48 protein-coding genes and 1 tRNA gene (1 of these 49 cut by a window edge) are annotated in these 53,818 nt (G+C 63.8%); 21 read left to right on the top strand and 28 right to left on the bottom strand.

Going from position 1 to position 53,818, the window contains the following annotated elements:
- Positions 1–497: 497 nt before the first annotated feature.
- Complete coding sequence (locus AC04SG_RS15565) at positions 498–2,468, top strand: M23 family metallopeptidase (protein ID WP_488551758.1); 1,971 nt, start codon at positions 498–500, stop codon at positions 2,466–2,468.
- Positions 2,469–2,537: 69 nt separating this feature from the next.
- On the opposite strand, the gene AC04SG_RS15560 is transcribed toward AC04SG_RS15565, so the two are convergent.
- On the bottom strand, positions 2,538–4,097 hold the full coding sequence (locus AC04SG_RS15560) for an MFS transporter (protein ID WP_488551757.1): 1,560 nt from the start codon (positions 4,095–4,097) through the stop codon (positions 2,538–2,540).
- A 167-nt stretch (positions 4,098–4,264) separates the two neighbouring features.
- On the opposite strand from AC04SG_RS15560, the gene AC04SG_RS15555 reads away from it, so the two are divergent.
- Positions 4,265–4,897 (top strand): TMEM175 family protein, encoded by a 633-nt coding sequence (locus AC04SG_RS15555; RefSeq protein WP_488551756.1) that lies wholly within the window; start codon positions 4,265–4,267, stop codon positions 4,895–4,897.
- On the opposite strand, the gene AC04SG_RS15550 is transcribed toward AC04SG_RS15555, so the two are convergent.
- The 8 genes from AC04SG_RS15550 to AC04SG_RS15515 all read right to left on the bottom strand — a co-directional run bounded on the left by AC04SG_RS15550 (position 4,871) and on the right by AC04SG_RS15515 (position 16,659).
- Positions 4,871–6,406 (bottom strand): L,D-transpeptidase family protein, encoded by a 1,536-nt coding sequence (locus AC04SG_RS15550; RefSeq protein WP_488551755.1) that lies wholly within the window; start codon positions 6,404–6,406, stop codon positions 4,871–4,873. The two genes, AC04SG_RS15555 and AC04SG_RS15550, sit on opposite strands and share 27 nt — an antisense overlap.
- 189 nt (positions 6,407–6,595) lie before the next feature.
- Positions 6,596–6,952 carry an MmcQ/YjbR family DNA-binding protein gene (locus tag AC04SG_RS15545; RefSeq protein ID WP_488551754.1) on the bottom strand — a complete coding sequence of 119 codons (357 nt, stop codon included), beginning with the start codon at positions 6,950–6,952 and terminating at the stop codon, positions 6,596–6,598.
- A 63-nt stretch (positions 6,953–7,015) separates the two neighbouring features.
- Positions 7,016–9,622 (bottom strand): ATP-dependent chaperone ClpB, encoded by a 2,607-nt coding sequence (gene clpB, locus AC04SG_RS15540; RefSeq protein WP_192258660.1) that lies wholly within the window; start codon positions 9,620–9,622, stop codon positions 7,016–7,018.
- A gap of 210 nt (positions 9,623–9,832) precedes the next feature.
- Positions 9,833–10,762, bottom strand: coding sequence for a DUF4167 domain-containing protein (locus AC04SG_RS15535; protein WP_488551753.1), 930 nt, complete (start codon positions 10,760–10,762; stop codon positions 9,833–9,835).
- A 330-nt stretch (positions 10,763–11,092) separates the two neighbouring features.
- Positions 11,093–11,971, bottom strand: coding sequence for a peptide chain release factor N(5)-glutamine methyltransferase (prmC, locus tag AC04SG_RS15530; protein WP_488551752.1), 879 nt, complete (start codon positions 11,969–11,971; stop codon positions 11,093–11,095).
- Complete coding sequence (prfA, locus tag AC04SG_RS15525; RefSeq protein ID WP_488551751.1) at positions 11,964–13,043, bottom strand: peptide chain release factor 1; 1,080 nt, start codon at positions 13,041–13,043, stop codon at positions 11,964–11,966. Before prfA ends, prmC begins: the two co-directional genes overlap by 8 nt.
- 8 nt (positions 13,044–13,051) lie before the next feature.
- Positions 13,052–15,322: a phosphoenolpyruvate--protein phosphotransferase gene (ptsP, locus tag AC04SG_RS15520; RefSeq protein ID WP_488551767.1), complete on the bottom strand. Its 2,271-nt coding sequence runs from the start codon at positions 15,320–15,322 to the stop codon at positions 13,052–13,054.
- An 83-nt stretch (positions 15,323–15,405) separates the two neighbouring features.
- Positions 15,406–16,659 carry an aspartate kinase gene (locus AC04SG_RS15515; protein WP_203279181.1) on the bottom strand — a complete coding sequence of 418 codons (1,254 nt, stop codon included), beginning with the start codon at positions 16,657–16,659 and terminating at the stop codon, positions 15,406–15,408.
- Positions 16,660–16,905: 246 nt separating this feature from the next.
- On the opposite strand from AC04SG_RS15515, the gene AC04SG_RS15510 reads away from it, so the two are divergent.
- Positions 16,906–18,744, top strand: a complete 1,839-nt coding sequence (locus AC04SG_RS15510; RefSeq protein ID WP_488551750.1) for a CHASE3 domain-containing protein — start codon at positions 16,906–16,908, stop codon at positions 18,742–18,744.
- 160 nt (positions 18,745–18,904) lie between these two features.
- Here the strand turns inward: AC04SG_RS15510 and AC04SG_RS15505 are convergent, their stop codons facing one another.
- Positions 18,905–19,333 (bottom strand): putative glycolipid-binding domain-containing protein, encoded by a 429-nt coding sequence (locus AC04SG_RS15505; RefSeq protein ID WP_488551749.1) that lies wholly within the window; start codon positions 19,331–19,333, stop codon positions 18,905–18,907.
- A gap of 259 nt (positions 19,334–19,592) precedes the next feature.
- Here AC04SG_RS15505 and ubiG point away from each other — a divergent pair, with 259 nt between their 5' ends.
- Positions 19,593–20,342 (top strand): bifunctional 2-polyprenyl-6-hydroxyphenol methylase/3-demethylubiquinol 3-O-methyltransferase UbiG, encoded by a 750-nt coding sequence (gene ubiG, locus AC04SG_RS15500; protein WP_488551748.1) that lies wholly within the window; start codon positions 19,593–19,595, stop codon positions 20,340–20,342.
- 4 nt (positions 20,343–20,346) lie between these two features.
- On the opposite strand, the gene AC04SG_RS15495 is transcribed toward ubiG, so the two are convergent.
- Complete coding sequence (locus AC04SG_RS15495; RefSeq protein ID WP_488551747.1) at positions 20,347–21,237, bottom strand: DMT family transporter; 891 nt, start codon at positions 21,235–21,237, stop codon at positions 20,347–20,349.
- A 117-nt stretch (positions 21,238–21,354) separates the two neighbouring features.
- Between AC04SG_RS15495 and AC04SG_RS15490 the strand changes: the two genes are divergently transcribed.
- Positions 21,355–21,840: a MarR family winged helix-turn-helix transcriptional regulator gene (locus AC04SG_RS15490; protein WP_488551746.1), complete on the top strand. Its 486-nt coding sequence runs from the start codon at positions 21,355–21,357 to the stop codon at positions 21,838–21,840.
- 134 nt (positions 21,841–21,974) lie between these two features.
- On the opposite strand, the gene AC04SG_RS15485 is transcribed toward AC04SG_RS15490, so the two are convergent.
- The 4 genes from AC04SG_RS15485 to AC04SG_RS15470 are packed head-to-tail and all read right to left on the bottom strand — an operon-like array spanning position 21,975 to position 24,358.
- Positions 21,975–22,400 carry a DUF1178 family protein gene (locus AC04SG_RS15485; RefSeq protein WP_488551745.1) on the bottom strand — a complete coding sequence of 142 codons (426 nt, stop codon included), beginning with the start codon at positions 22,398–22,400 and terminating at the stop codon, positions 21,975–21,977.
- Positions 22,397–23,263 (bottom strand): carbon-nitrogen hydrolase family protein, encoded by an 867-nt coding sequence (locus AC04SG_RS15480; protein ID WP_488551766.1) that lies wholly within the window; start codon positions 23,261–23,263, stop codon positions 22,397–22,399. The genes AC04SG_RS15485 and AC04SG_RS15480 overlap by 4 nt, the downstream gene beginning before the upstream one ends.
- 2 nt (positions 23,264–23,265) lie before the next feature.
- Positions 23,266–23,544 (bottom strand): glutaredoxin 3, encoded by a 279-nt coding sequence (gene grxC, locus AC04SG_RS15475; protein WP_112562285.1) that lies wholly within the window; start codon positions 23,542–23,544, stop codon positions 23,266–23,268.
- 28 nt (positions 23,545–23,572) lie between these two features.
- Positions 23,573–24,358 carry a ComF family protein gene (locus AC04SG_RS15470; protein ID WP_488551765.1) on the bottom strand — a complete coding sequence of 262 codons (786 nt, stop codon included), beginning with the start codon at positions 24,356–24,358 and terminating at the stop codon, positions 23,573–23,575.
- Positions 24,359–24,414: 56 nt separating this feature from the next.
- Between AC04SG_RS15470 and AC04SG_RS15465 the strand changes: the two genes are divergently transcribed.
- Positions 24,415–25,287: a class I SAM-dependent methyltransferase gene (locus tag AC04SG_RS15465; RefSeq protein WP_488551744.1), complete on the top strand. Its 873-nt coding sequence runs from the start codon at positions 24,415–24,417 to the stop codon at positions 25,285–25,287.
- 12 nt (positions 25,288–25,299) lie between these two features.
- Here AC04SG_RS15465 and AC04SG_RS15460 read toward each other — a convergent pair whose 3' ends face one another.
- From AC04SG_RS15460 to argJ, 5 genes are all read right to left on the bottom strand, one after another.
- Positions 25,300–25,482, bottom strand: a complete 183-nt coding sequence (locus tag AC04SG_RS15460) for a Flp family type IVb pilin (protein ID WP_112562283.1) — start codon at positions 25,480–25,482, stop codon at positions 25,300–25,302.
- Between the two features lie 127 nt (positions 25,483–25,609).
- Entirely contained in the window at positions 25,610–25,924 is a 315-nt protein-coding gene (locus tag AC04SG_RS15455) for a hypothetical protein (protein WP_488551743.1), read from the bottom strand.
- A 98-nt stretch (positions 25,925–26,022) separates the two neighbouring features.
- Positions 26,023–26,442, bottom strand: a complete 420-nt coding sequence (gene mutT, locus AC04SG_RS15450) for an 8-oxo-dGTP diphosphatase MutT (RefSeq protein WP_352557601.1) — start codon at positions 26,440–26,442, stop codon at positions 26,023–26,025.
- A complete protein-coding gene (locus AC04SG_RS15445; protein ID WP_488551764.1) occupies positions 26,439–27,188 on the bottom strand; it encodes a GNAT family N-acetyltransferase in 750 nt (249 codons plus the stop codon). The genes mutT and AC04SG_RS15445 overlap by 4 nt, the downstream gene beginning before the upstream one ends.
- A 29-nt stretch (positions 27,189–27,217) precedes the next feature.
- Complete coding sequence (gene argJ, locus AC04SG_RS15440; protein ID WP_112562280.1) at positions 27,218–28,459, bottom strand: bifunctional glutamate N-acetyltransferase/amino-acid acetyltransferase ArgJ; 1,242 nt, start codon at positions 28,457–28,459, stop codon at positions 27,218–27,220.
- Positions 28,460–28,627: 168 nt separating this feature from the next.
- Between argJ and AC04SG_RS15435 the strand changes: the two genes are divergently transcribed.
- From AC04SG_RS15435 to AC04SG_RS15425, 3 genes are all read left to right on the top strand, one after another.
- Positions 28,628–29,857: a caspase family protein gene (locus AC04SG_RS15435; protein ID WP_488551742.1), complete on the top strand. Its 1,230-nt coding sequence runs from the start codon at positions 28,628–28,630 to the stop codon at positions 29,855–29,857.
- Positions 29,858–30,015: 158 nt separating this feature from the next.
- Positions 30,016–30,606, top strand: coding sequence for a TetR/AcrR family transcriptional regulator (locus tag AC04SG_RS15430; protein WP_488551741.1), 591 nt, complete (start codon positions 30,016–30,018; stop codon positions 30,604–30,606).
- 18 nt (positions 30,607–30,624) lie between these two features.
- The gene (locus AC04SG_RS15425) at positions 30,625–31,569 is read left to right on the top strand and encodes a glycosyltransferase (protein WP_488551740.1); all 945 of its coding nucleotides are present in this window, start codon (positions 30,625–30,627) and stop codon (positions 31,567–31,569) included.
- A gap of 72 nt (positions 31,570–31,641) precedes the next feature.
- On the opposite strand, the gene AC04SG_RS15420 is transcribed toward AC04SG_RS15425, so the two are convergent.
- Entirely contained in the window at positions 31,642–32,559 is a 918-nt protein-coding gene (locus tag AC04SG_RS15420) for a peptidylprolyl isomerase (RefSeq protein ID WP_112562277.1), read from the bottom strand.
- A 243-nt stretch (positions 32,560–32,802) separates the two neighbouring features.
- Here AC04SG_RS15420 and secA point away from each other — a divergent pair, with 243 nt between their 5' ends.
- Complete coding sequence (gene secA, locus AC04SG_RS15415; protein ID WP_488551739.1) at positions 32,803–35,535, top strand: preprotein translocase subunit SecA; 2,733 nt, start codon at positions 32,803–32,805, stop codon at positions 35,533–35,535.
- Positions 35,536–35,651: 116 nt separating this feature from the next.
- Here the strand turns inward: secA and AC04SG_RS15410 are convergent, their stop codons facing one another.
- Entirely contained in the window at positions 35,652–38,324 is a 2,673-nt protein-coding gene (locus AC04SG_RS15410) for an ATP-binding protein (RefSeq protein ID WP_488551738.1), read from the bottom strand.
- A 150-nt stretch (positions 38,325–38,474) separates the two neighbouring features.
- On the opposite strand from AC04SG_RS15410, the gene AC04SG_RS15405 reads away from it, so the two are divergent.
- From AC04SG_RS15405 to AC04SG_RS15385, 5 genes are all read left to right on the top strand, one after another.
- Entirely contained in the window at positions 38,475–38,747 is a 273-nt protein-coding gene (locus AC04SG_RS15405; protein WP_488551737.1) for a DUF4242 domain-containing protein, read from the top strand.
- A 457-nt stretch (positions 38,748–39,204) separates the two neighbouring features.
- Positions 39,205–39,708, top strand: coding sequence for a hypothetical protein (locus AC04SG_RS15400; protein WP_488551736.1), 504 nt, complete (start codon positions 39,205–39,207; stop codon positions 39,706–39,708).
- 273 nt (positions 39,709–39,981) lie between these two features.
- Positions 39,982–41,385, top strand: a complete 1,404-nt coding sequence (locus AC04SG_RS15395; RefSeq protein WP_488551735.1) for a lipopolysaccharide biosynthesis protein — start codon at positions 39,982–39,984, stop codon at positions 41,383–41,385.
- Positions 41,385–42,665 (top strand): GNAT family N-acetyltransferase, encoded by a 1,281-nt coding sequence (locus AC04SG_RS15390; protein WP_488551734.1) that lies wholly within the window; start codon positions 41,385–41,387, stop codon positions 42,663–42,665. Before AC04SG_RS15395 ends, AC04SG_RS15390 begins: the two co-directional genes overlap by 1 nt.
- Positions 42,666–42,771: 106 nt before the next feature.
- Complete coding sequence (locus AC04SG_RS15385) at positions 42,772–43,923, top strand: YncE family protein (RefSeq protein WP_488551733.1); 1,152 nt, start codon at positions 42,772–42,774, stop codon at positions 43,921–43,923.
- Between the two features lie 115 nt (positions 43,924–44,038).
- On the opposite strand, the gene AC04SG_RS15380 is transcribed toward AC04SG_RS15385, so the two are convergent.
- Both AC04SG_RS15380 and AC04SG_RS15375 read right to left on the bottom strand, forming a co-directional pair.
- Positions 44,039–45,784, bottom strand: coding sequence for an adenylate/guanylate cyclase domain-containing protein (locus tag AC04SG_RS15380; RefSeq protein ID WP_488551732.1), 1,746 nt, complete (start codon positions 45,782–45,784; stop codon positions 44,039–44,041).
- 549 nt (positions 45,785–46,333) lie between these two features.
- Positions 46,334–46,418, bottom strand: a tRNA-Leu gene (locus AC04SG_RS15375).
- Between the two features lie 275 nt (positions 46,419–46,693).
- On the opposite strand from AC04SG_RS15375, the gene AC04SG_RS15370 reads away from it, so the two are divergent.
- Entirely contained in the window at positions 46,694–47,278 is a 585-nt protein-coding gene (locus AC04SG_RS15370; RefSeq protein WP_488551731.1) for a YqaA family protein, read from the top strand.
- 65 nt (positions 47,279–47,343) lie between these two features.
- Positions 47,344–47,862 carry a disulfide bond formation protein B gene (locus tag AC04SG_RS15365; protein WP_488551730.1) on the top strand — a complete coding sequence of 173 codons (519 nt, stop codon included), beginning with the start codon at positions 47,344–47,346 and terminating at the stop codon, positions 47,860–47,862.
- Positions 47,863–48,022: 160 nt separating this feature from the next.
- On the opposite strand, the gene AC04SG_RS15360 is transcribed toward AC04SG_RS15365, so the two are convergent.
- On the bottom strand, positions 48,023–48,580 hold the full coding sequence (locus tag AC04SG_RS15360) for an HNH endonuclease (RefSeq protein ID WP_008874122.1): 558 nt from the start codon (positions 48,578–48,580) through the stop codon (positions 48,023–48,025).
- Positions 48,581–48,708: 128 nt separating this feature from the next.
- Positions 48,709–49,350 (bottom strand): DNA-3-methyladenine glycosylase family protein, encoded by a 642-nt coding sequence (locus tag AC04SG_RS15355; RefSeq protein WP_488551729.1) that lies wholly within the window; start codon positions 49,348–49,350, stop codon positions 48,709–48,711.
- A gap of 75 nt (positions 49,351–49,425) precedes the next feature.
- Here AC04SG_RS15355 and gluQRS point away from each other — a divergent pair, with 75 nt between their 5' ends.
- Positions 49,426–50,301, top strand: coding sequence for a tRNA glutamyl-Q(34) synthetase GluQRS (gene gluQRS, locus AC04SG_RS15350; RefSeq protein ID WP_488551728.1), 876 nt, complete (start codon positions 49,426–49,428; stop codon positions 50,299–50,301).
- Here gluQRS and AC04SG_RS15345 read toward each other — a convergent pair whose 3' ends face one another.
- Entirely contained in the window at positions 50,302–50,589 is a 288-nt protein-coding gene (locus tag AC04SG_RS15345) for a hypothetical protein (protein ID WP_192258265.1), read from the bottom strand.
- Between the two features lie 215 nt (positions 50,590–50,804).
- Between AC04SG_RS15345 and AC04SG_RS15340 the strand changes: the two genes are divergently transcribed.
- Positions 50,805–51,701, top strand: coding sequence for a DMT family transporter (locus AC04SG_RS15340; protein WP_488551727.1), 897 nt, complete (start codon positions 50,805–50,807; stop codon positions 51,699–51,701).
- A 137-nt stretch (positions 51,702–51,838) separates the two neighbouring features.
- On the opposite strand, the gene AC04SG_RS15335 is transcribed toward AC04SG_RS15340, so the two are convergent.
- Positions 51,839–52,687: a YihY/virulence factor BrkB family protein gene (locus AC04SG_RS15335; protein WP_192258267.1), complete on the bottom strand. Its 849-nt coding sequence runs from the start codon at positions 52,685–52,687 to the stop codon at positions 51,839–51,841.
- A 60-nt stretch (positions 52,688–52,747) separates the two neighbouring features.
- Between AC04SG_RS15335 and AC04SG_RS15330 the strand changes: the two genes are divergently transcribed.
- Positions 52,748–53,614 (top strand): SDR family oxidoreductase, encoded by an 867-nt coding sequence (locus AC04SG_RS15330; protein ID WP_488551726.1) that lies wholly within the window; start codon positions 52,748–52,750, stop codon positions 53,612–53,614.
- 23 nt (positions 53,615–53,637) lie between these two features.
- Positions 53,638–53,818 carry the 5' portion of a twin transmembrane helix small protein gene (locus AC04SG_RS15325; RefSeq protein ID WP_488551725.1) on the top strand. Its footprint extends 11 nt past the window's final position, so only the first 181 of its 192 coding nucleotides appear in the window; it begins with the start codon at positions 53,638–53,640; the stop codon falls past the right edge of the window.

Here is a 53,818-nt window from a genome sequence, read left to right as displayed (position 1 = left end):
TCCGAGTGTCGCTTACGCGGCTCTCTTGAATTTCACAAGGGCTTATTCAGAAGCAAACTGCTTCGCCGCCAGCGGCGCACCGCCCTCGTTCGTGAGGCGTATATAGTCGCCACCCACTCAAACTGTCAACACCGATCACTCATGTTTTTGAACTTTTTGCGACAGAAGTTTTGGAGCCAGCGGACTGCCCCAGGGGAACATTGGCGTTGCCCAGAAGGAGCCCTATTGCCGCCGCATTGCCGTTCGACACCAAAGCCAACAAGAAGGTGCCGCGCGACGCGCAGCGCCTTTCTCCAAAAGACCAAAGCGAGGCCTGCGCATCACCGGTTGGGAGCCTCTTATAAGAGCATAGAGACGCCTCTTTATAAGGGGCTGTAAACACAGCGTGTGAGTGGGGATTTCGCCGCTTCGTTGACTTCACCCGCCGTGACAGGCAAATGTCATGGCCCAACAGAAGCGAAAAGCCGTTCCGCCCGGGGAAGAAGCAGCCTTTCTGGATGCCAGACACGGAAGATGTCATAGCCGAACTCGGCAATGAGCCGCCGCTGATCGCGGATGGCCGCAGCGGCCCGCCCGACCGGCGCGAGGTTTCGGCGCGCTGGCTGTCGGGCACCTTCCTTACTGGCGTGACCTCGAGCGTGCTGATGGGTGTGGCGCTGTTCGCTGCCCTTGACGGCCGCCAACAGCTGGCAACCCCGCCCGAAATCGCCGAGCTGGCCCAGCTCGAAAGCGGCGGCGATTCCGGCGAGGTCGCCAAGACCACCAGGCTGGTGGCGCCGCGCCAGATCGCCAAGGCCAAGGACCGCCGGCGCATGGAAGTATCGATGGTGACCAAGGTTGGCGACCGCGACGTTATCCACACCATGCCGTTCGTGCAGATCAAGATGGCGCTGGCCGCCGGCCACACAACCAACCGCGCCTATCCGCCTTTCGACCCGATGCAGGTGTTCGGCGACGATGGCGACTCAACGCCCGCGCAACCGGCCACGGCTTCCGCGGTTGGCGGCCAGATCTACGGCGCCAAGGTCGAAAGCGAGATGAGCCTGAAGACGGTCGATTTCCCGGTCGAGACGGCCTCCTTCGACGAAAAGAGCGACCTGTCCGCCGACGAGGTGGAAAAAGTGGTACGCGAGGCCGGCACGGATCTCGGCGACGGCGCTATCCAGGTTGCCTCGCTGCATTATGTCGACCCGCAGCGATTCGGCGACGCCTTCGCCGAATCGATGGCCGGTTCCTACGACGTCAAGATCGTGCCGGAAAACGTTTCGGTGGCCCCGCGCGTCGCCATCGACGACCAGACCCCGGCTTTCGCCGAGGAAATCATCCCCTTTACCAGGGACCGCGACATTGCTGAGGCCTTTGCCGATTCGGGCTATACCGGCGATGACGCCACCGGCATGGCCGAGGCGATCGGCAAGCTGCTCAACGCACCGGCGCTGAAGGCCGGAACCGTGCTGCGCGTCGGGCTCGAAGTGCATGGTGACGCCGCCAAGGTGGTCCGCACCAGCGTCTATGACAAGACCACGCACATCGTCACCATCGCGCTCGACGATCACGGCCAGTATGTGCCGGCGCAGGAACCCGAACCGAATCCCGAATTGCTGACGGCGTTTGACGATTCCTCCGCGCCGGTGGTGGTGCGCGGCAATCTGCCGAACGTCTATGACGGCATTTACCGCGCCGCCTATTCCTATGGCATGTCGAAGAAGCTGACCCAGCAACTGGTCAAGCTCCTGGCCTCCGGCGTCGACTTCCAATCCAGGCTCAATCCGTCGGACCGCATCGACGTGCTGTTCTCGCAGCCGGACGGCGACGACCAGGCATCCGACAAATCGGAACTTCTCTATGTCTCGTCGACCTTCGGCGGCCAGACGCGAAATTTCTACCGCTTCCAGATGCAGGACGGCTCGACCGACTATTTCGACGAGGATGGATCGAGCGCCGAGCAGTTCCTGCTGCGCAATCCCCTGCCCGCCGGGAAATTCCGCTCCGGCTTCGGCGCCCGCAGGCATCCGATCCTCGGCTATGTCCGCATGCATACCGGCGTCGACTGGGCAGCGCCGATCGGAACGCCGATCATCGCCGCCGGCAACGGCACCGTCGAAAAGGCCGGCTGGGCCGGCGGTTACGGCAAGCAGATCATCATCCGCCATGCCAATGGCTACGAGACCTCCTACAATCACCAGAGTGCCTTTGCCAAAGGCATCGAGCCGGGCGTTCATGTCCGCCAGGGCCAGATCATCGGCTTCCTCGGCCAGACCGGCCTCTCCACCGGTCCGCATCTTCACTACGAGCTGATCGTCAACGGCACCAAGGTCGACCCGATGCGCGTGCGCCTGCCGGTCGGCAAGGTGCTGAAGGGCGACGACCTTGTCGCCTTCAAGCGCGAGCGCGAGCGCATCGATGAACTGCTCAAGCAGGAAGACAGCAATCCACTGAAAGTCGCGAGCGCCAAGATCGAAGGCTAAGCCTTCAAAACCGCGCTGCCGAATCAAATTCATTCAAAATCAGAGCACTACGAATCAGTCCGCCCCGAATCAGGGTTGCTGATTCTCGGCGGTTTGCGACCAGGGCAGCTTCTGCCCGGAGATGGTTATCCAGGCGATGACAGCGGCAAGCAGGCAAAGCAGAGCCGTCACCGTCGACACGGCTGCGAAGGCCGCATCGCTGGCGGCGAGCCGTGTCGCTTCAAGTTCCGGCGCGAGCGCTGTCGAGACCGGTTCGCCGAACCCCGGAATGCCAGGTCTGACGCCGGCGTCCAGCATCGTCGAATAGACCCAGGCCGCCAGCGATCCCATCGCTGCCACCGCGATCAGCCCGCCAATACGCGAAACCGCGTTGTTGATGCCGGAGGCAGCACCGGTATTCTTGTCCTCGACCGCCGTCATGATCGCCGTCGAAAGCGGAGAAACCACCAGCGCCATGCCGAGCCCCATCACCGCCATCATCGGAAAGGTGCCGGTCCAGAAATTGTGGATGCCGGCGTGGGTGAGCATTGCAAGCCCGGCAAAGGCGATGGCCACGACCAGGCAGCCGCTGGCGATCGGAAACCGCGGACCGATCCGATCCGACCACTGGCCGACCGGACCCGACAGCAGCGCGATCGACGCCGACAGCGGCAGGAAGATAAAGCCGACCTCTTTTGTGCTCAGCCCCCATCCGGCGATCAACAGCATCGGCAGGTAGAACAAATTGGCCGAGAGCGCGAAATAGAGGAAGAACGTGGCGACGTTGGCGCCTGCAAAGGCGCCGATCCGAAACACCTTGAGATCGATCATCGGCTCGCGCTGCCGAAGCTCGAAGACAATGAAGATCCCGAGCAGCACAGCACCGGCGGCGATGCTCGGTCCCGACATCAGCCCGCCGCCTTCGGCGCTCATCGCAGTCAGCCCATAGGCCAGCGCCCCGAAGGCAAGGGTGGCAAGCGCTGCGCCACCAAGATCGAGGCTTCGCATCTCTGTTGGTGCATCAGCGGGAATTTTGGCCAGAAGAAGATAGATCGAGATCAGCCCGAACGGCAGGTTGACGGCGAAGATCGCCCGCCAGATGCCGCCGCCAAAGGCTGACAGGACGAAGCCGCCCAGCACCGGGCCGAGCGCCGTCGTCAGCGCCGAGGCGGCAGCCCAGATGCCGATCGCGCGACCGCGCTCCTTCTTCGGATAGGCCTTGGCGATGATGGCGAGGCTGCCCGGCACCATGATCGCCGCGCCGATGCCCTGAATGGCGCGAAAGGCGATGAGCACCAGCGCATTCGGCGCTACCGCGCAAGCGAGCGAGGCGACAATGAACAGGGCGATGCCGGCGACGAATGCCCGCCGCAAGCCGAATCGATCGCCCGCTGCGCCCCCGGCGAGGATCAGCGCCGACAACGTCAGCGCATAGGCATTGGAAATCCACTGCGCCTCGGCCAGGCCGGCGCCGAGGTCGACGCGGATCGCCGGCGTGGCGATGGCCAGGATCGACCCGTCGATGAAGCCGAGCGCGGATGCCAGGATCGCCGCGACCAGCACGAATTTGCGCTGCGCCGGCGGACAAAACGAACCATTGGCAAGAGAGCCGGTCAGGGGGATTGCTGCAGCTTCGCTCGGAGACTTCATGAGAGCCTGCTTAGACTTCCGATGCCCTGGCAACAACCAGCCAGGGCTTCGCAGTCCTTAAAACCAGATCGACCTGACCGCATGGGTAGGAACCACGCCTCAATGGATGCAACCGGCACATAGCGCGTGTTAAGTTTCTTGCAACGCGCAAAGCAAGGGGAAGCCGCATGAAACGACCGCTCGAACCATCGGTAGAGGCGCGCGGGCGCGTTGTCGGCATCACCGATGGCGTCTTTGCCATTGCGCTTACCCTGATCGTGCTTGAGATTCGCGTGCCGACGCACGAAATGGTCCACTCCGAGGGCGAGCTGCTTTCGGCAATCGCCGGACTTGCGCCACGCTTCCTGACCTATGCGCTGAGCTTCCTGACGCTGACCATCTTCTGGTTCGGCCAGCAGGCGCAGCACGGGCTGATCGCCAGGTCCGATCGGCGGCTGGCCACGCTGAACCTGTGTTTTCTCGCCTTCATCGCCTTGCTGCCGTTCTCGACCGACCTGCTGGCCGATTTCCTCGAGTTCCGAACCGCGGTGATCGTCTATTGGCTGAACCTGTTGATGCTGGGCGTGACGCTGTTCGCCAGCTGGTGGTATGCGGACGGGAACGGCATGATCGCCGAGGATGTGGACGCTGAAACGCGGCGCACGGTCTACAATCGTATCGTCAAGGCACAGGCGCTGTGGGCGGCCGGCGCGGCGCTGTGCCTGATCACGCCGCTGCTCAGCATCGGTTTCATCCTGCTGGTACAGCTCATCTATGCCGCCGCGCCGCGCGCCTCACTGCTGCGTAAACTCGTCGGTTGAGGTCCCGCCGACATCCGCGATTGTTGGTCCGCCGACGAATTCCACCGTGACGCCCGGCGAGACGAGCTTGGCCAGTTCGCGCGCATCCCAATTGGTCAGGCGCACGCAGCCATGGCTTTCGGTCTTGCCGATCTTGGAGGGATCGGGCGTGCCGTGAATGCCGTAGGTCGGCTTGTCCAGCGCGATCCACACCGAGCCGACCGGACCGTTGGGGCCGGGCGGAATGGTTAGGATCTTGTCGTTCTGGCCCTGCTTGAAATTGATGCTGGGGTTGTAGGTGTAGTTCGGATCGAGCGCGACCCGCGACACCGTATGGGTGCCGGTTGGCGACGGCGTGTCGGCTGAACCGATGGTGGCGGGATAGGCTGCGACCAGCTTGCCGGCGGCATCATAGGCAAACACCTGCTTCTTGTCCTTGTCGGCGACGATGCGGGCAACCGGCGTTGCCACCAGCCTGCCGAAATTGGCGACCTTGATGATGGTGCCGGGGCGATTGAAGTCGGCCTCGGGATTGAGCCTCTTCAGGTAGTTCTCGTCCATATGGAAGCGCTCGGCCAAGGCTTCGGTGACGGAGGTGTAGGCCATACGGTCGAGCTGCGCCTTCTGGCTGTAATCTTCCGGTATCGAGGCGACATAAGGACCGGCCGCGTCCTCCGGCGTGATCGTGTAGTTGGCGAAAGCATCGCCGCCGGTTTGCGCCAGCGCGGCCTGGATGCCGACCGCATCGGTCGAGCGCAGATTGCTGCCGGTGATCTGATTGTAGGCGGCCAGCGCCTTGTCGACATTGGAGCCGAAGCGCCCGTCGATGACGCCGGGCGAGGCGCCGGCACGGTCGAGCAGCACCTGCAGAGCAGCCACATCCTGGCGCGCACCGAGTGAAAGCGAGGGATCGACGACAGTCTTGCCGCCATCGCTCCTGGGCGGCAGAGCGGCCTCGTCGCCGGGGGCCGCCGGCTCGGCTGGATCGATCGAGGCTTCGTTCAGTGGCTGGCGCTTGACGGGGCGCGGCTCGGCAGACTTCGGTGCTTCCGGATAAATGTCGCCATCATTGGCGTCATCCTGTGGCGCCGCCGGATAGGCGTCCACCGAATTGTCACTGTCAGGATCATAGTCGTCGGCCGGTGGGATGATGACCCTGCCTTGCTCTTCCAATTGCCTGCGGCGGAAACGCGCCATGTCCTCGGGATCATCGAGATAATAACGGTCGTCATCCTCGACCGGTGCGCGTCCGAGTTCGCGCGCCCGCATCTGGCGGCGCAGCGCACGGCGGTCGAGCCTGGTCTGCGGCGGCTGGATGGCGATGACCTTGCCGGTGTCGGCATCGACGATGACGCGGTTGCCCCTGGCGTCGTAATAGATGTCGAGATTGCCGTCCTGGGCAAGCACGATGCCGCCGTTATCGGCAGCGCGAACAACCGGCAGTGCGTTATCCACCGTCGGCGATGCCATGGCGCTCGACGCAAGCAGCCCGGCGGCGAGCACCGAAAAGGCAAAGATCGTGCGAAACATGGTGGTCAAACTCTCCGGTCGTAATTGCCGCCGCCCCGGCAGTATCCCTTCAGAACGCTCTCGCCACCGTTTGGATGCGCAAGCAACGCCCTGACCGTCAAAAGCCTGCAGGCAAACCCCTCCGCCAGCAAACCAGAACATAAGCTTTCCAACATGAACCGGGCATGAAGATGGCGGATTTCAAGGCCGCTACAGGCCCAATTCCTTGCGCGTCTGTTTCGTCAGCTTGAGGACAACGAGGCGATGGCTTTCGCCGAGATAGTCCTTCAGCGCATCATCATCCATGCTCTGGCTTGTCTGACGCTGGATCCATTTCATGCCGCGCGAAGCGAGGTACGGCGCCGGCCGGCAGCCGGGCTGGTCCTTCAGAATGTCATAGGCCATTTCGGAACATTTGAAGGTGACGAAAAGCTGGCCGCCATCATTCCAGCCGCCGATGGCAAAGACCTTGCCGCCGACTTTCCAGACATGCGCGTCACCCCACTGCACGACATGAGTCGTTTGCGGCAGCGAGGCGCAGAGGCTGTTGTAGTCGTCCAGCGTCATGTGCGCCCCCCGCGAATTCACAAGAAAACGCCGCGCGTCCGTTCGGGAGGCGCGGCGTATTGATCAGGCTGCGGCTTCAGTCGCCACGACGGTGGGCTTCGACCGGAAATTCAACCGGTCGGACCCAGCGGTGACTTTGACGGTCGAACCGTCGAGGATCTCGCCGAGCAGGATCTTTTCCGCCAGCGGATCCTGCAGGTCCTTCTGCATCACCCGCTTCAGCGGCCGTGCGCCATAGGCCGGGTCGTAGCCCTTGGCCGCCAGCCAGTCGATCGAATCCTGGTCGAGCGACAGCGTGATCTTGCGGTCGACAAGCAGGCTTTCCAGCCGCTTGAGCTGGATCTCGACAATGCGGCCCATATCCTGCCGGCGCAGCCGGTGGAACAGGATCACCTCGTCGACGCGGTTGAGGAACTCCGGCCGGAACGAGGCTCTCACCACGCTCATCACCTCGTCACGCACGGCATCGACATCCTGGTCTTCGCCGAGATTGACCAGATATTCGGCGCCGAGGTTCGACGTCATGATGATCAGCGTGTTGCGGAAGTCGACCGTACGGCCTTGGCCGTCGGTCAGCCGCCCGTCGTCGAGCACTTGCAGCAGCACGTTGAAGACATCGGGATGCGCCTTCTCGATCTCGTCGAACAGCACGACCTGATAGGGCCGGCGCCGCACCGCTTCGGTCAGCGCGCCGCCTTCCTCATAGCCGACATAGCCAGGAGGTGCGCCGATCAGCCGGGCGACCGAGTGCTTCTCCATGAACTCCGACATATCGATGCGCACCATCGCGCTCTCATCGTCAAACAGGAAGCTCGCCAGCGCCTTGGTCAGCTCCGTCTTGCCGACGCCGGTCGGCCCGAGGAACATGAACGAGCCGATCGGCCGGTTCGGATCTTGCAAGCCGGCACGGGCGCGCCGCACAGCTTTCGACACCGCCTGCACCGCCTCGCCCTGGCCGACGACACGCTTGCCGATCTCGTCTTCCATGCGCAGCAGCTTTTCGCGTTCGCCCTGCAGCATTTTGTCGACCGGAATACCGGTCCAGCGCGACACGATATGGGCAACGTGATCGGGTGTGACCACCTCTTCGACCATGCCGGCCTTGCCGTCCTGGGCTTCGGCTTCCCGGAGCTTCTTTTCCAGCTCAGGGATCTTGCCATAGGCAAGCTCGCCGGCGCGCTGGAATTCACCCTTGCGCTGAGCAATGGCAAGCTCGTTGCGGGCCTCGTCGAGCTGCTTCTTAAGATCGGCGGCGAGCCCAAGCTTCTGTTTCTCGGCCTGCCATTTGGTCGTGATCTCGGTCGATTCCTCCTCGAGGCCGACGAGTTCCTTTTCCAGACGGGCGAGCCGGTCCTTTGAGGCGTCGTCGGTCTCGACCTTCAGCGCCTCGCGCTCGATCTTGAGCTGCATGATGCGGCGGTCGATCTCGTCCAGCGCCTCCGGCTTGGAATCGACCTGCATCCTCAGCCGCGACGCGGCTTCGTCGACGAGGTCGATCGCCTTGTCCGGCAGGAAACGGTCGGCGATGTAGCGGTTGGACAAGGTTGCCGCCGCCACCAGCGCCGAATCCGAGATGCGCACCTTGTGGTGCTGCTCGTATTTCTCCTTCAGGCCGCGAAGGATCGAAACCGTGTCTTCCACGGTCGGTTCGTCGACGAAAACCGGCTGGAAACGGCGGGCAAGGGCGGCGTCCTTCTCGACATGCTTGCGGTACTCGTCGAGCGTGGTCGCGCCGACGCAGTGCAGTTCGCCGCGCGCCAATGCCGGCTTCAACAGGTTCGAAGCGTCCATGGCGCCATCGGCCTTGCCGGCGCCGACCAGCGTGTGCATCTCGTCGATGAACAGGATGATGCCGCCAGCGGCAGCGGTGACTTCATTGAGCACGGCCTTCAGCCGCTCTTCGAATTCGCCGCGATATTTGGCGCCGGCAATCAGCGCGCCCATGTCGAGCGCCATCAATTGCTTGTCCTTCAGCGATTCCGGCACGTCGCCATTGACGATGCGCAGCGCCAGGCCTTCGGCGATCGCCGTCTTGCCGACGCCGGGCTCACCGATCAGCACCGGGTTGTTCTTGGTGCGCCGCGACAGCACCTGGATGGTGCGGCGGATCTCGTCGTCGCGACCAATCACCGGGTCCAGCTTGCCGGCGCGGGCGTCGGCAGTCAGGTCGCGCGCGTACTTCTTCAAAGCGTCGTAGCTCTGCTCGGCACTCGCCGAATCGGCGGTGCGGCCCTTGCGGACATCGTTGATGACCTGGTTCAGCGCCTGCGCGGTGACGCCGGCCTTGGCCAGGATATCGGCCGTCTTGGCCGATTTCTCCATCGCCAGCGCCTGCAGCAGCCGCTCGACGGTGACAAAGCTGTCGCCGGCCTTCTTGGCCAATTCCTCGGCCGTCGAAAACACCTTGGCCAACGGCTGCGCCAGGTAGAGCTGGCCATTGCCGCCTTCCACCTTGGGCATGGCTTCGAGTGCGGTCTCGACGCCGAGCTTGACGTCGCGGACATTGCCGCCTGCGCGCTCGATCAGCGAGGCGGCCAGACCCTCATCGTCATCGACGAGGACTTTCAGCATGTGTTCGGGAGTGAATTGCTGGTGGTTGCGCGAGAGCGCCATGGTCTGGGCGGATTGGATGAATCCGCGGACGCGCTCGGAGTATTTCTCGAGGTTCATATCTGTCTCCTTCCATCACCGGCCCGCTTTGCGGCACCGGATCAGATTGCGGTGACGGACCCGCTCATCGGAGCCGGGTCCAGTTCCCGCCAGATATGGGGCGCAAACCATTGCCGCTCAAGACTTGCCGCACAGGATATTGCATACCTAAGCAAACGAAAACGGCGGAGATTTCTCTCCGCCGTTTTCAAGGACTGCCGTCTTGTCCGGTCAGTTGTTGGCGTCGACGACGAACGGGTCGACGGCAGGGCTTTCAGCCGGCGCCGCATCCACCTCGGTGGCTGCAACGGTCTCGCTGGCGCCATCCACCTGTTCACCACCAGACTGGTCGTCACCGACAGGATCGGCATTGGTGCGCGGACGCCGCGGACGCCGCGGACGGCGGGCAGTGCCGTTCTCGGCGGCGGCCTCATTGAGTTCGGCACGGGCGGCAAGAGCCGCCGGGGACAGGTTTTCGTACAGCGGCGCCGGCTCGGAGAACCCGGTCTCGGCTTCGGGTTCAACCGCGGAAACGGCCTCCGCCTGCACCGGGGTTTCGGTGAAGCGCTGCTGGTCGCCGCGCTGATGCTCGCCGCGTTGGGCATAGTCGCCACGCTGGTCGTTCTGGCCATAACCGCCATTGGGGCGGCGGTCACGGTTGCGGTCACGCCCGTTATTGTTGCGGCCATTATTGTCACGGCCATTGTTGTTCTCGCGGCTGTTTTCTTGGCCATATGCCAGTTCGGCCGGCGTGCCTTCGATCGTCGGCTGCGGACCGTTGCCGTGGTTGGCCTGCGGAGCTTGCGTCTCGCCGCCATTGCCGTTGCCGGCATTGTCGAAATCGTCGCGATCTTCGTCGTCGTCGAAATCGTCGCGAGTCTGCTGCTGGTTCTGGATCGGCAACTGCGCCTGAGCGGCGGCAATAATGCGATTGTAGTGCTCGGCGTGCTGGAGGTAATTCTCCGCCATCACCCGGTCGCCGGAGCTTTGCGCGTCACGCGCCAGGGTGGCGTATTTTTCGGCGATCTGCTGAGCCGATCCACGGATCTTCACGTCCGGGCCGTTGCTCTCGTAGTTGCGCGTCAGGGGGTTTGGGCCCTTGCGGTTGTTATTGTTGTTATTGTTGTTGCCGCCGCCGCCATTGTTGTTGCGACCGCGCATGCGCCTGTTCTGCTGTTGTGGCCTCATTAGACTCTCTTCATTTTGAAATTTTCGAAAAACTTTCACGAACGGAGGCGCTCATGCAGCCAGCCGTTTCGTCTCTTCACCGGCGTTCGCCCGCATCAATTGCGTTGGCGCCACGTGTCATCCTGTTCCGGTTACATCACTTGCCGGACGATTCCCGCTCGAAGCTTGGGCGTCGTTTGCGCAAGAAGGCAGCTATTTCCAAGGAAAACCGAATCGCTAAGAGCACTGCCTGCTTCGTCTCATCCGGTTAAGGCGGACCCTAGCCGCATTCCCCGGCATTGCCAAGCGCTTTTTTGCACTGCGTCAAGGCTTTCCCTGTTCAAACATAAGAACCCTGTCGTTTCCGCCAAGATCGACAAATACCCCGGCCAGCCTGTAGCCGGCTGCCGCGAATATGTCTTTGACCTCATTGCGCTGCGTGTGGCCGATCTCGACCGCAATCTTGCCTTGTGCTTCCAAAAACCCTGCCGCTTCGGCGGCGATGATCCTGTAGGGGCCAAGACCGTCCACACCGCCATCAAGGGCTCTGCGCGGATCGAAATCGCGGACCTCGTCCTGCAGATTTCCAATGTCTTGAGAAGATATATAGGGAGGGTTTGCGGCAATTACATGGTAGCGGCCGAAAACTTTTGCGAACCAGTCGGAGTGCAGCGCCTCGAACCGGCCGGCCAGCCCGAGTTGCCTGGCATTGCGGGTCGCGGTCGTGAGCGCATCTTGTGAAATATCCACGCCGGTGGCGGTCGCGGCGGGAACGGCGCTGAGCAGGGCCAGCGCAATGGCGCCGGTGCCGGTGCCAAGATCGAGGATACGGCATTCCCCCAGCCTTTCGGCCGTTTCGCTGGCAAAGGGCAGGATCGCCTCGACCAGCGTTTCGGTGTCCGGCCGCGGCTCCAGCGTTTCCGGGGACAGCGCAAGACGCAGGCCGTAGAATTCGCGATAGCCGAGGATGCGGTGCACCGGTTCGCCGGCAAGGCGCCGCCGCAAGGCGGCATCGATTGCAGCGAGCGCACCGACGTCGACCGCCCTTTGCGGCTCGGCTATCGCCTGCGTGCGGTCAGTACCGGAAAAATGTTCGACGATCAGCCTGGCGTCCAGTGCCGGATCGGCGACGCCGGCCGCGGCAAGCCGCTCCCGCGCTGCCCGCAGCAGCGGCCCGAGCGTGCCGGGCAGATGATCAGCCATCGAGGCCGATATCGGCGAGCAGCTTCGACTGGTGGTCGGCGATCAGCGCGTTGATGACCTCGTCCAGCTCGCCCATTATCACCCGGTCGAGCTTGTAGAGCGTCAGGTTGATGCGGTGATCGGTAACGCGCCCCTGCGGGAAATTGTAGGTGCGGATGCGCTCCGAGCGGTCGCCCGACCCGACCTGTGATTTGCGCGCCTCGGAACGCTCCTCGTCCGCCTTGCTGCGCTCCATGTCATAGAGCCGCGCGCGCAGGATCTGCATGGCTTTGGCCCGGTTCTGGTGCTGCGACTTCTCAGCCTGCACCACCATGATGCCGGTCGGCAGATGGGTGATGCGCACCGCCGAATCGGTGGTGTTGACGTGCTGGCCGCCCGAACCCGAGGCGCGCATCGTGTCGACGCGGATGTCTTCGGCGCGAATGTCGATATCGACCTCTTCGGCTTCCGGCAGTACGGCCACCGTCGCCGCCGAGGTATGAATGCGCCCGCTGGCCTCGGTCGCCGGCACGCGCTGCACACGGTGCACGCCGGATTCGAATTTCAGATGGGCAAAGACCCCCTTGCCGGAAATGGTGGCGATGATTTCCTTGAAGCCGCCGGCGTCGCCGTCGCTGGCCGAAACCGTCTCGAAGCGCCAGCCGCGCTCGGCCGCATAGCGCTCATACATGCGAAACAGGTCGCCGGCGAAAAGCGCTGCCTCATCGCCGCCGGTGCCGGCGCGGATTTCGAGGATGGCGTTCTTGTCGTCGGCGGCATCCCTGGGCAGCAGCAGAATCTGGATGTCCTTCTGCAGTTCCTCGATACGCTCCTCGACCCCGGGCAGGTCGGCCTCGGCCAACGCCCGCATCTCGGCATCGGTGCCCTTGTCGGCAAGCATCGCCTTGAGGTCGGCCTGCTCATGTTCGGCTGAGCGCAATTCCCTGACCTTGGCTACGATGCCCTGCAGCTCGGAATATTCCGAGGCCATCTTCACATAGACATCGGCCGCCGGGCCGGCCGACATCTGCGCTTCGAGCATCTCGAAACGCTTGACGACCTGATCCATACGCTCGCGGGGAAGATTGACCATGGTTGATGCTATAGCGGGATGGAGCGGTCGTCGGCAAAGGCCTGCAGCAGCGCCCGCATCGGCAGCCCATGCGCCGGCGCCATCAGATTGTCGGCAAAGAAGGCCTGCAATTCCTCCAACGGCAGTTCGGTCAGCATCGCCTTGACCGGGCCGATCGAGGCCGGCGACATCGAGATCGAGCGGTAGCCAAGGCCGATCAGCGCCATGGCGGAGATGGGTTTTCCCGCCAGTTCGCCGCACAGCGTCACCGGCGTGTGATTGCGCTCGCCGGCGTCGGCAATCTGCTTCAGCACCCTGAGGAACGGCGCCGACAGCGTGTCGAAGCGGTTGGACAGCTGCGTGTTGCCGCGATCGACCGCCATGACGAACTGGAACAGATCGTTGGAACCGACCGAGACGAAATCGACTGCCTTCATCAGATCGTCGAGCTGGAACAGCAGCGACGGCACTTCCAGCATGGCGCCGAGCTTGAGACTGGTCGGCAGATGATGGGCAAAGCGCGACAAATGCCTGACCTCGCGGTCGATGATTTCGCGCGCCTGGGCGATTTCGCCCAATTCCGTCACCATCGGCAGCATCAGCTTCAGTTCGCGCCCGCCGCAGGCTTTCAGCAGAGCGCGGATCTGGGTTCTGAGCAGGCCCGGCCGGTCGAGCGTCAGGCGGATCGCCCGCCAGCCCAGCGCCGGGTTTTCTTCCTGGATGGCGCCCTTGAAGTAGGGCAGCACCTTGTCGCCGCCAATGTCGATGGTGCGGAAGGTGACTGGTTTGCCGCGCGCCGCGTCGAGCACGTCGCGGTAGAGTTTCTCCTGCGCTTCGGCGCGGGGGAAGGTCGAGGCGACCATGAACTGCAATTCGGTGCGGAACAGGCCGATGCCGGCCGCACCCGCTTCGGCCAGCTGCGGCAGGTCGACGGCGAGACCTGCATTCATCAACAGATCGACCTGGACGCCATCCTTGGTCACAGACGGCTTCTTGCGCAGTTCGCGGTAGACCTCCTGCCGGCGCGCCCGGAAGCGGACCTTTTCGGCATAGGCGGCTTCGAGGTCCGGCTGTGGCCGCAGATGGATGATGCCTTCCTCGCCGTCGACGATGATGGCATCGCCGTTTTCCGCCATGGAAACGGCGCCCTTCATCTGGCCGGCGACCGGGATGCCCATGGCGCGCGCGACGATGACGACGTGGCTGGTGGCGGCGCCGTCCTCCAGCACCACGCCGCGCAACTTGTCCCTGGGATAGTCGAGCAGCTCTGCCGCGCCCATCGAACGCGCGACCAGGATGGCGTCCTTCGGCAGCGAAGCCGCGACATCGTCGGGCCCGCGCCCCATCAGCTGGCGCAGCAGCCGGTTGGCGAGATCGTCGAAATCGCTCATCCGCTCGCGCAGATAGGGATCGGTCATGTGCAGCATGCGGGCGCGCATGTCGCTCTGCACCTTCTCGACAGCAGCTTCCGCCGTCAGGCCGTTGCGGATCGCCTCTTCCAGCCGGCGCACCCAACCGCTGTCATTGGCGAACATGCGGTAGGCCTCGAGCACCTCGCGGTGCTCGCCCTCAAAGGCGACCTCGCGCCGCTCCAGCATGTCGTCGATGGACAGCCTGAGCGAGCCGAGCGAGGACTGCAGCCGGCGGACCTCCTCCTCGCTGTCCTCGTTGAACAGATTGGTGACGACTATGCGCGGCTCGTGCAGCACGACATGGCCAAGCCCGACGCCTTCGTTGAACGACAGGCCGGTGAAGCTGACGGGACGGCGCAGGTCGAGTTCGAGGCCGGGCCGCGTTAGCCGGGCAAGATCGCCGGTGGCGATCATCTCGGCGATCACCATGGCGGTGGTTTCCAACGCCTCGACCTCGTCGTCGCGGTAGTGGCGCATGGTCTTGTTCTGCACCACGAGCACGCCCAGCGTGCGCCCTGCCCTGAGCACCGGCACGCCGAGGAAGGAATTGTAGATCTCTTCGCCCGTCTCCGGCAGGTAGGCGAAGGCCGGGTGTTCCTGCGCATTGGAGAGGTTGAGCGGTCGCGCACTGGCGGCAATCGTGCCGACCAGGCCTTGTCCCAGCCGCAATTGCGCCAAATGGACGGCGTTCGGGTTCAGACCTTCGGTGGCGTAGAGTTCGAGCACCGAATCGGCGCGCAGCACATAGAGCGAGCAGACTTCGGCGACCATGTTGGAGGCGATGTCGCGCACGATCCGGTCAAGCCGCTCCTGCGGCTCCAGCGGCTCCTGCATGAGCTCGCGGAGCCGTTTCAGCAGAACGCGCGGGCCACTGGCCGTATCACGCATCGCGGCTTCTTCTCCAATGGGCATTTTGCCCGCCGCAGTTTCCACCGCGACCGGCGCACACGCAACAACTCAAATCGTTCTCGCTACTGCTTATCCAGACCGTAGACGGAATGCAAAGTGCGAACCGCGAGTTCCGTGTAGGGACCGTCGATCAGTATCGAAATCTTGATCTCGGAGGTGGTGATGGCCCGGATATTGATGGCCTTGTCGGCCAGCGCCTTGAAGGCGGTGGCGGCCACGCCGGCATGGCTGCGCATGCCAATGCCGATGACCGAGACTTTCGACATGCCGGCCTCGGACTGCACGACGTCATAGCCGATCGGAGCTTTGAGGCGCTCGAGCACGGCCAGAGCCTTGTCGACGTCGCCGGATGGCACGGTAAAGGTCATGTCGGTGAACTTGCCGTCCTCGGAGATGTTCTGGACGATCATGTCGACATTGATGTTGGCCTCGGCCAGCGGGCCGAAAATGCCGGCGGCAACGCCCGGGCGATCGCCGACCCGGCGCAGCGAAATCTGCGCTTCGTCCTTGGCGTAGGCAATTCCGGTGACGACCTGCTGTTCCACGATCTCTTCCTCGTCGCAAATGAGCGTTCCCGGAGGATTGAGCAAATCCCCCATTCCGGGCGCATCGGGATCGTCGAAGGACGACCGCACGAAAGTACGCACCCTGTGCACCATGGCAAGCTCGACCGACCGCACCTGCAGCACCTTGGCGCCGAGCGAGGCCATTTCGAGCATTTCCTCGAACGAAATCTTGTTAAGCCGCCGCGCCTTGGGTTCGATACGCGGATCGGTGGTGTAGACGCCGTCGACATCGGTGTAGATGTCGCAGCGATCGGCCTTGACCGCGGCGGCGATGGCCACCGCGCTGGTGTCTGAACCGCCGCGGCCAAGCGTGGCGATGCGGTTGTCCGGACCGATGCCCTGGAAACCGGCGACGACTGCCACCTGACCCTCGCCGAAACGCTTGATCAAAAACGCACCGTCAATGTCTAGGATGCGCGCCGCGCCATGTGCGTTGTCGGTCTTGATCGGGATCTGCCAGCCCTGCCAGGAGCGGGCGTGCACGCCCATATTCTGCAGCGTGATCGCCAGCAGGCCGGCGGTGACCTGTTCGCCCGAGGCAACGACGGCGTCATATTCGCGCGCATCGTGCATCGGCGAGGCTTCGCGGGTCCAGCCGACCAGTTCATTGGTCTTGCCGGCCATAGCGGAAACCACGACAGCCACCTCATGGCCGGCATCGACCTCGCGTTTGACGTGACGCGCCACATTGCGGATGCGGGCGATGTCGGCGACGGAGGTTCCGCCGAATTTCATCACGATGCGCGCCATGGAAGCGAAATGCCTTTGACTGAAGCCGGCCCGGGCCGAAAGGGGAAGAAAGCGCCCGACAGAAGCCGACCGCTGAATGCGCGGCCTCCTTAGCCAAATGATCACCGTTTCGCAAGGCTGGCCACGGATTGCCGGCTTCAGGACGACGGCATATTGCGTTCCGCCCCGCCGCCGCTTACCAAATGCTGCCCGCGGGGAACTCCTTTTGGTCCAGCATATCAAATGATTGCTCGTCTTCGACGTGCCATGCGATGGCAATCGCTGCCGCTTTTCGTCGGCTTCGGCGTGCTGGCGTTGATCGTCGGCACGCGCGCGGTGCTGGTCGAGGGCCAGAGGGCCAATCGCGAAGCGGCGCGCGAGGCAATCGAGTACCAGGAATCGCTGTCCGGCCTGCTTTCGCTGGCGCAGGACGCCGAAACCAGCCAGCGCGGCTATCTCCTGACCGGGGATAAATCCTACCTCCAGCCCTATCGGCAGGCGGTCGAGGCCATTCCGGGCCAGCTTGCCCGCATCGATAGCATGACCGCGCCGGACGACGAACTCGTCCAGCAGATCAATCGCATCAAGGACGCGCTTTCGCTGAAGCAGGTTGAACTGACGCAGACGATTGCGCTTTACGATCACGGCGACGCGGCGAAAGCGCTGGAACTGGTTCGCAGCGGCCAGGGCAAGGCAGCCATGGACCAGATCAGGGCCAGCATGGACACGATCCGGCGCATCAGCGGCGCGGCAATCGCTGCCCGCGACGAACATACCGACCGGGTCGAAAGCTGGCTGCGTATCGGCTCATTTGCAGCTCTGCTGGCGATTTTCCTGCTTGGCGCCTACACGATCCGCCTGTCGCGCCGCCGTTTTCGCGAGGTGGTCGTCGCCCAGGAAGAGCTGATGCGCAAGAACATCGAGCTCGGCAACGAGATCCGGACGCGCGAAACGGCCGAATCGCAGCTCCGCCAGATGCAGAAGATGGAAGCGGTCGGCCAGCTGACCGGCGGCATCGCCCACGATTTCAACAACATGCTGGCGGTGATCATCAGTGCCATGAACCTCGCCCAGCGCAAACTCGCGCGCGGCGAGCACGACATCGCGAACTTCATCGAGGCGGCGGTCGACGCGGCGACCCGGGCCGCCAATCTGACTGCCAGGCTGCTCGCCTTCTCGCGCCAGCAGCCGCTGGCGCCGCAAGTGGTCGACACCAATCGTCTGGTTACCGGGATGTCGGACCTGTTGCGGCGGGCGCTCGGCGAAACCATCCGCATCGAAACCGTGCTTGCCGGCGGCCTGTGGAAAACCCACGCCGATCCGAGCCAGATCGAGAACGCCATCCTCAATCTGGCGGTCAACGCCCGCGATGCCATGGACGACAATGGCAAGCTGACCATAGAGACCGCCAACAGCCATCTCGACGACGGTTATGCCGCCACCCATGCCGATGTCAAAGCCGGTCAGTATGTGATGATCGCGGTCAGCGACACCGGCACCGGCATGCCGGCGGACGTCATGGAGAGGGCCTTCGAGCCGTTCTTCACCACCAAGCCGGTCAACAAGGGGACCGGCTTGGGGCTGAGCCAGGTGTTCGGCTTCGTCAAACAGTCGGGCGGCCACGTTAATATCTATTCCGAACCGGGAGAAGGCACGACGATCAAGCTCTATCTGCCGCGTTTCTTCGGTGCGGAAGAGGCTGTTCTGCCCACTGGCCGAGGCGACAATCCCGCTGAAGTCACCGAGACGGTCCTCGTTGTCGAGGACGACGCCCGCGTGCGCGCTTCGACCACGGACGCCTTGCGCGAACTCGGCTATACCGTCATCGATGCCGGCAGCGGCGAGGAAGCCTTGCAGAAACTGGCGGACAATCCGGGCGTGGCACTTATGTTCACCGACATCGTGATGCCGGTGATGAACGGCCGCAAGCTCGCGCAGGAAGCGCTGGCGCGCCTGCCGCAGTTGAAGGTGGTCTTCACCACCGGCTTCACCAGGAACGCCGTGGTCCACAACGGCGTGCTCGACCACGACGTGCATTTCCTGGCCAAGCCCTTCACCATCGAGCAGTTGGCGGCAAAACTGCGCGACGTGCTGGACGCGAAATAGGCGGGCGATTCGGCTGCCTTCAGGCCGACGCAGCCGTGCTTGTCCACAGGCCAGGATAACTGATGACGAAGCCGGCCGGTGAGACGACGAGGATATCGTCGTAACCGAACATCGGCGCGGCATAGGCATAGCGGCCTTCATCCAGCCGCTGGTAGCTCTGCTAAAGACGCGTCAGCCTGAGCTGGGGGAAGGTCAGATAGGCGGCCGGCGCGGGCCTTGCCTGGCCGACGCCGAGGTCGAACCGGCGGATCGCCAGAAGGTTCGATGCCGGCGTGAAACCGAGATCGACGTCGACCAGGCCGGCGACGTCCGGCAGGATTTTGCCGTTCAGCGTCCACTGACCGTCGGCGTCGCGCTCAATCGCATAGACCAGCTCGCGCATGCCGAGAAAGCCATCGACCCGCGCCGCCCTTGTCCGCCAGACGGCATCGCAGACCACCTCATAGGCAAGGCAGCATGGCTTGTCGTCCTGGACGAAAATGGCCTGCCCCCTAAGGCAGTAGCCGTCCTTGATCTGTGAAAGCAGGCAGGAATCGTGGCCCTCCACATCCAGCCGACGCCAGAGAATCGACGCCGGCGTTAATGTCATGGAATCCACTCCGTCGAATTCGAATTCAAAAACGATGCTCCTCTTTCGCCCGCCAGGCCAACCGTGTTTCATCGCGGCGTTCGGCAGCTGACATGCCCCTGACAGAGCGTGCCGCCGTGTCGGCACGGAAAATTGTTGCCTTGACATTCCCGGCCTCACACCCGACTTCCTATCGCTCCCAAGCAATTCTAGGAAAAGTGGGACCCGGTTTTCCGTCCGAAATTGCGCCCGAATAAAAGAGCTCTAGGAGACCCGCCCCATGCCAGAGCCCCGTCGATCGACGATCGATGCCGGAGAAGTCGAACGCTTCTCCGCCCTTGCCGCCGAATGGTGGAACCCGAACGGCAAATTCCGCCCGCTGCACAAGTTCAACCCGGTTCGGCTTGCCTATATCCGCGACCAGGTGGCGGCGCGTTTCGGTCGTGACCCGCGGGCGGCGCGGCCGTTCGAAGGCCTGCGCTTCCTCGACATAGGCTGCGGCGGCGGGCTGTTGTGCGAGCCGATGGCCAGGCTTGGCGCCGAAGTGGTCGGCGCCGACGCATCGGCAACCAACATCGAGGTGGCGAAGCTGCACGCGGCCGAAGTCGGGGTGACGGTGGATTACCACGCAACGACCGCGGAAGACCTTGCCGATTCCGGCGAGAAATTCGACGTCATCCTCAACATGGAAGTGGTCGAGCATGTCGCCGACATCGACCTGTTCATCGGCAAGTGCGGCGAGATGGTGAAGCCTGGCGGCATCATGTTCGTGGCCACCATCAACCGAACGCTGAAGGCTCTCGGTCTGGCCATCATCGGCGCCGAATACGTGCTGCGCTGGCTGCCGCGCGGTACCCACCAGTTCGGCAAGTTGGTGCGGCCCGAAGAGCTGGAAAAGGCGCTGGGCAACGCCGCCATGACCGTCATCGACCGCACCGGCGTCATCTACCACCCGCTCGCCGACCGCTGGCAGCGCTCCAAGGACATGGACGTCAACTACATGGTGCTGGCCGAGAAGGGGTCGGTCTGACCCCTTACGCCTTCTGGTTCTGCGCCTTGGTGGTGATGATCACGCCGATGGTGATGATGACTGCTCCGGCCCAGGTCAGCAGTTGGTAGTGCTCGCCGAGGAAGATCGTGCCGGCGAACAGGCCGACGGCCGCCGCCACATAGCCGATCTGGCTGAGATAGACCGGGCCGCCCACCGCCTGCAGCCGGAAGAAGAAGGCAAACATCGCCGAAGCGGACGCAACCTGCGCCACAACGACCAGCGGCACAGCGCCGAGCGGGGCGAATGCGCCGACGCCGAACAGCGCGAGAATCCCGACCAACAGCAGCGTTGCCGAGGCCAGATGGCTGCCGACGGCAAGCTCGATCGGACCGGTGCCTTCCGGCCAGTCTACGGTGCGGTAGATGTTGCCGGCGGCAAGGCTGACCGGGATCATGAGCCCGACCAGCACCCAGAAGAAGTCGGCCGGCTGGCCGGCCTCGCCGCGCGTCATCGCCACCATGACTGCGCCGATGAAGCCGACGGCAATGCCTGCGACGCCGAGCATGTTGGGCCGCCTGACGCCGAGCAGGATCGAAAACACCAGCGTGATGACCGGCGACAGCGTGAACATGATGCCGGTGTAGCCGGCGCCGAGATGCGGCATGGCCGAGAACATCAAGAGATTTGGCCCGGCATAGGACACGGCCGCGGTGATGAAGAAATAACGCAGCCTGTGCGGAGTGAGCCGCATGCGCTGTCCGCCGGCGAGCAGCGCGCACAACAGGACACCGCCGGCGCCGAACGAGATGACGAAGGCCCAGACCATGGCAGGAACGCCGGCCACCGTCGCCAGCTTGCCGAATGGCAAGGTCAGACCGAGCAGGCCACCGGTGACCACTAGCAAGCCGGGTGCCGATCCCCAGAGAAATTTCATCGGATGGTCCCGTCCACTCACTTGCGAAATTGGCACTTGCGGCACTCCGTCGGTCCTGTATCTTGAGGTAACATAACGCAAAGATTCTTAACGTCAAGATATTTAATGGTGAGACAAATGGATCGCGCGGCAAAGGCGGTCGAGCAGTGGGCGCGGGAGCGGCCGGACCTGGATGTTACGCCGATGCTGGTGCTCGGCCGATTGAACGAAGCCTCGTCGCTGATTGCCCGCGAACGCCTCGCGCCGCTGTTTGCCCGCTTCGGTCTGCAAGCCGGCGAATTCGACGTGCTGGCGACGTTGCGCCGGTCCGGCCAGCCCTATGCGCTGACGCCGACCGCGCTCTACGAGGCGACGATGGTGACATCGGGGGCCATGACCAACCGGCTCGACCGGCTGGAAAAGGCAGGATTGATCCTGCGCGGCCCCCACCCCAACGACCGGCGCGGCATTGTCGTGCAACTGACCGAAAAGGGTCTCGCCTTGATCGACGACGCAGTTAGCGCCCATGTCGCCAACGAACATGAAATCCTCGCCGGCCTCAGCAGCGCCGAGCGGGAGACGCTGGCTCAGTTGCTCGAGAAATTGATAGCGAATGCAGGCTGAACAGCCGAGCCAAGGGGAGATCGGCAGCAGCCGGGAAAGGAACAGTCAATTCGGCTGGCCGGAAGCCCCTTTGGCATCGTTCCGTCCAGACCGCCGCTCAGCCTTCCGGAGCCGTTGCGGCCTGGTCATGGAACTCAGTTCCGTTCGTCGGGAAAACTCGGGATCGGCATGAACTCGATGCCGTCCTCGGCCAGGCTCTTGGCTTCGTCCAGCGTCGCTTCGCCATAGATGCCGCGCGCATCGGTTTCCCCGAAATGGATCTTGCGCGCCTCCTCGGCGAATTTGTCGCCGACATAATCGGCATTCTCGCGCACCTTCTCGGCCATCGCCTTCAGCTGCGCCAACGCCTGCTTCTGCGCTTCGCCCATGGCCAGCGCGATTGTCTCCTGCTTGCGGGCGGTGGAGACGGCCGGCGCCATCAGCGCCTTTTGCACCTTGTGCGAACCGCAGCTCGGGCAGTCGACGAAGCCACGCTTCTTCTGCGTGTCGAAATCGTCATTGCTGCGAAACCAGCCCTCGAACTCGTGCTCATGCTCGCAGATCAGGGCAAAGCGGATCACGAAGCTGCACCTCTGAGCCGGGGCGCCTCGGCCGTGCCGGCATTGACGGCAAAGTCGCGCGCGTTCTTGAGATTGGGGATCTTTTTGCGCGCGGCCGACGACTGTGCTGTGTCGATCTCGGCGACGATCACGCCAGGCTCGGCATGCGCCGCCTCGGCAATGATGCGGCCCCACGGATCGACGATCAGCGAATGGCCGAACGTCTCACGGCCGTCCTCATGCAATCCGCCCTGGGCCGCGGCAACGACATAAGCGCCGTTCTCGATGGCGCGGGCCCGCAGCAGCACGTGCCAGTGGGCCTCGCCGGTCTGGCGGGTGAAGGCGGCGGGAACAGACAAAAGATCGGCGCCGGCCAGCGCCTCGGCGCGGAACAACTGCGGAAAGCGCAGATCGTAGCAGACGGCAAAGCCGAGCCTCGCGCCATCGATCTCGGTGACGACGGCCTCGGTTCCCGGCTCATAGGCAGCGGATTCGCGCCAGCTCTCGCCATTGTCGAGGTCGACATCGAACATGTGGATCTTGTCGTAGGTGGCAAGCGTGGCGCCGTCCGGTCCAAACAGCAGTGCGCGGTTGGCGAGCTTGCCGTCGGCACGCAGGATGGCGGTCGAGCCGATATGCAGGAAGACGCCGAGTTCACCGGCGAGCTTGCGCGCGGTCGAAACGATGATGTCCTTATCTTCCGAAGTGAAGGAGGCGGACCTGGCTTCCTTGTCGCGGATCAGCGCGCCGGTCATTTCCGGGGTCTGGATGTAGGTAGCACCCAGGCTTGCCGCCTCACGCACCAGCCGCTCCAGATCGACCGCGTTGCGCTCGGGGCTTTCGCCCGAACGCATCTGGATCGCCGCCGCCTTGAAAACACCCATCATCATGCCCTCTGTGTCGTCGAGCCGTCGGCAAGCAACCTGTCCAGCTGTCCCCGCGCCTCCAGTTCGTGGAGTTCGTCGGAGCCGCCGACATGCGTGTCGCCAATGAAAATCTGCGGAAAAGTGGCTCGCCCGTGCGCCCGCGAAATCATTTCCTGGCGCAATTCCGGCGAGAAGGATGCGTCATGCTCGGTGTAGGCGACACCCTTGCGGTCGAGCAGCCGCTTGGCCGCCGCGCAATAGCCGCACATCATGCGGGTATAGATCGTCACATCGAGCATCAGTCTGCAATCCTGTCTTTCCCTGATCTTATATAGTCGCGGACTCGTCTGCCCGAAAGTCCCCCGGCAGGACACGCGCGAAGGTCAGCACGTCGACCGCTCCGGCGCCGCCTTTTTTCAATGCCTTGGCGACCGAGCGCACGGTGGCGCCCGTGGTGTAGACATCGTCGACCAGAAGCACGCGGCGGCCGGCGATCTCGATTTCTGCTTCCGTGGGCACGCGGAAGGCGGCGCGCACATTGTCCTCGCGCTCCTGCCGCTCCAGCCCGACCTGCTGGCGCGTGAGCTTGACGCGCCGGATCGCCGAGGGCGAGAAAGACACCCCGCTGAGCTGCGAAACAGCCCTTGCCAGTTCCGCCGACTGGTTGAACTGTCGCCTGAAAAAGCGCCGCCAGTGCAGCGGCACCGGCACGACGACATCGGCATCCGCGATCAGTTCGGCGCCGGCGCGCAGCATCCAGCGCGCCATCCATGGCGCAAGATCAGTGCGGTCCTGGTATTTCAGCCCTTGCACCATCTGGCGGGCAACCCCCGAATAGGCCACGGCCGCCCGCGCCCGCTCGAAAGGCGGCGGATCGGCGATCGCTTCGGCCGACAGGAACCCCTCGCCCATGTCGTGGGTGAATGGCGTACCCATCACCGCGCACCATGGCCGCTCCAAGAGCCTGAGCTTGGGCCAGCAGGCGCCGCATAAAACACCGGGCCGAGAGACATGCCTGCGGCAGCCGGCGCAGACCGGCGGGAACAGCACCCGTGCCGGCCAGTCCAACATCGTTTGAGCGAGGCTCTTGATCTCCATCACCGGATCGGCCACGTGGTTTGTCGTCCGCGCCACGATATCACAAGGCGGACAGACAGGGATTGTTTGCCTTGCAGCCCATCATCGATACAGAGCTCTGGCTGGCGCGCAAGCGCAGGGCGTTGGCCCACCCCGTGGCTGGCGCCGATTTTCTGATGCGGCGGGCAGCGGAAGATCTCGCTGACCGGCTCGGCGCGGTCGAACGCCGGTTCGGCAAGGCCGCCGTGCTGTTTTGCCAGACGCCGGCCGCGGCGGATGTGGTTGCTGCAAGCGGCAAGGCAGCAGAAATTGTGCGCGTCGAAGCGGACGCAGCGTTTCTGGCCGGCCGGCCAGGGCTGGTGGCACCGCTGGAGACCGTGCCGTTCCAGCCCGAAAGCCTCGACCTCGCCGTCTCGCTTCTGTCTTTGCAGGCGATGAACGACATTCCCGGCATGCTGGTGCAGATCCGCCGTGCTTTGCGACCCGACGGGCTTTTCCTCGGCGCCTTCGCCGGCGCCGGCACACTTTCCGAACTTCGCGAAAGCCTGCTCGCTGCCGAGACCGAGCTTTATGGCGGCGCCAGCCCGCGTGTCATCCCCTTCACCGATGTCCGCGACGCCGGCGCACTGCTGCAGCGCGCTGGCCTTGCGCTGCCGGTGGCCGACGTCGAAACGGTGACCGTGCGTTACGACACGCTGTTCGACCTCACCGCCGATCTCAGGGCGATGGGCGAAACCAGCGCGCTGACCGATCGCAGCCGGCGGCCGGGTGCGCGAAAGCTGTTTGCCCGTGCAGCCGAAATCTATGCCGAACGCTTTTCGGACACCGATGGCCGGATCAGGGCAAGTTTCTCTGTTGTCTGGATGTCGGGTTGGGCACCCGATGCCTCGCAGCAAAAGCCTTTGAAACCGGGCTCCGCGAAGGTCTCGCTGAAGACCATACTGGAAAATCCCGGCGGGCGGTGACGCCGCTCCGGATCAGTGCTCGGCGAAGGCGTTGGCTAGCTTGCTATTGGTGTCGCTGAATAGAAACTGGATCGCATTGCTGACCTTGCCGATGCCGCCGACGATGGCAAGCGACAGCACGGCGACAATCAGGCCATATTCAATGGCCGTAGCGCCTGTTTCATCTTCCAAAAATCGTTGCAACAATGTCTTCATGATCGTCGATCCCTCTTGTCACGACCATACCGCCGACCTGTTAAGAAAGGTTAACGGCACAAGCTTAACGGGCGGTGAAACGGGGCCTGCGTTAAGGAAATCAATAAGCTTTTGTTGACCTTCTTCGTCAGCAGTCGCCGCTGCGCTGACCGTCGGGGCGGATGATGCAGACCGAACTGGGTGAGGGCTGCAGCACGCTTCTGCGCAGCGTATAGGTGGCGCGCGCGCCGACCGAGCCGGTGTTCATCGTGTCCAGGCCGCTTGTAAAGGGATCGCGGCTGGACGATCGCGTCTGTTTGTCGAGGACCGGGACCGCAATCAGGGCCAGCGCCACCGCAGCCGAGCCGAACAGCAGCGTGATGCGCAATATGCTCATACCGGCATTGGCGGCGCGAAAGCTGCGATCCGGCCGGATCGAGTCCCATTCCCTGTCGAGGCTCATGCAATCGCTCCCGGCGAATCCGCTTTGCCGCAATTTTTCACGACGAGATAAATCTTCCATTAACGCTGGTTAAATCAGGCCGGCGAAATGGCTTCTGCTCACAACAGGTCGATGAGGAACTGGATCAGCGGTGCGTCGGCAGGCGGCATCGGATAGTCCCGCATTTGCTTCGGCCGCACCCATTTCAGCACCTGCCCCTCTTTCGGCTGCGCGATGCCGCGAAAGCGACGGCAGACGAAGAGCGGCATCAAGAGATGGAAATCATCGTAGGAATGGCTGGCGAAGGTCAGCGGCGCCAGGCACGGTATGTCGGTCTCGATGCCGATCTCTTCCTGCAGTTCGCGGATCAGGCATTGTTCCGGCGTCTCGCCGGGCTCGACCTTGCCGCCCGGGAACTCCCACAGGCCGGCAAGCTGCTTGCCTTCTGGCCGCTGCGCCAGAAGCACGCGGCCATCGGTATCAACCAGCGCGCAGGCGGCGACCAGGAGCAGGCGTTTGCCGGTGAGAATCTGGCTCATGCGCCGGGCGGCCGGCGATAGTGGTAGCGATAGACTTCCTCGAAGCCGAGCGACCGATAGAGCGCCAGCGCCGGCGCATTGCCGGCCTCGACCTGCAGCCAGGCTTCCCGCGCCCCGCGCAGCCTGGCCCACTTCAGCGCCGACAGGATCAGGTTGCGCCCGTGACCCTTGTTGCGCGCCGATTTGTCGGTGGCGATCTCGAACAGGCCGGCAAGATCGCCGTCATGGACGCAGATCAGCACCGCCAGCGGGTCGGCCCCTTCCTCAAGTGCAAACAGCCCGACCTCGGGTTGAATCGCGCCGATGATTTCCGAAAGCCCCGGCCGCAGCGATGGATCCGAGCCGCTGACCTTGAGCGACGCACCAAGAAAGCGGCTGATATCCTTCAGCGGTATCTGGTCCATGGCCAGCGCCAGCTGCGCGTCCGCCAGCGGCAGCCGCATCACCAGCGATTCGTCGAATGTGCTCCAGCCCTCATTGTCGAGATGCCTGGCCAGGTCCGGCCCTGACAGCGGCGAGATGCGGAAGGTCAGCGGCCTGCCATAGGCGTCGAAGCGCCGGCTGGCGCGGCCGATGCGCTCGGCAATGTGCTGGGTATCGCCGGGATCGAGCGGGTTGACCGAGTTCAGCCGCTTGGCCGGATGGCCGGCCGTCAGCCGCACCACCCAGGTGCCGTCATAGTGGACAGCCGCCGCCGGCCAGGCGCGAAAACCCGCCGCCTCGTAGCGGCGCACGATGGCGAGCATGCTTGCCGGATGCCTGGAAGCCAATTCCATCAGCTCCGGTAATCGCCATTGATGGCGACATATTCCTTGGTGAGGTCGCAGGTCCACACCGTCGCCTTGCCACGGCCGATACCGATATCGGCGCGGATGCGGATGTCGTCGCGCTTCATATAGGCCGAGGTCGCTTCCTCGGAGTAGCCTGGATCGCGTTCGCCTTCATGCGCCAGCCGGTTGTCGCCGAACCAGATCGACAGAAGGTCGCGGTCGGCCGGTTCGCCGGCCTTGCCGACGGCCATGACGACGCGGCCCCAATTGGCGTCCTCGCCGGCAACCGCCGTCTTGACCAGCGGCGAATTGGCGATCGACAGCGCGATGCGCTTGGCCGAGCGCGCGGATTTCGCGCCAGTAACGGTGACTTCGACCTGCTTGCGGGCGCCCTCGCCGTCGCGCACCACTTGCAGCGCCAGAGATTTCAGCACCTTGCCGAGCGCGCGGCGGAAGGCGCCGAGGCGCGCATCCTTGGGATCGCTGATGGCGGGCGCGCCGCGCTTGGCGGCGGCACCGGTGGCGAACAACAGCAGCGTGTCGCTGGTCGAGGTGTCGCTGTCGACGGTGACCGCATTGAAGGTCTTGGCCGTGCCGCGCGACAACAAATCCTGCAGCACGGGGGCGGCGATCGGTGCGTCGGTGGCGATGAAGGACAGCATCGTCGCCATGTCGGGCGCGATCATGCCGGCGCCCTTGGAAATGCCGTTGATGATGACGTCGGCGTCGCCGAGCTTGACCGTCGCGGTCGCCACTTTCGGATAGGTGTCGGTGGTCATGATGGCCTTGGCCGCTTCGGTCCAAAGGTCCGGCTTGCCGTCCTTGACCAGCCCAGCCAGCAGATGGCTGAATTTGCTGGTGTCGAGCGGCTCGCCGATGACGCCGGTGGAGGCGAGGAACACTTCGCCTGGGGTGCAGCCTGCAGCCTTGGCCGCCGCCTCGCCGGTCAGTTGGGTAGAGGCGCGGCCCTTCTTGCCGGTGAAGGCGTTGGCGTTGCCGGAGTTGACGACCAGCACCCGCGCCTTGCCGGCGCCAAGGTTCTGCCGGCAGAAATCGACCGGCGCCGAGGGGCATTTCGATTTCGTGAACACGCCGGCGACAGCGGTGCCGGCATCGAAGACCATGGCCAAGAGGTCGGTGCGGTTCTTGTACTTGATCCCGGCCTCGGCGGTGGCGATGCGCACGCCCTCAATGGCAGGCATTTTGGGATATTTCTTCGGCGCGAGCGGCGAAATCGTTGCGGACATTGGAGACCTCGGGCGACGGGAAAACGCTGGGGAAGGCCGGTTTGCCCGATACCACGGCCCGGCGCAAGGGCGTTTTCTTGGCCGTCGGCGCCGGCAAGCCACCTTGGGTTAAGCTTGCATTTCAAATCCGTTGGCGTCGGCGCAGCCTCTGGCGTTATGATCAGTCCCATGGGCAGGCTGGTGATCTTGGCGGTGGCGTTTATGGGGCTTTTGCTCCTGAGCGCCGATGCGCAGCCCGAACGGCGCGTGGCGTTGGTCATCGGCAACGGCACCTATGCCGAGGCCGGCACGCTCACCAATCCGGTCAACGATGCGCTCGACATTGCCGGCAAGCTGCGCTCGATCGGCTTCGACGTCATCGAGGGCAACGATCTCGGCAAGCGTGAACTCGAGCGCAAGATCGGCGAATTTTCCGATGCGCTACAAGGTGCGGGCGTCGGGCTGTTCTATTATGCCGGCCATGGCCTGCAGGTCGAAGGGCGCAACTATATCGTGCCGGTCGACGCCCGGCTCGACATGCCGGTCAAACTGCAGCTCGAAGCCGTGCCGATCGACGAAGTCCTCGACATCATGGAACAGCAGACCAAGGTCAGCCTGGTGTTCCTCGATGCCTGCCGCAACAATCCCTTTGCCCGCAGTCTGAGCCGCACCGCCACCACGCGCTCGGCGACGGCGCTTGCCGGCCTGGCGCAGTTCGATTCGACGCGCGGCTCCTTCATCGCCTTCTCGACCGCGCCGGGCGCTGTCGCTATGGATGGAACGGGGCGCAATTCGCCGTTTGCCGCCGCATTGCTGCGGCACATGGCCGAACCCGGCCAGAGCATCAACGACATGATGATCGCGGTGCGCCGCGACGTGGTTTCCGAAACCCGGGAGGGACAGCGCCCCTGGGAACAGGGTTCGCTGCTCGAGCGGTTTGAGTTCGTGCCCGGCGGTGAAACGGTCGCGCAGCCGAAGCCCACCGCCGCTCCGGCGCCCGAGACAAAGGTCGCGGCACTCGAACGCTCCGTCGGCGACGACAAGACCGCCATCGAGAAATTCCTGCGTGACGATTATCTGGCGCCTGACACCCGGGACATCCCCGACGCGGTCAAGCGGGTTTACGGGCCATCCGTCACCATCTTCGGCAAACCTTACGACACCGAGGCGCTGATCAAGGCGAAGGTCGACTGGTTCGCGCAATGGGCATCATGGTCGCTCGGCCTTGAACCCGGCACCCTTCAGGTGACCCCGCATGGCGACGGTGGCGCGGAAGTGGTTTTCAAGATGAGCTATGACTATGAGCCGAAGGACAAGTCGACGGCGCGTTATACCGGCAAGACACGCGTCACGCTCGAACTCGTGAAGGTCCAAGACGGCTGGCGCGTCGCGTCGGAGACGCTGGCAGCGATGCAATGAGCATCATTGGCCGGTGAGCGCGCGCCGCATCCGGTGAGCGCGCACCGCATCCGGCATGCGCCGTGCGCGATCGATGGCATTCACATCGACAAAACGGGCCGTTTCGTTTGACCTCCGGCTCACCTATATTGCCGGCGAAAGTGTTGGCGAGGACAGACATGGGCGAGGATCCGGCGCGCAGATCGATCGGGGCGCGGCGCAATCCCGACAGTGCCGAGGCCATTCTCGAGGCTGCCGAAGCGGTGCTGATCGAAGCCGGCTATGCCGGTTTCTCGATCGAAGCCGTCGCGCGGCGTGCACGTGCCGGCAAACCCACGATCTATCGCTGGTGGCCGAGCAAGGCGGCCCTGCTGCTGGAGGTCTACAAGCGGCAAAAGCGCGTCGCCGTCCCCGATACCGGCAATCTTGAAGACGATCTCGTCGGTTTCCTTCAAAACCTCTTCGCGCACTGGCGCGACACATCCTCGGGCAGCGTATTCCGCTCACTGATCGCCGAGGCCCAGTCGGATGAAGCGGCGGCGGCGGCCCTGACTGGCTATGCCGATGGGCGTCGGTCCCACACCGCGCGGATCATCGAGCGCGCCAAGGCGAGAGGCGACGTCGCCGCCGACATCGATGCGGTACTGGTCGCCGATCTCGTCGCCTCCTATGCTTGGAAACATTTGCTGACCAACCGGCTCGACGAAGATGAGATGGCAATACATACCACGGTCGGTTATGTCCTGAGAGGGATCTCTCGCAATCGCTGACAATCGCCGGGGGGCGACTTGACCGAAATTACATCGCCCGTGCTGCCCGTCAGCCTGATCATCGTTTCCGACTATCTGACGCCGGATGGCGACGAGGAACTGCGCCGGGCAGTGCGCGCCTATGCGCAGGATGCACGCGGCGTTCCGGCTGAAATCATCCTCATGCTGCCGCATGGCCACGCATCGGCGACCGAAGCGGAACTGTCCGGAAAGCCGGCCTTCTCCTGCCCTTCGGTGATCGTCGCGACGCATGACAGCGACGAGTCCTCGCAACTGAAAGACGCAGCACTCGCCTACTGCCGCCATGACCTCGTCGCCGTGGTCGAGGCCGATTGCCTGACGCGGCCCGGATGGCTGGCGATCCTTTACGAAGCTGTCGTGAAAAACCCGAAGATCGATGCGATTTCCGGCCGCACCACTTACGGCAAGGACACCATGATGATGCGGGTGATGTCGCTGCTCGACCGCGGCTTCATTGAGCGCCGCAACCGCAACGGCCAGATCATCCATGTCAGCAACAATGGCGCTCTGTACCGACGGCTGGTTCTCGAACGCTATCGCTTCGAAGCCGACCACGGACCTTTCGTCTCCTCGCATCTGCGGCAGCACGCGATGCTCAGGGATGGCGTGGCCATGGAGGTGGCCACCGAGGCGGTTTCGATCCACGCCTATGAGGGCCTGGGCTTCATCTGGGATGTCAGGCGCAACAAGGGCTACCAATACGCGCGCATGGATCTGCTGACGAAGGGCCGACGTTCGAGGCTGGGCCTCGCCTGGCGGGCGGTGAAAACATCCTTCAAGGAAAACCGGCAGACGGCGCAGGCCGTCGGCACGTCGTTTTGCCGCTGGACGGACTGGCCGCTGTTCTGGGCGATGATGCTTCTGGTGCGCATCCCCGAATTCACCGGTGCCCTTGCCGCAGCCGATCCGGCTGCGTTCAAGGCTTCTACCCACTATCGCTGACTTTCCGCCAGCCAAGGCTCGAAACGAAAAGGGCGCCAAACGGCGCCCTTTTGTATGCTTTTCGACGCTGGCCTACTTGCCGGCTTCCATCGTGTCGACGGCCTTCTTCAAATTGGCGTCCGGGATTTCGACCTTGGCGGCGCCGCGCAGCTGCTTGACCAGCGCAAAATACTTGTCGCGGATGACCGCCTGCTTGGCCTGGTCCTTGACGTCGTCGAACGCCGGCGGCTGTTTGGTGCGCTTGTCCTCGAGCTTGATGACGTGCCAGCCGAACTGCGACTGCACCGGCTCCTTGGTGTATTTGCCGACGTCGAGCGCGAATGCCGCCTTGTCGAATTCCGGCACCATCTGGCCCGGGCCGAACCAGCCGAGATCGCCGCCATTGGTCTTGCCCGAGGGATCGCTGGTGTGCTCGTTGGCGAGCTTCTGGAAATCGGCGCCGCCGTCGAGCTGCTTGATGATCGCCTCGGCTTCTTCCTTCGTCTTCACGAGGATGTGACGGGCATGAACCTCATTGACCGGCGGCGTGCTGGCGATTTCCTGGTCGTAGCGGGCACGCACCTCGGCGTCGGTAACCTTGTCGACGACGCCCTTTTCGACCATCTCGCCATGCAGCGCGCGCTGCTGCAGGAACGCCATGCGGCGCTGGAATTCGGGATCCTTGTCGAGCCCGGTGGTGACTGCCTGGGCGGCCATGACGCGGATCTCGATGGCCGCGGAAAGGGCGGCGGCGCGGCGCTGCTCGGGCGGCAACTGCGCGAACTGCTGCGACAGCTCACCCTCGGCAAGCCCAAGGTCCGCCTCGGTCAGCTTCTCGCCATTGACGGTGGCGACGACCGCGTTGGGATCGACGGGGGCGGCGGCGGGCGCTGCAGCATCGGCCGGTGCGGGAGCGGCTTCCTGGGCCATGACAGGCGACAGCGAAAGAGCCGACAGGCCGAAGACCAGGCCAAGGCTGGCGAGCGACGCACGGCGAAACAGTAAGGACATCAAGATTAACTCCAAGGGGGATTGGTCGGGCTTGCAGATCAGCCGGATTGTGGCGGAATTTGGCGCTGCCCATAGGGCTAACGCGGCGTTGACATCAGTTGAGCCCCCTCTTATCTGTCCAACGACTTTGCGTCCAGAACCGTTTTCCGGGCGCTTTTTGCGTTTGTCTGCGTTTCACGCGGAATTGATGGGGCCGGCCGGCGCTCATCTCAAGATTGAGAATTCTATCGAAAGGACCATTGGATGGTCAGTCTCGGCGGTCTCGCCCGTAAGGTTTTCGGCTCCTCAAATGATCGCCGCGTCAAGGCGACCCGGCCGCGTGTCGAGGCGATCAACGCCATGGAAAACGAGATGCGGGCGTTGTCTGACGCCGAACTTCAGGCGCGCACGGAAAAATTCCGCCAGGATATCGCCAACGGCGCCACCCTCGATGACCTGCTGATACCGGCCTTCGCCACCGCCCGCGAGGCGGCGCGCCGCGTGCTCGGCATGCGCCCCTTCGATGTGCAGCTGATCGGCGGCATGGTGCTGCACAATGGCGGCATCGCCGAAATGCGCACCGGCGAGGGCAAGACGCTGGTCGCCACCCTGCCCGTCTATCTCAACGCGCTGGCCGGCAAGGGCGTCCACGTCGTCACCGTCAACGACTACCTCGCCACGCGCGACTCCGAATGGATGGGCCGCGTCTACAAATTCCTCGGCCTTTCGGTCGGCGTCATCGTCCATGGTCTCTCCGATGAGGAGCGCCGCGTCGCCTACGCCGCCGATGTTACCTACGCCACCAACAACGAGCTCGGTTTCGACTATCTGCGCGACAACATGAAATATGAGCGCGCCCAGATGGTGCAGCGCGGCCACAATTACGCGATCGTCGACGAAGTCGATTCCATCCTGGTCGATGAGGCGCGCACGCCGCTGATCATTTCCGGTCCGCTCGAGGACCGTTCGGAGATGTACAACACCATCGACGCCTTCATGCTGCAGCTCGACCCGGCAGACTACGAGATCGACGAGAAGCAGAAGACCTCGATCTTCACCGAGGAAGGCACCGAGAAGCTGGAAAACCTGCTGCGCGCGGCCGGGCTGCTCAAGGGCGAGTCGCTCTATGACGTCGAGAACGTCGCCATCGTTCACCACGTCAACAACGCGCTGAAGGCGCACCGGCTGTTCCAGAAGGACAAGGACTACATCGTGCGCAACGGCGAGATCGTCATCATCGACGAGTTCACCGGCCGCATGATGCCGGGCCGCCGCTATTCGGAAGGCCTGCACCAGGCGCTCGAAGCCAAGGAGCATGTGGCGATCCAGCCGGAAAACCAGACGCTGGCCTCCGTCACCTTCCAGAACTATTTCCGCCTGTACAAGAAGCTGTCCGGCATGACCGGCACGGCGCTGACCGAGGCCGAGGAGTTCGGCAACATCTACGGCCTCGAAGTCACCGAGATCCCGACCAATCTGCCGGTTATCCGCAAGGATGAGGACGACGAGGTCTACCGGACAGTCGAGGAGAAGTACAAGGCGATCGTCAAGGAAATCAAGGAAGCGCGCGCCAAGGGCCAGCCGACGCTGGTCGGCACCACCTCCATTGAAAAATCCGAGCAGCTGGCCGAGCGCCTGCGCAAGGAAGGGTTCAAGGATTTCGAGGTGCTGAACGCCCGCCATCACGAGCGCGAGGCGGCCATCGTCGCCCAGGCCGGCAAGCCCGGCGCCATCACCATCGCCACCAACATGGCGGGACGCGGCACCGACATCAAGCTCGGCGGCAACGCCGAGATGCGCATCGAGGACGAACTGGGCGACATGCCTGCGGGCCCCGAGCGCGAGGCGCGCGAAAAGGAAATCATTGCCGATGTCGAGCGCCTGAAGGACAAGGCGCTGGCCGCCGGCGGCCTCTACGTGCTCGCCACCGAGCGCCATGAATCGCGCCGCATCGACAACCAGCTCCGTGGCCGTTCCGGCCGCCAGGGCGACCCCGGCCGTTCGAAATTCTTCCTGTCGCTGCAGGACGATCTGATGCGCATCTTCGGTTCCGAGCGCATGGACGGCATGCTGCAGAAGCTCGGCCTCAAGGAAGATGAGGCCATCATCCATCCGTGGATCAACAAGGCGCTCGAAAAGGCGCAGAAGAAGGTCGAGGCGCGCAACTTCGACATCCGCAAGAACCTGTTGAAATACGACGACGTGTCGAACGACCAGCGCAAGGTGGTGTTCGAGCAGCGTATCGAATTGATGGACGGCGAAGGCCTGTCCGAGACGATCGCCGAGATGCGCGAAGGCGTCATCGAGGAGATCGTCACCAAGAACATCCCCGAAAATGCCTATGCCGAGCAGTGGAACGTCGCCGGCCTCAAGGCCGAAGTCGCCGAATTCCTCAATCTCGATCTGCCGGTCGAGGACTGGGTCAAGGAAGAAGGCATTGCCGAGGACGACATCCGCGAGCGCCTGACCGAGGCCGCCGACGCCGCCGCCAAGGAGCGCGCCGAGCGGTTCGGCCCCGACGTGATGAGCTATGTCGAACGTTCGGTGGTGCTGCAGACGCTCGACCATCTGTGGCGCGAGCACATCGTCAATCTCGACCATCTGCGTTCGGTCGTTGGCTTCCGCGGCTACGCCCAGCGCGATCCGCTGCAGGAATACAAGGGCGAGGCGTTTGAGCTGTTCCAGGCACTGCTCGGCAATCTGCGCCAGGCCGTCACCGCGCAATTGATGCGCGTCGAACTGGTTCGCCAGGCCGCCGAAGCGCCGCCGCCCGAAGCGCCCGACATGTTCGGCAGCCACATTGACGGCACCACTGGCGAGGACGACTTCCAGGGCGGCGAGACCGCACTTCTGGTCCGCCAGGAGAGCAACGCCATCGTCGCTCCCGAGGATCGTGATCCAAACAACCAGGCGACCTGGGGCAAAGTCGGCCGCAACGAAGCCTGCCCCTGCGGCTCCGGCAAGAAATACAAGCACTGCCACGGCGCGTTTGCGTAACATCCTCTTCCTTCTCCCCGTTCCACGGGGAGAAGGTGGCCCGCAGGGCCGGATGAGGGGCAGCGCCAGCGCTGGCCTTTGTCCCCCTCGCTAAAACAGCGAAACCTCTTGGTATCTCACAACAACCCGGAATCGCGCGCCGCGGCGGTCGCTTCGCCGCGCGACACCGCATCCAGCTTGCCCAGCACCGCCGAGACGTGGTGATCGACCGTCTTCGGCGAAATCGTCAACTGCTCGGCGATCCGCTTGTTGGACAAGCCGCGTTCGATCAGCTGCAGCACCTGCATCTGGCGCAAGGTGAGGCCGGCCACGTTGGCGCGTGTCGACCGGCGCGGGCCGCGGGCAATGCCGCCAATGCCGTTCTTGCGCATGATATCGCGCAGGCGCTGGGCAGCCGGCCTTGCCCCCAGGCCGTCAAAGATATCCAGCGCCAGCCGCTGCCCCTCTTCATCGCCAAGGATGAGCGCCAGAGCGCGTTCGTACGGCGCATTCAATTCGGCCCACAATGCCGAAGCCGAACGCCAGTCGCCGGTCAAAAGCAGTCGGTATGGGGTGGCCATATCGGCGGTATCGCCGGCCGGCATGTCCGGAGCGAGCAATGTTCGCCACAGCGCCAGCTCGCCGACATGGGCGCGCGAGCGCACCGGCGTTTCGGCGCGCGCGATCAGCGCCAGCGCCTCCTCTTTGTCGGTCAGCCCCAGCCATGCCTGCTCCGCCATCAGCGCTGCGTATGAACTCAGCATCTGCAGGTCCGCACCACTTCCGACGAACCGCGCCATTTCGGCAAACAAGGGCTCGGCCGACGGATCGCCGCGCCTCAGGCGCAGTTTCGCCAGTGCCAGCAGCGCCGGAAAACGGCCCACCGTCGTTGTCCGCTCATTGTCGATGACGTCGGTTGCTGTCGCGGCGGCCTCATCCCATTGGCCCTGGCGCAGCTGTACATCGGCCAGCATGCCCCTGAGATAGTCGCGCCATGTGCCGAGGTCGTTTTCGGCGCAATAGTGGATGCCGCTCTCAAGCACCGGCCGCGCCGCGTCGTAGCTCATCTGGGTGATCTCGAAACAGGCGCGATTGGTGAAGGCGCGTGCGGCATGTTCCTGGAAATTGCCCTGCAGCGCGATTTCAAGGCTTTGGTCGAGGCGCTGGCGCCCGGCAGCCGGATCCAGCCACTGCTCGACGCAGCCGACATTGTTGAGGGCATGCGAGGCGATGTCGGGCCGGTTCATGCGCCCGGCCAGTGCCGCCGCCTTCTCGCCATAGAACAGCGTGTCCTCCACCCTTTCCGACAGCATCGCCAGATGGGAAAGGTTCGAATAGGCCATGGCGAGTTCCGGACCGGCGGGAGCAGCTTCCAGCATCGCCACTGCCTCGGCCCCGAAAGCGGCCGCCGCCTCGCGGTCGTCGCCCATTTCGCTCAGTCGGGAAAGCCATCTCAGGCTATCGCCTTCCTTCAGCCTGTTGCCGTTGGCCTGATGCAGTCGTCGTGCCTGTCCCTGCGACGCGAGCGCGTCGGCGATCTTGCCGATGAGGTGGCATTCGAAGGCATGTCTTTCGTAGAGTTCCGCACGTTCCGTGGCCGGCAGGCTGTCGGCCTGCTGCAAGGCGATCTCGTAGTAGCCGGCGGCATCGCGATGGGCGCCGACGCGCGACGCCTCGCGCGCGGCGATCGGCGCAAGTTCGCGCACCGCCGCCAGATTGTGGGCCTCGACCGCATGATGCACCAGGCGGCCGCTGGAGACGTCGCCATTCTCGAGCAGCGCAGCCAGGGCACGTTGGTTGAATTGCCGCCTGTGTGATGTCGTCAGCATCATTTCGATGGCGCGCCGCGCAATGTCGTGGCGGAAGGCGTAGCCATCGCCCAGATCATCGAGCAGGCCATTGGCGACACACTCGGCCAGCTGGCCGGCGCTGGCGACGCCACACAGGCCCTGCAAGGCCCAGGCGTCGGCCCGCCGCGGAAACACCGACACCGCATCGAGCATCGCCCGGGCTCCGGGCGACAATCGCTCGGCCCGCGCCAGCACGGCGTCGCGCACGCTTGCCGGCAGCGCCGTTTCATTTTCGGCTGACAGCAATTCGGTGACGAAGAAGGCATTGCCCGCGGTCGCCCGGTAGATGGCGTCGCCATCACGGCCGGCCGCATCGGCAAGCGACAACACCGCTGCCTCACTGAGCAGCGGCACGTCGATGCGGGCCACGCTGCCTGCCGGGATTTCGCCCAGCGCGCGGCGCACGCGTATCTGTCCTTCGCTGCGGTCGGTGCGCGCCGTGAGCAACAGCAGGATGTGGGTGTTGGCGATACGCCGGCCAAGGAAGCGCACGAAGTCGAGCGTCGCATCGTCGGCCCAGTGCAGGTCTTCGATCACAAGCAGGCTCGGTCCCTTCGCCGCAAATGCGTCGAGCGCATCGGAAAACAGCGGCAATCTCTGCCCATGCCGGGCGTCGACCGCGCGCGGCAACGCCCATTGCGCCTCACGGGCCAGATCGTAGAGCGGCCCCAGCGGATCGGGGATCGACAGATCCTCGCAAGCGCTGCGCAACATCGCCACACTCTGCCCGACACGGGCTGCGAACGCCTCGACAAGCGCCGTCTTGCCGGCGCCTGCCTCGCCCGCCAGCACCGCGACGCGGCCATGGCCGTTGATTGCATCGCTAAGCAACGTCTCCAACTGCTGCAGCTGCGTCTGCCGTTCCAGAAGCATCATCATCGTCTCGTATGATCGGAGTTTTCCCACCATGGCGGGCCGCTCGCCCGTGAAGAACGCGCGGCAATGTGACTTTGCACACATTGCCGTGCCCCTTTCCACAAAGAACGACGCCATTATAGGGAATCGTCCCGCCAAATATGGGGAATCGTTCCGATGCGCGGGCCGGGCCGGCGTGGTCAACGTCCAGCCGCGCTCCGATCGAGCGTGAATCAATGGAAAAGGAAGCCTTCCATGCCTCGCTATTTGATTGAACGCACATTTCCGGACGGCCTCACCATACCGATGACCGACATTGGCGCCACGGCGGTGGGCGGCGTCGTCATGCGCAATGCCGAAAAGGGCGTCACCTGGATCCAGTCCTTCGTCACACCCGACAAGAAGCGAAGTTTCTGCATTTACGAAGCGCCGTCGCCCGAAGCGATCCGCAGCACTGCCCAGAAAAACTCGCTGCCGGTCGACAAAATCACGGAGGTGCGGGTTCTTGACCCTTACTTTTACCTCTGATCGCGCGCTCGATCGCTACAATGATGAGCATCAAACTGCCCTTCGCGGCCATGGCGAACTGCCTGATGGCCTGCCGGTCGGTGGAACCGAGCCTGTCCTGGGAAAGACCAGCCGGCCAACCTCTCTGCTCGGCCGTCTATGGCGGTTCGCGACGAAGCTGCCTGCGTATCTGTCTGAAAGGCGGCGCCTGCCTCCGGAAGGCGACTATCTGAGGCGCGACATCGGGCTGTCGGAGCGGGAAGTTCCGCAGGAATATTGGCAATACTACTTTTGGGATCGTTGATTTTGCACGGGTTTTAGCGGCGGCCGGAAGCTCGGCAACCGGAGCTGCATAACCATCACATGAACCGGGACGGACAAGCTCGTTCCCCCAAATCCTTGAACCAACGCCCCTGGCGTTTCGGCCGGCCTGATCGGCCGCCGTCGCCTCGAGCGTCAACAAAACGGACAGAAAAACATGACCATAACTCTTTGGACGACACGCTTTGCGGCCCTGGCCGCCATCTCGATCGCGGCCGGTGCTGCCGCCCAGGCACATGACGCCAATCCGCTGGCCGAAAAGGTGCGCGCCGCCAACAGCCGCTTCGAAAATGTGGCAGCCGCCACAGCCGAAGGCTACGCCCCGATCCCTTGCGCCAGCGGCATCACCGGCGGCGCCATGGGCATCCACTATGTCAACGGCGCCTATCTCAAGGACGATGCCGTCGATCTCGCCAAGCCCGAGGCGGTGATGTACGAGCCGACGGCCGACGGCAGCCTGAAGCTGATAGCGGTCGAATACATTACCTCGAAGGGCCCGGCCTCGCTCGAAGGCCAGCTGTTCAATTTCAACAGCGCCCCCAACCGCTACGGCCTTGGGCCGTTCTACGAACTGCATGTCTGGGCCTGGAAACAGAACCCGACCGGCGCCTTCGCCGACATGAACCCGAACGTGTCGTGCGACGCAATGAAGGGAATGTAACCCTCCCCATGTGACACCTCGGGCACCGGACACACCCCGGTGCCTGGCCTTCCCCCTTGGCGGGGGGAGGGGCGAGCGCAACGCCGACCCGGCTCCCCAAGCTTCCCCGGCGTTCGCTCGCCTTTTCGTTCTGCGACTAGCATACGATTGACGTACCTTGCACACGCGGCTGTGCTCGGCCGCTCGGTGCACCCGCACCTGCCCACCCTTTCTTAAGGTGTTTCGGATACACCCGAAGCCTTGAAAAGAGGCGGAAAACGGAGAGATATCGGGGTGCGCTTTTCCGCGGCGACGACGGCCGGGCGGTTCTTGCCGCAGCGCTTGGCGCTGCGCATGGGGCCGCTGCTTGGCCGCATCGATGCGGTGCTGTTCACCGCCGACGAGCGCGGCGAAGCCGGGCGCATGTCGCTGATCGCCTTTGCCATTCGCATCGTCAGCGCCGTCATCGCCTTCATCAGCCAGGTGCTGATGGCGCGCTGGATGGGCTCGTTCGAATACGGCATCTTCGTCCTTGTCTGGGTGACGATGGTCATCGTCGGCAACCTTGCCTGCCTCGGCTTCCACACCTCGGTCATCCGCTTCATCCCCGAATACCGCGAACGCAACATGCTGGACGAACTGCGCGGCATAGTCGTCGCCAGCCGCCTGTTCGTGCTGATCGCCTCAACCGCGATCGCCGGACTTGGCGCACTGGGCGTCTGGCTGTGCGCGGACTGGATCGAGAGCTACTATGTCATCCCCTTCATCCTCGGCCTGTTCTGCCTGCCGATGATCGCCATGGGCGACCTGCTGCAAGGCCAGTCGCGCGCCAATTCCTGGGCGCTGTTTGCGCTGTCGCCGACCTATCTGGTGCGGCCGGTGCTGATCCTGGCGCTGATGGCGCTGATGTTGGCAATGGGTTACGCGCCTGACGCCCGCACCGCGATCTTCGCCTCGATCGCCGCCACCTACGCCACCACGCTCGCCCAGCTCATCGGCGTCACCTCGCGCATGGGCAAGAACATCCCGGCTGGGCCGATGAAGGTGCATTTTTCCGAGTGGTTCATCGTCTCGCTGCCGATCTTCCTGGTCGAAAGCTTCTTCTTCCTGCTCACCAACGCCGATGTGCTCATGGTCGGCGCCTATCTCCAGCCCAACGACGTCGCCGTCTATTTCGCCACCGTCAAGACGCTGGCGCTGGTGCATTTCGTCTATTTCTCCGTCAAGGCCGGCGTCGCCCAGCGCTATGCGCAGTTCACTCATGGCGAACCGGAAAAGCTCGCCGCCTTTGCCCGCGAGACGGTGTCGTGGACCTTCTGGCCCTCGCTGTTGATGGCGCTGCTGGTGCTGCTGCTCGGCGAGCCCATGCTGGTGCTGTTCGGCCCGGAATTCACCGCCGGCTATCCGCTGCTGTTCATGCTGGTGTTCGGCGTCGTGGCGCGCGCCGCTGTCGGCCCCTGCGAAAGCCTTTTGACGATGAGCGGCAACCAGAACATCTGCGCCGCCGTCTACGCCATGACGCTGGCCTTCAACATCGGCCTCAACATAGTGCTGATCCCGCTCTTCGGCCTGTGGGGGGCCGCAATCGCCACCAGCCTTGCCATGGTCTTCGAGGCGAGCGCGCTGTCCTTCACCGTCTGGCGCAAGCTTGGTATCGTCATGCTGATCTTCATGCCCGCAGCCAGGGGAGCCGCCTGATGGCCGCCACCCCGTTGATCGAGGAAACCAGTGGCGGTCCGGCCGGCGCCATGGTGTCGGGCCTTGCCGGCCTGGCGCGCGACGCCGACCCGGCCCATCTCGAGATACTCGCCAACAACCGGCCGCAGCGCAAGCTGGCGATCTATCCGGCCTCGGCCGGCTTCGAGCTGGTCGAAGAACTCGATTATCTGTGCACCCGCACGATCGAGCCGAACGTCTTCTTCAACCCGCGCTTCCTGGCGCCGGCCATGCCCCGGCTGGAGGATCGCGAGGTCAAGCTGGCGGTGATCCGCGACGGCGACGAATATCGCAACCGGCTGCGCCTGCTGGTGCCGTTCTCGGTCGAACGGCCCGCCGTGCCGCTCGGCGTTCCGGTGATGCGCACCTGGTCGAGCCCGTTCGGCCCGATCGGCACGCCGCTGGTCGACCACGACGACCCCATTGGCGTCGTCGAGGATTTCTTCGGCATGCTGTCGCGGCCGCACCTGAAGCTGCCAAAGGTCTTCGTGCTGCCCGACATGCGGCTAGACGGCCCGTTGGCCAGCGTGCTTGCCACCGTTGCCGAGACACGCGGCCTGACAATGGTCACCACCGGCAAGGAGGATCGGCCGGTGCTCGAAAGTACGCTCGACGGCGAGGCCTATCTGAAGACGTCGCTGCGCGCGCATCACCATCGCGAATTCCGCCGCCTGAAGCGGCGCCTGGGCGATCTCGGCAAACTGGAACACATCGTGGCGCGCGGCCCGGACGAAATCCGTCACGCCATCGAAAGTTTTCTGACGCTGGAAGCGGCCGGCTGGAAGGGCCGCGAGCGCACCGCCATGGCCATCGACCGTTACCGCGCCGCCTTCGCCCGCGAGGCCGTGCACCGGCTGGCCGAACACGACATGTGCCGCATCCATTCGCTGACGCTGGACGGCCGCACCATCGCCTGCCTGGTCGTCTTCGTCGAAGCCGGCGTCGCCTATACCTGGAAGACCGCCTATGACGAGACGCTGGCGACCTATTCGCCGGGCACGCTGTTGATGATCGAGGTGACCAAGCAGCATCTCTACGACCCCAACGTCATGATGACCGATTCCTGCGCCGTGCCCGACCATCCGGTGATGAGCCGGCTGTGGAGCGAGCGCAAGCCGATGGGCTCGCTGGTGATCGGGCTGACGCCGGATGCCGACCGCCTCGCCCGCCAGGCCGCCTCGCAGCTGCACCTCTACCGCGAGACCCGCAACATGGCCCGCCTGCTGCGCAACCGCGTGAAAAGTTTGCTGGGACGGCGCTGAGCCGTGTGCCTGCGGGAGCCTTGAGAAAAGCCACTGGATCAACGACAAAACCCAAGCTATGGGTCGCGGCGGCAATTTCGGCCGGCCTTCACGACAAGCCATCCTGATGATCAGAACCTTTTTGCGTCACGCCAGTACCCGTGCGGCCTTCCTGCTGCTTGCACTGCTGCCCGTTCGCGCCTGGGCCGATAGCTGTCCCGAGGATTGCAGCGAACCTGCGCCGCCCGTCAACATCTACCGCCATACCGGCGCCGGCCATCTCGGCCCGGCCACGCTGGGCGCGCTGCCGCGCGTCTATGTGCCGAACCGCTCTTCCAACAGTGTCACGGTGATCGACACCATGACGCTGAAGGAAGTCGACAGGTTCTCCGTCGGCAGCAAACCGCAACACGTCGTGCCATCCTGGGATATGAAGACGCTCTGGGTTGCCAACAATGGCACCGGCAAGAATGGCAGCCTGACGCCGATCGACCCGATGACCGGCAAGCCCGGCCCGCAGATTGCCGTGGACGATCCCTACAGTTTGTATTTCATGCCGGGTGCTGCCATCGTCGTCGACGAAGCCCTGGAGCAACTCGATTTCCGCGATCCCCACACTATGGCGCTAAAGTCGACCCTGCCCACGCCCAACTGCTCCGGCATCAACCACGCCGATTTCTCGGTCGATGGCTCCTATGCGATCTTCACCTGCGAATACGGCAATGGCGGAGTGACCAAGATCGACCTGAAGAACCAGAAGGTGCTCGGCCATCTCGACTTCTCGAAAATGGGCATGCCCCAGGACATAAGACTCTCGCCCGACGGCAAGGTCTTCTACGTCGCCGACATGATGAATGACGGCGTGTTCCTGGTCGATGGCGACAGTTTCAAGGAGATCGGCTTTATCGCGACCGGCATCGGCGCCCATGGCTTTGTCGTCAGCCGCGACGGCAAGCGGCTCTACGTCTCGAATCGCGGCTCGCACAAGATGGAGCAGGGCAAGGCAAAGGGACCGGGCAGCGTGACCGTGATCGACTTCGCCACCCGCGCGGTTGTCGCGCAATGGCCGATCCCCGGCGGCGGCAGCCCCGACATGGGCAATGTCAGCGCCGACGGCAGACAGCTATGGCTCTCCGGCCGCTTCGACAGCGCCGCCTACATGATCGACACGACATCAGGCGCGGTCACCAAATTCCGCGTCGGCGCCGAGCCGCACGGCCTGACGGTCTGGCCGCAGCCAGGGCGGTATTCGCAGGGCCATACGGGGAATATGCGGTAGGGTGCGCCTACGGGAAAAATAGTGCTCTTAGCCGGACCAGAAACACATGAAATCGAGCACCTACAAAAAGTGGAACAAGTGACGCGCGGGAGGGGCATCGTTGCAACCGCGACGATCACTCCGGCACCCCGGCGATGCCCAGCGCCTCGACGTAACGCTCGGCGAACACCTTGTCCCGCCACGGGTTGATCTGTCTCTGCAGGGTGAGCGTGAAGGTCGGGAACGCCTCCATCAGCCGCCGAGCCGCCGCCTGCGCCTCGTCCAGCCGGTTGAGTTTGACCAGCGCCATGATCACCACCCGGTGCGAGGTGCCGTAGTTCGGCATCTCCTGCAGCGCGCGTGCTCCCCATGCCAGCGCTTCCTCATAGCGCTCGAGCATCAGGTAGCTCATCCCGATGCCGGAGAGCGCGATGCCCTTCTCTGGGTCGACCGGGCTCAGCCGCATTGCCCTGTGAAAGTGCTCGATCGCGACGTGCGGGCGGCTGGAATGTGCGTTCACCCAGCCGCTGCTCGTATGGCCCTGCGCCGAATTGGGGTTGAGCAACAGGGATCTCTCTATCGTGCCCAACGCCATCTCGTAGTCCTTCGCGCTGTAGGCGAGCACCTGCGCGGCGAAGCGTAGGCTGGTGGGGTCGTCGCGCGCTTCCGCCAGTACCTCGCGCGCCATGCGCACGGCGACCCGGACATCGTCGGGCTCGTGCCAGCACTGGCTCACGGATACGCTGCGGATATAGGCGCCGAGCCCCTTTGCCAGGTTGAAGCCAGGGTCGATGCTGAGCGCCTCGTTGGTGAGCCGGCGCACGTCGGCAAAGCCTTCGCGCGTCATGCTGTAGAAGCGCGGCAGCGCGCGAAGATAGAGGTCGTAGGCGCTGATGTAGTCCGTTGGCTTCATGCGCGCCTGCTTGATCTGCTCCAGCCGGATGCTCGGCTCGACAGCGCCGACGACGCTCTCGGTCACCTTGTCCTGCAGGTCGAAGATGTCGCCCACGTCGCCCTCGAAGCGGTCGGCCCAGACATGGTGTCCGCTGATCGCATCCACCAGCTGCCCACTGATGCGCACCCGCGATCCTGCTCTGCGGATGCTGCCTTCGAGCACGTAGCGGACGCCCAGCTCGCGCCCAACCTGGCGCAGGTCCACCGCCCGGCCCTTGTAGGTGAAGGACGAGTTTCGGGCGATCACGAAGAAGGAGTTCACACGGCTCAATCCCGTGATGATGTCCTCCACCAGCCCGTCGGCGAAGTATTCCTGGTCGGGGTCTCCGCTCATGTTGGTGAAAGGCAGAACCGCGATCGAGGGTTTCTCGGGCAGTGGAGGCGGCGCAGCCACCGAGGCGCTGGCGTCGGTCTCGACGCGATAGGCCCGCACAGGCCGCTCGATGTTCTTGAGGCGCAGGTCGCCGAGCAGCGTGAAGCCGCAGTCGAGCTTGCCCTGAAGGTGGTCGTATGCGGTGCCCGAGACGACCACGGTGCCGGGATCGGCGATGCTTTCGAGGCGGGCGGCGATGTTGACCCCGTCGCCGTAGAGGTCGCCGTCCTCCTCGCAGACCACGTCGCCCAGATTGACGCCGATGCGGAAGCGAATCCGCTCTTCCTCGGGCGTCTCCGCCTCGTGCTCTGCCAGGGCCTGCTGGATCGCCATCGCCGAGGTCACCGCGTTAACGACGCTCGCGAACTCGCACAGCATGCCGTCGCCGGTAAGCTTGACGATCCGACCCTGGTGCTCGGAGACCAGCGGCTCGAGGAGGTCCTTGCGGTAGATCTTCAGCCGCTCGAGCGTGCCGCGCTCGTCGCGCTCCGTCAGTCGCGAATAACCGACCACGTCGCAAGCCATGATCGCTGCGAGGTGACGCTGCGTGGTCATCGCACCGCTCGGCAAAGCGACTGCACGCGGGCCGCCCCGCGTCCATGTCCGGCCAACTTCCAGACGCCTCACCTGCATGGTATCCATCTCTCCCAGTCTCCGCCGGTCGCCGATACAGGACGGAGAACGCAGCCTGACCTTGCCCTCACAATACTTCGCTATCCCGTTGCGAGGCGTGGAGCGTTCCAGTCGCCGCGCTAACAGCCGACCGACGACACGCCCACACAGCCTCGGGGGACGCTGACACGCCACTCCCCGAAGGCCGGAGATATTTCCTGCCCTGTGTAACCGGTTGACGCCACCGTGACGGTGCTTTTGTATCGGACATCACACCAGACGTTCGCGCTTGGAGGCGATGATGTCGGCGAGTGGGGCAAGCCGGACTGGTCAATCTGATGACTGATGCCTTCGCCTTGTCGGCCAAGGCACAGGCTGGACGCGACCCCTCATAGAGGGTGCCAACGAGGCATTCCAAGGTGGATTTTGGGTGGATCAAAATCCACCGTGTTCCTTTAGCCTACTGGAAATAAAGCATTTCGAGGAGAGATTTGGTGCCCCTAGCCGGAATCGAACCAGCACTCCTTGCGGAACTCGATTTTGAGTCGAGCGCGTCTACCAATTCCGCCATAGGGGCTCAGGCCTGAGAGCCTGGATGGGCGCGGACTATACGGCTGGAGGCCTGTTCGTCAACTGGCCAAATGCGCCGCCCTGCCCTGCTTGCGGCAAAAGCCCGCCTTTCGGTTTCGTATAGCTCCTGCCATTGTGCGGCGCAGAAAATCTTTCTAGACAGGCCGCGAGTGAAAGCGCGCAAGGCCTGAGAGATCGACGTGGCGCGCTTCGATCATTGTTTGTGCATGCCGTTGTCCCGAAGCCGCTGCGCAGTTTGGGCGACCTGCATCAGGAGAGCCGATGCTTCGCGGACTTTACGACTGGACCTTGTCGCTGGCGGCACGCAAATCCGCCGAATGGTGGCTGGCCTTCATCGCCTTCGTCGAAAGCTCGGTGTTTTTCATACCTGCCGACGTCTTGTACCTGCCCATGGCGTTGGCGCGGCCCGAACGCGCCTATCGCTACGCGCTGACCGCCACTGTTGCATCTGTGCTGGGCGGCATTGCCGGCTGGGTCATCGGTTACTATGCCTACGACACGATAGCACGGCCGATGTTGGAGCACTTCGGCGGCCTCGACACGTTCGAGAGGTGGCAGTCGTCGGGCACCGGGCTGATGCTGGTGCTGCTCGTCACATCCGGCGCCGCCCACTTGCCGCCGATGAAGGTAGTCACCATTCTGGCCGGGGCGCTTCACGTCAATCTCGTCGTCTTCATCGTCTCGGCCATCCTGGCGCGCGGCGCTCGCTTCTTGCTTCTCGCCTGGCTGCTGCGCCGCTATGGCGAGGAGATCAAGGAATTCATCGAGAAGCGTTTGGGATTGATCGTCGGCGCCGGCGCCGCTGCCCTGATTTCGCTCTATATCGTGGTCAAATACGCCTTCTGACCGCCCATGGCGGGCGGTGTTTCAGGACTGTGCCGGCGGACGGCGAATTCAACGGACGAAGACCCATGACAGCGACCATGAATGCCGACACCGGACGCCAGCGGACGCGCACGGCTTTGTTTCTCGCCGTCGCCATGGCCGCCACGGTCGGCTCCGCGCTCGCCTTCCAGCACATAGGCGGCTACATCCCCTGCCACCTCTGCCTGGAGCAGCGCACGCCCTATTACATCGGCGCGCCGCTGATGCTTTTGGCGGTGATTGCCTCGATGCTCAGCGCGCCGGCCTGGCTGACGCGCGGCCTGCTCGCCATCGGCGGCCTGCTGATGCTCTACGGCCTTTATCTCGGCGTCTATCACTCGGGCGTCGAATGGGCCTGGTGGCAGGGACCGGCTGACTGCACCGCCGGCGCCGGCCCAGTCGACACCGGCGGCAAGGGCGTGCTCGACGCGCTCGACAAATTCGTGCCGCCCTCCTGCGACAAGGCGGCACTTCGCATCCTCGGCCTGTCGCTGGCCGGCTGGAACGCCATCGCCAGCTTCATCCTCGCCGCCGTCGCCTTCCGCGGTGCAATGATTCGCGATTAGTCAGGCGCCAAGCCCCGACGCGAGATCGTTCAAAGAATTCGGCAGGCTGAGTCGTATGGAGTGATTGTCGAGAACCGAAGCGGAGCGTACTCAAGTACGTGAGCATCGGAAGCGCAGACGATCGCTCCAGACGGCCAGCCTCCCGAATTCTCGAACGATCTCAGGGCTCCAGTTCGACATCCCAGTACAGATAATCCATCCAGCTTTCATGCAGATGGTTGGGCGGGAACAGCCGGCCATTGTTGTGCAGATCGTGCACGGTCGGCTGATAGGGCTTTTGCAGCGGCCACATCTTGGCGTGCGCCGGCATCATGCCGCCCTTCCTCAGATTGCAGGGCGAACAGGCGGCCACGACATTCTCCCATGTCGTTGCCCCGCCGCGATGGCGCGGGATGACGTGGTCGAAGGTCAGATCCTCGGGCGTACCGCAATACTGGCACTGGAAGCGGTCGCGCAGGAAGACGTTGAAGCGGGTGAACGCCGGGTGCCTGGACGGCTTCACATAGGCCTTCAGGCTGACGACGCTGGGCAGCTTCATCGAGAAGGTCGGCGAAGACACCGCATGCTCGTATTCGGCGACGATGTTGACCCGGTCGAGGAACACCGCCTTGATGGCGTCCTGCCAGGACCAGAGCGACAAGGGGTAATAGCTGAGCGGACGGTAATCCGCATTCAGCACCAGCGCGGGAAGCCCATCCGGAGATACGGCAACCGTCACCTTGTTGACCTCCTCGTTCTAGAACCGATCGGCGCGGATACTGTAAGCCCGACATGACAGGGATGTGAAGCGGATTGTCGCTCGCCGAAAGCGGCAAAAATGCAGGATTTTCATGCTTTTTTGCGGTTTCAGGCCGGTGGCGCGGCGTCCCTGCCCCTGGTTTCACGATAATAGGACCAGAAAAGCCGCGATGCGACACCTCGCCACGGGCTCCATGATTCGGCCAGCGCGATGAGTGTTTTCTCCGGCGGACGTGGATCTATGCCGAGCGCATGGCCGACCGCGCTCTGCAGCGCGACGTCGCGCGCGGGGAAAATATCGGGGTGGCCGGCGGCGAACAGAAGATAGACTTCCGCCGTCCACGGGCCGATGCCCGGCACCGCTGTCATCGCCGCGATCCCCTCCTCGGCATCGAGCGAACAGAGGTGGTGCAGGTCGAGCCCGTCAACCACGGCCTGGGCAACTGCGATCAGGCCGCGCTGCTTCGGCCGCGACAGCCCGGCCTCGCGAAACATGTCCTCGCCGGAAGCGAGGATCGCCTGCGGCGTCAGCGGATCGACCAGTTTCACCAGCCGGCCGAAAATGGCATCGGCGCTCGCGCGAGAGACCTGCTGCGAGACGATGATCGAGGCGAGGCTACGAAACCCCGGCTCCGACAGCCGTAACGGCACCTCGCCGGCCATGCCTCGCACCTTTTCCAGCCGCGGATCGATAGTGCAAAGGGCATCCAGCCCCCGCGCTATGTCGTCCAGTGTCGCGATGCGTTGCATGGTATCCTTGTCCGCCGATGAGCAGCAAAGTAGCAATTGGCAAAACCCCTGCACAACCGACAAGCCGCCTGAGACATGACGCTCCTGACATTTCGCTTCGCGCCGAGCCCGAATGGCGAACTGCATCTCGGCCATGCCTATTCGGCGCTGCTCAACCAGCAGCTGGCGCGCGCTGCCGGCGGCCGCCTGCTGCTGCGCATCGAGGACATCGACACGACGCGCTGCACGCCGGAATTCGAGGCCGGCATTTTTCGCGACCTCGCATGGCTCGGCCTCGAATGGCAACGACCGGTGCGGCGCCAGGCCGCACATTTCGCCGACTATCAGGCCGTACTCGACCGGCTGATCCGCGAAGAACTCGTCTACCCCGCCTTCATGAGCCGTGGCGAGATCAGGGCCTTCATCGCCGACAGCGAAAAGCGCGGCCGCGACTGGCCGCGCGACCCCGACGGCGTGCCGCTCTATCCCGCAGCCGACAAGGCGCTGCCGATCCGCGAACGCAATCGCCGGATCGCCGACAATGCGCCCTTCGCCTGGCGCCTCGACGTCGAAGCGGCACGGGCACGCCTCGGCACGGATCTGTCCTGGCGCGAATCCACCGACGAGACGCTGTCGGCGACAAGAGCTGTCGAGGCCCGGCCGCAGGATTGGGGCGACGTCATCCTGGCGCGCCGCGACATCCCCACGAGCTATCACCTGGCCGTCGTCGTCGACGATGCCCTGCAAGGCGTCAGCCATGTCGTGCGCGGCCGCGACCTCTATTCCGCGACCGGCATCCAGCGCCTGCTGCAGGAACTGCTCGGCCTCGGCCAGCCGGACTATTTCCACCACCGTCTCGTGCTTGGACCGGGTGGGCGCAAATTGTCGAAGAGTTTTGGCGATACCGGCCTTGCCGCACTCAGGCAGGCAGGCGCTTCACCGGACGATGTCCGGCGGCTGGTCGGACTCTAGCTATAGGCGAGCCAACGCCGCCTTGAGCAGCGCCAACGCGGCGATAAACGCGAAGGCGCCGCCCAGTCCCCAGGCAACCGCGAGCTTCAGATCTCTAAGGACGATGCCATGCTCGTTCGCGACCATGATCGCAACGAAAAACCCAAGCGTGAACAGCAGCGTGTTGCCGGTCGACCCAAAACCATCCTCCTGCATGATGGCGTCGAGCGCCGAGCCGAAAAAGAAGCCGAACACGGCCACGCTCGCAACCGTCATCAACAGCCAGCTTGTGTCGAGATGCAACAGCATGCGCGCTCCTTGTCGAAGCCGAAACGCCATGTCGCCGGATCGATCGACAGAAGCCGATTGTCCGACGCCGCCTTTTGAATTCGGCCACCCCTACATCAGATCGAGCTTATGTATCAATTGTTTCGCTTTGCTTGCCGGATTGAACCGCATTAGAGCAATTGCCGTATTTGTCTCTTCACTCAATCGGCCTCCACCGGAAACGGCTTCCCCCAAAAATGCACAGTCTCAAGCGGTTCATCCCCGCCTCCTTCGTCGTCCTGTGGGCGACCGGCTTCATCGGTGCGCGTTATGCCATGCCATGGGCGGAACCCTTCACCTTCCTGGCGGCCCGCTTTGTCATTGCCGCCTTGCTGCTCGCCGGCCTGATGCTCGTGCTTGGCTCGAAGCGCGCCACAAGGGCCGAAGCGCTTCACGCCACCGTCGCCGGCATCCTCATGCATGGCGTCTATCTCGGCGCGGTGTTCTGGGCGATCCACCGAGGCATGCCGGCCGGGCTTTCGGCCCTGATCGTCGGCCTGCAGCCGCTGATCACGGCGGTGCTTGCCGGCAAGTTCCTCGGCGAGGCCATCCTGCCGCGCCACTGGGCCGGCCTCGCCGTTGGCCTCATAGGTGTCGTCATCGTGCTGTGGCCGAAGCTCGGCGCGCTCGGTGGCGGCGTCACGCCGGAAACGCTGGTCGCTTCGCTCGCCTCGGTGCTGGGCATGAGCGCCGGCACCATCTGGCAGAAGCGCTATGCGTCGGGCGGCGACCTGGTGGCGGCAACGATGTGGCAATATGTCGGCGGCGGCGCGCTGATGATCCTGGCTTCGCTGGCCTTCGAGACGCATACGGTCGTCATCAACGGCGAACTGATCTTTGCCATGGCCTGGCTGGTGCTGGTGCTGTCGATCGGCGCCATCTTCCTGTTGATGGTGATGATCCGCGACGGCGAGATGTCGAAGGTCGCGTCGCTGTTCTACCTGGTGCCGGCCGTCACCGCTGTCATCGCCTGGGCGCTGTTCGGCGAACAGCTCAGCCTCGTGCAGATTGTCGGCATGGCGATCGCGACATTAGGCGTTGGGCTCGCCACGGCCCGGCCGGCCGACGGAAAAACTGGGGAATTGAGGAACTGAGGAATTGGAGAATTGGAGAATTGGAGAATTGGAGAATTGGAGAATTGGAGAATTGGAGAAAAAAGCACACGGCGCCAGATATGGCCCCTTTTTCCTCACTTCCTCAATTCCTCAATTCTCCAGTCCTTCAATTCCTCTCATCCGACCCGCGCCCTCGCTTCAAGATAGCGGCTGATCGCGGCGTTGAGTTCGCCGCCGAGGATGAAGATCGCCGATAACATGTACAGGAAAACCACCGCGATCATGATCGAGGCGAGCCCGGCATAGGTCGTCACATAGGACGAGAAGTGATCGAGATAGGTGGCAAAGACGGTTGAGCCGACAAGCCATGCGGCAAGCGTGAACAGGATGCCTGGTACGATCGAGACGAGGCGGCGCTTGCCCGCCGGCAGCCAGAAATGCACGGCAAACAGCCCGCCGACAATGACGGTCGAGGCGATGATGAAACGCCACAGCGTGATCGTGCCCATATAGGGCTTGATCCATTCGATATGCGCTTCTGCGAGCCGCGCGAGCAGCGGTGCGAACACCAGAAGCACGCTGATCGCGAGGAAGCCGGCCGTGGCGATCAGCACGAAGATGATGCTCTGCACCCGGCGGTAGATGATGCCGCGTGTTTCGGCGACGCGGTAGGCGCGGTTGAGCGAGGTGCGCAGTGCCTCGATGCCGTTGGAGGCGAAATAGGCGGCAAGGAGCACGCCATAGGTCAAAAGATCGGTGCGCCGCACGGTCAGCACGTTGAGCACCTCGCGCGCGATCGGCTTGGCGATCTGCTCGGGCCAGGTATCGAAGACCAGATGCACGGCGGTATCGGCGAAGGCCTGCGCGCCGAGGAAACTCGCCAGCGTGGTGGCAAAGATCAGGAACGGAAACAGCGCCATCAGCGAAGTGATCGCCAGATGGCTGGCCATCGCCCAGCCGTCGTCGGTGTTGAAATGGCCAAGCGCGTCATAGAGCACGCGGCGCAGCACGACGATATTCCGCATCAAGAGCCGCGTTCCCTTCGATTGTCTCGACGCCGCGAATATGGGAAGGGATTGTGGCAAATGGCAACCCTTGCTCAAACCGCGATCCCGCCGGCGAAAGAATTGCGCACCATCATTGTCACCGGTGCCTCTTCCGGAATAGGCGCCTATTGCGCCCGGGCGCTGAAGGTGGATGGCTGGCGGGTGTTCGCGACGGCGCGGAAGCCTGAAGACATCGCCGCGCTCGAGGCCGACGGCATCGAGGCCTTTTACCTCGACTACCGCGAGCCAGGGTCGATCGCCGCCCTTGTGGCATCGGTGCTGGAACGAACAGGCGGGCGCCTCGACGCCCTGTTCAACAATGGCGCCCATGCACAGCCGGGCGCCGTCGAAGACCTGCCGGTTGCGGCATTGCGGGAGCAGTTCGAGGCCAATTTCTTCGGCTGGCACGACCTGACCCAACGCATCGTGCCGGTGATGCGCCGCCAGGGCCATGGCCGTCTCGTCCACTGCTCCTCCATTCTTGGGCTGGCGCCGGTGCGTTTTCGCGGCGCCTATTCAGCCTCCAAGCACGCGCTGGAGGGTCTCATGCTGTGCATGCGGCAGGAGATGCGAGGCAGCGGCGTCCACGTTTCGCTGATCGAGCCGGGGCCGGTGACGTCGAAGATCGCCAGCAACGGGCTGTTCTGGTTCCTGAAAAACATCGACCACGAGAATTCCGTCCACCACGTCGCCTATGCCGCGCAACTGGCGCGGCTGAGGGCCGGCGGCAGCTCATCGCGGCTGAAACCGGGGCCAGAGGTGGTCTACACGGCCTTGCGCCACGCGCTTCTGTCACAGCGCCCGCGCCCACACTATGTGGTAACAGTGCCGGCCAGAATCGGCGTCATGCTCAAGCGCATCCTGCCGGCATCGATGCTCTACCGCGTGCTTGCCAGGCGCGCCTGAGCGAAACGAACTGGAGCCGCTAGATGGTCACCGTCTTCAAAATCCTCGCCATTGTGGCCATGGCCGCGGTCTTGATCGTGCTGGTCCGCGGCCTCATCAACATGATGCGCGGCGGCGACGGCGTCACCTCCAACAAGCTGATGCAGGCCCGTGTGCTATTGCAGGCCGTGGCCTTGGCGCTGATCTTGCTGGTGGTGTATTTCA

It is taken from the genome of Mesorhizobium sp. CNPSo 4684 (assembly GCF_057784315.1).
Note: the sequence above shows the minus strand (reverse complement) of the source record. Positions and strands in the feature narration are given on the sequence as shown.

What these genes read in the sequence shown, in the direction of transcription:
- AC04SG_RS15435 (WP_488551742.1), top strand. Translation starts at nt 28,628, where the DNA reads ATGGGCAGGCTGGTGATCTTGGCGGTGGCGTTTATGGGGCTTTTGCTC.
- AC04SG_RS15480 (WP_488551766.1), bottom strand. Translation starts at nt 23,263, where the DNA reads ATGGGTGTTTTCAAGGCGGCGGCGATCCAGATGCGTTCGGGCGAAAGC.
- AC04SG_RS15385 (WP_488551733.1), top strand. Translation starts at nt 42,772, where the DNA reads ATGATCAGAACCTTTTTGCGTCACGCCAGTACCCGTGCGGCCTTCCTG.
- AC04SG_RS15335 (WP_192258267.1), bottom strand. Translation starts at nt 52,687, where the DNA reads ATGCGGAATATCGTCGTGCTGCGCCGCGTGCTCTATGACGCGCTTGGC.
- mutT (WP_352557601.1), bottom strand. Translation starts at nt 26,442, where the DNA reads ATGAGCCAGATTCTCACCGGCAAACGCCTGCTCCTGGTCGCCGCCTGC.
- AC04SG_RS15390 (WP_488551734.1), top strand. Translation starts at nt 41,385, where the DNA reads ATGGCCGCCACCCCGTTGATCGAGGAAACCAGTGGCGGTCCGGCCGGC.
- AC04SG_RS15400 (WP_488551736.1), top strand. Translation starts at nt 39,205, where the DNA reads ATGACCATAACTCTTTGGACGACACGCTTTGCGGCCCTGGCCGCCATC.
- AC04SG_RS15510 (WP_488551750.1), top strand. Translation starts at nt 16,906, where the DNA reads ATGCGATGGCAATCGCTGCCGCTTTTCGTCGGCTTCGGCGTGCTGGCG.
- AC04SG_RS15355 (WP_488551729.1), bottom strand. Translation starts at nt 49,350, where the DNA reads ATGCAACGCATCGCGACACTGGACGACATAGCGCGGGGGCTGGATGCC.
- ptsP (WP_488551767.1), bottom strand. Translation starts at nt 15,322, where the DNA reads ATGCGTGATACGGCCAGTGGCCCGCGCGTTCTGCTGAAACGGCTCCGC.
- AC04SG_RS15405 (WP_488551737.1), top strand. Translation starts at nt 38,475, where the DNA reads ATGCCTCGCTATTTGATTGAACGCACATTTCCGGACGGCCTCACCATA.
- gluQRS (WP_488551728.1), top strand. Translation starts at nt 49,426, where the DNA reads ATGACGCTCCTGACATTTCGCTTCGCGCCGAGCCCGAATGGCGAACTG.
- AC04SG_RS15460 (WP_112562283.1), bottom strand. Translation starts at nt 25,482, where the DNA reads ATGAAGACATTGTTGCAACGATTTTTGGAAGATGAAACAGGCGCTACG.
- AC04SG_RS15515 (WP_203279181.1), bottom strand. Translation starts at nt 16,659, where the DNA reads ATGGCGCGCATCGTGATGAAATTCGGCGGAACCTCCGTCGCCGACATC.
- AC04SG_RS15565 (WP_488551758.1), top strand. Translation starts at nt 498, where the DNA reads ATGCCAGACACGGAAGATGTCATAGCCGAACTCGGCAATGAGCCGCCG.
- AC04SG_RS15490 (WP_488551746.1), top strand. Translation starts at nt 21,355, where the DNA reads ATGGATCGCGCGGCAAAGGCGGTCGAGCAGTGGGCGCGGGAGCGGCCG.
- AC04SG_RS15555 (WP_488551756.1), top strand. Translation starts at nt 4,265, where the DNA reads ATGAAACGACCGCTCGAACCATCGGTAGAGGCGCGCGGGCGCGTTGTC.
- AC04SG_RS15340 (WP_488551727.1), top strand. Translation starts at nt 50,805, where the DNA reads ATGCACAGTCTCAAGCGGTTCATCCCCGCCTCCTTCGTCGTCCTGTGG.
- AC04SG_RS15420 (WP_112562277.1), bottom strand. Translation starts at nt 32,559, where the DNA reads ATGTCCTTACTGTTTCGCCGTGCGTCGCTCGCCAGCCTTGGCCTGGTC.
- AC04SG_RS15535 (WP_488551753.1), bottom strand. Translation starts at nt 10,762, where the DNA reads ATGCGCGGTCGCAACAACAATGGCGGCGGCGGCAACAACAATAACAAC.
- AC04SG_RS15455 (WP_488551743.1), bottom strand. Translation starts at nt 25,924, where the DNA reads ATGAGCCTCGACAGGGAATGGGACTCGATCCGGCCGGATCGCAGCTTT.
- AC04SG_RS15410 (WP_488551738.1), bottom strand. Translation starts at nt 38,324, where the DNA reads ATGTGTGCAAAGTCACATTGCCGCGCGTTCTTCACGGGCGAGCGGCCC.
- AC04SG_RS15445 (WP_488551764.1), bottom strand. Translation starts at nt 27,188, where the DNA reads ATGCTCGCCATCGTGCGCCGCTACGAGGCGGCGGGTTTTCGCGCCTGG.
- AC04SG_RS15345 (WP_192258265.1), bottom strand. Translation starts at nt 50,589, where the DNA reads ATGCTGTTGCATCTCGACACAAGCTGGCTGTTGATGACGGTTGCGAGC.
- AC04SG_RS15380 (WP_488551732.1), bottom strand. Translation starts at nt 45,784, where the DNA reads ATGACCACGCAGCGTCACCTCGCAGCGATCATGGCTTGCGACGTGGTC.
- prmC (WP_488551752.1), bottom strand. Translation starts at nt 11,971, where the DNA reads ATGGCTGATCATCTGCCCGGCACGCTCGGGCCGCTGCTGCGGGCAGCG.
- AC04SG_RS15370 (WP_488551731.1), top strand. Translation starts at nt 46,694, where the DNA reads ATGCTTCGCGGACTTTACGACTGGACCTTGTCGCTGGCGGCACGCAAA.
- AC04SG_RS15495 (WP_488551747.1), bottom strand. Translation starts at nt 21,237, where the DNA reads ATGAAATTTCTCTGGGGATCGGCACCCGGCTTGCTAGTGGTCACCGGT.
- AC04SG_RS15430 (WP_488551741.1), top strand. Translation starts at nt 30,016, where the DNA reads ATGGGCGAGGATCCGGCGCGCAGATCGATCGGGGCGCGGCGCAATCCC.
- AC04SG_RS15550 (WP_488551755.1), bottom strand. Translation starts at nt 6,406, where the DNA reads ATGTTTCGCACGATCTTTGCCTTTTCGGTGCTCGCCGCCGGGCTGCTT.
- clpB (WP_192258660.1), bottom strand. Translation starts at nt 9,622, where the DNA reads ATGAACCTCGAGAAATACTCCGAGCGCGTCCGCGGATTCATCCAATCC.
- grxC (WP_112562285.1), bottom strand. Translation starts at nt 23,544, where the DNA reads ATGCTCGATGTGACGATCTATACCCGCATGATGTGCGGCTATTGCGCG.
- AC04SG_RS15505 (WP_488551749.1), bottom strand. Translation starts at nt 19,333, where the DNA reads ATGACATTAACGCCGGCGTCGATTCTCTGGCGTCGGCTGGATGTGGAG.
- AC04SG_RS15560 (WP_488551757.1), bottom strand. Translation starts at nt 4,097, where the DNA reads ATGAAGTCTCCGAGCGAAGCTGCAGCAATCCCCCTGACCGGCTCTCTT.
- AC04SG_RS15365 (WP_488551730.1), top strand. Translation starts at nt 47,344, where the DNA reads ATGACAGCGACCATGAATGCCGACACCGGACGCCAGCGGACGCGCACG.
- prfA (WP_488551751.1), bottom strand. Translation starts at nt 13,043, where the DNA reads ATGGTCAATCTTCCCCGCGAGCGTATGGATCAGGTCGTCAAGCGTTTC.
- secA (WP_488551739.1), top strand. Translation starts at nt 32,803, where the DNA reads ATGGTCAGTCTCGGCGGTCTCGCCCGTAAGGTTTTCGGCTCCTCAAAT.
- AC04SG_RS15330 (WP_488551726.1), top strand. Translation starts at nt 52,748, where the DNA reads ATGGCAACCCTTGCTCAAACCGCGATCCCGCCGGCGAAAGAATTGCGC.
- argJ (WP_112562280.1), bottom strand. Translation starts at nt 28,459, where the DNA reads ATGTCCGCAACGATTTCGCCGCTCGCGCCGAAGAAATATCCCAAAATG.
- ubiG (WP_488551748.1), top strand. Translation starts at nt 19,593, where the DNA reads ATGCCAGAGCCCCGTCGATCGACGATCGATGCCGGAGAAGTCGAACGC.
- AC04SG_RS15545 (WP_488551754.1), bottom strand. Translation starts at nt 6,952, where the DNA reads ATGACGCTGGACGACTACAACAGCCTCTGCGCCTCGCTGCCGCAAACG.